We start from the raw sequence: 55,670 nt of genomic DNA, 5'->3' as shown, positions 1-55,670 counted from the left end.
ACCGACATATGGCCGGAGTTTGACGGTCGATCAGTCCTGCTACCGCCGCAAACCAGGCGAGTTGGACGGACGGATCGGCAGGCGGGCCGGCGGACGGGTCGGCGGGCGGGCCTTCGCCGGTCAGGCCGGACGGCCCGGCGGGACCAGGCCGGACTGGTAGGCGATCGCGACGAGTTGGGCCCGGTCCCGGGCGTCCAGCTTGGCCATCGCGCGGTGGACGTGGGTGCGGACGGTGAACGGGCTGACGAACATCCGCTCGGCGATCTCCTCGTTGGTGAGGCCGGTGGCGGCCATCGACATCACCTCGCGCTCGCGCGCGGTGAGCACGGACAGCCGCTCGGCGGTGCCGCCGGCCGCCGGATCGGGCTGGGCGAGGAGTTGGTCGATGACGGCCCGGGTGGCGGCGGGCGAGAGCAGGGCGTCCCCGGCGGCGACGGCGCGGACGGCCGCGAGCAGTTCCGCCGGGTCCGCGCCCTTGCCGAGGAAGCCGCCGGCGCCCGCCCGCAGCGCCTGGGCCACGTACTCGTCGATCTCGAAGGTGGTGAGGATCAGGACCCGGGTGCCGGCCAGTTCCTCGTCGCCGCAGATGGCGGCCGTCGCGCCGAGGCCGTCGGCGCCGGGCATGCGGATGTCCATCAGGACGATGTCGGGGCGGGTGGCGCGGGCGAGTTCGACGGCCTGGTGGCCGTCGGCGGCCTCGCCGACCACCTCCATGTCGTCCTCGGCGTCGATCAGCACCCGGAACGCACCGCGCAGCAGCGCCTGGTCGTCCGCGAGCAGTACCCGGATGGTCATGCGTGGTCCTTGTCTACTCGAACGGCACGGTCTTCCCGGCCGGCCCGGTCCGCCCGTACGGCACAGCCACCGCGACCGGCGCCGTCGTCCCGGGCGCCGGTGCGCAGCGGAAGTTCGGCGGTGACCAGGAAGCCGCCGTCGGGCCGGCTGTCGGCGGTGAGGCGGCCGCCGACCGCGCCGGCCCGTTCGCGCATGCCGATCAGTCCGAAGCCGCCCTCGCCGGGGGCCGGGTGGGGCAGCAGGGCCTGCCGGGGGCGGGCGCTGGTCGGCGGGCGTCCGTTGGCGACGCTGACGGCGACCCGGCTGCCGCTGTAGGCGAGGGTGATCTCGGCGCCGGCGCCCTGGGCGTGCTTGGCGACGTTGGTCAGGGACTCCTGGACGATCCGGTAGGCGGTGAGGTCCACGCCGGGCGAGAGCGCGCGAGCCTCGCCCTCGACGGTGAGCCGCACCGGCAGGCCGGTGCGTTCGAAGGCGTTGATCAGCTCGGGAAGCCGGTCGAGGCCGGGGGCCGGTTCGAGTGGCGCGGGCTCCTCGGCTCGGCGCAGCAGGCCGACGGTGGCGCGCAGCTCCTGGAGCGCGGAGCCGGTGGCGTCGGTGATGTGGCTGAGCACCTCGCGCGCCTGGGTGGGGTGGCGGTCCATGAGGTAGACGGCGATGCCGGCCTGGGCATTGGCGAGGGCGATGTGGTGGGCGACGACGTCGTGCAGGTCGCGGGCGATCCGGATCCGCTCGTCCGCGACCCGGCGGCGGGCCTCCTCCTCGCGGGTGCGTTCGGCGCGTTCGGCGCGTTCCTCGATGGCGGCGAGGTGGGCGCGGCGGTTGCGGATGGAGTCGCCGAGGGCGCCGGGCAGCAGGGCCCAGGCGAGGACACCGATCCGTTGGCCGATCGGGCCGCCGCCGTCGCCGATCAGCGACGTGCCGGTGAGCAGGACGGCGGAGGCGATCGAGGCGCGCAGGGCGGTGGCGCGGTCGGTCCGGACGGCGAGGAAGTAGAGGGCGAGCAGCAGCGGGGTGGCCAGCCCGGGGGTGAGGCGGGGGGTGGTGAGGATGAGGGCCATCGTGCAGATCAGCGTGATGACGACCACTGCCCGCGGGTGCCGGCGGTGGGCGAACACGGTGACGGCGGAGACCAGCGCGATGGTGGCGCTGAGCGGCCTGAAGGAGATGACGTGGCCGGTCTGGTCGACGGTGACGCCGATGCCGGTCATCGCGATCAGCACGGCGCCGCCGACGGCGTCGAGCAGCCGGGGGTGGTCGCGGCGCAGCCGCTGCCAGGTGTCGCTCATCGTGGTGCTCTCCGGGTCGGGGGTGCCCTGGCGGCACCCTCGCCGGGTTCTGCCAGTTCGTGCCGAACCGCGCCCTGCCGGGCGGGGTGGGCCGGGTCGGGGGCCGCCGTGTGCGTGGCGGACCCCGACAGCAACGGTAACGGTAGGGATCGAACCATTGTCCGGGCCGGGGCCCGCCCCGTGGATCGGGACGGGCCCCGGCTGGTCCGCGGGGGGTCGGCCCTAGACGCCGACGGACTCCCGGACCGGGGCCGGTTCGGGGGCGGCGGTCTGCAGCTTGCTGCCCTCGACGTCGATGTCCGGCATGAGCCGGTCCAGCCAGCGCGGCAGCCACCAGGCGTGGCGGCCGAGCAGGGCCAGGACGGCCGGGACGATGGTCATCCGGACCACGAAGGCGTCGAAGGCGACGGCCGCGGCGAGGCCCAGACCCATCATCTTGATCATCGGTTCGCCCATGCCGATGAAGCCCGCGAAGACGGCGATCATGATGAACGCGGCGGCGGTGACCACCCGGGCGTTGTGCCGGAAGCCGGTGACGATGGCCTCGTCGGGCTGCTCGCCGTGGACGAAGCCCTCGCGGATCCGGGTGACCAGGAACACCTCGTAGTCCATGGCGAGGCCGAAGACCACGCCGACCATGAAGATCGGCATCATGCTCATCACCGGGCCGGTCTGTTCGACGCCGATCAGGTTGGCCAGCCAGCCCCACTGGAAGACCGCGACGACCGCGCCGAGCGCGGCGGCCACCGAGAGCAGGAAGCCGAGCGCCGCCTTCAGCGGGACGAGCACCGAGCGGAACACCACCAGCAGCAGGACGACGGCGAGGCCGACGACCACCGCGAGGTAGGGCACCAGCGCGTCGGTGAGCTTCTGCGAGACGTCGATGTTCATCGCCGTCGTGCCGCTCACCAGGACCGTCGCCCCGGTGGCCGTCTTGAGGCCGGCGGCGTGGCCGCGGATGGCCTGGACCAGGTCCTTGGTCTCCGCGGCGCTCGGGCCGGTGGACGGGACGGCGTTCAGCAGGGCGGTGTCCCCCGCCTTGTTGAACATCGGCGGGGTGACGGAGACCACGCCGGGCAGCGCGGAGACCGTCTTGGCGACCTCGCTCGCGGCGGCCTTCGGGTCGGGCGTGCCCTTGACGTCGACCATGACGGTCAGCGGCCCGTTGAAGCCGGGGCCGAAGCCCTCGGACAGCAGGTCGTAGGCGCGGCGCTGGGTGGTGGAGGTCGGCTTCGACTCGTCCCCGGGCAGGCCGAGCCGCAGGTCGAGCGCGGGGGCGGCGAGCACCCCGAGGCCGATCACGCCGCCGAGCAGCACCGCGAGCGGGCGGCGCAGCACGAACTTGGCCCAGCGGGAGCCGCCGTTCTCCTTCTTCGGCTGGACGGCGCCCTTGCGGGCCTTGCGGGGCAGCACCCGGCGGCCGATGAAGCCGAGCAGCGCGGGGACCAGGGTGAGCGCGACCAGGACGGCGATGACCACCGTGCCGGCCGCGGCCATGCCCATCTTGGCGAGCATCGGGATGCCGACCACCGAGAGCCCGGCCAGGGCGATCACCACGGTAAGCCCGGCGAACACCACGGCGGAGCCTGCGGTGCCGACGGCCCGGCCGGCCGCCTCCTGCGGGGTGCGGCCCTCGGCGAGCTCGGCCCGGTAGCGGGAGACGATGAACACCGCGTAGTCGATGCCGACCGCGAGTCCCAGCATCATCGCCAGCGTGCTGGTGGTGGAGGACAGGCCGAGCGTGCTGCCGAGCCCGGTGATCAGGGCCATGCCGAGGCCGACCCCGATCACGGCGGTGAGCAGCGGCAGGCCCGCGGCCACGAGTGAGCCGAAGGTGATCACCAGGACGACCGCGGACAGCGCCATGCCGATCATCTCGCTGCTGCCGCCGGCCTCGGGCTTGGCCATCAGCGCGTTGCCGCCGACCTCGACCTTGAGCCCGGCGTCCCGCCCGTGCTGGGCGGCCTGTTCGAGGGCGTCGGTGGCGCCCTTGGACAGCTCGCCCGCCTTCACGGAGTAGCTGACGGTCGCGTACGCGGTGGTGCCGTCCTTGGAGACGGTGTTGGCCTTGAACGGGCTGACCGCGCCGGAGACCTCGTCGGCGTGGGCGAGCTCGGCGACCGTCCGCTCCACCGCCTGCTGGTTGGGCTCGGCGGTGATCTTCTGCCCGGACGGGGCGACGAACACCAGGCGGGCCGAGGCGCCGTCGGCGTGGCCGCCGGGGAAGCGCTCGTTCATCAGGTCGAAGGCCTTCTGCGCCTCCGTACCGGGCATCGCGAAGCCGTCGTCGGGTGCGGCGGGCGCCTTGGCCGCCAGGACTCCGCAGACCGCCAGCACGGCCACCCAGAGCAGGGTCACCAGCCGGCGTCGGACGAAGGCCCAGCGGCCCAGGCGGTACAGGAACGTGGCCACGGAAGAGTGGACTCCTTCGAATCTCGGTCAGAGTGCGCACCGCGGCCGCCCCGGCGCCTTTCGGCGCGGACCGCCCGCAGCATGACCCATCCTTGACGGCCGGCCCCTCCTCCGTCGTCGTCCCTGCGCAGGCCGTTTGCGTACTGCGGACGCAGTACGGCCCCTCCCCGGACGGCGGAAGCGCATCAGCTGTGGTGGGAGCGGTCGGGCGCACTCCCGGCGGTGGCGACGGGGCGGTGGCGGGGCAGCGGCAGGGCGGCGACGGGGCCGGGCATCGTCACCCGGGCGGGCGGCGACGACGGGCCGCGGCCCGGCGGGCGAAGTAGCGTGATGTGCCGGGACCGACACTTTTCGTACGGTTCGGACCCATCTGACCCGATCGGTGCTGACCCCAGCCCGCCGCCGGAGGTGCCCATGGGCGTTCCAGCCGCCCGCATCGTGTTCGACGAATCCGACCGCGCGGCCGTCGCCGAGGCGGTGATGGAGATGCTCACCACGGGCGCCCTCACCCTGGGCCCGTGGACCGAGCGCTTGGAGCAGGCCTTCGCCGCCGAGCACGGCGCCTCGCACGCCGTCGCGGTGAGCAGCGGCACCGCGGCGCTGGAGGTGATCCTGCGCACGGTCGACGTCCGGGGCCGCGACGTCGTCGTACCGGCCGTCACCTTCTACGCGACCGCCGGCGCCGTCCTGCACGCCGGCGGGCGCCCGGTGATCGCCGACGTCGACCCGGCCACCCTGGCGCTCTCCCCCGAGACGCTGGAGGCGGCCCTCACCCCGGATACCGCAGCCGTCGTACTCGTCCACATCGGCGGACTGATCACCCCGCGGGTCGAGGAGCTGCGCGCGCTCTGCGACCGGCACGGCGTCCCGCTGGTCGAGGACGCCGCACACGCCCACGGCAGCAGCCTCGACGGGCGCTGCGCCGGGACGTTCGGCCTGGCCGGGGCCTTCTCGTTCTACCCGACCAAGGTCACCACCAGCGGCGAGGGCGGCCTGATCCTCACCGAGTCGCCCGAGCTGCGCGACGAGGCCCGAACCTACCGCGACCAGGGCAAGGGCTCCTTCACCACCAACCACCACGTCCGGCTCGGCCACGCCTGGCGGATGAGCGAGCTCGGCGCGGCCGTCGGCGCCGTGCACCTGCGCCGGCTCAAGGAGTTCATCGAGACCCGCCGGGCCGTCGCCCGCCGCTACGACGAGGCGCTGGCCGGGCTCGACGGCCTGGAGCCGGTGCTCGAACCGTCCGGCTGCCGCGGCAACTACTACAAGTACGTGGCGCTGCTGCCGCCTGGGGTGGAGCGCGCCGCGTTCAAGCGGGCGGTCGCCGAGGAGTACGGCGTGCGGCTTTCCGGCGAGGTGTACGACCTGCCGCTGCACCTGCAGCCCGTCCTCGCCCCCTACCGGCGCGGGCCGCTGCCGGTCGCCGAGGACGTCTGCGCGCGGCAGGTGTGCCTGCCGGTGCACTCCGACATGACCGGGGACGAGACGGAGCAGGTCATCGAGGCCGTCTCGGCGGTGCACCGGAGACTCGCCGGATAGCCGGGGCGGGGTCGACCCGACCAGGCGGGCGCGCCGAGGCGCTCGACACGGAGTGCGAGAAGGCGCTCGACACGGAGCCCGACAAGGAGAGAGATCGTGCGGATAGCCGTCACCGGGGGATGCGGATTCATCGGGTCACACGTCGTGGACCACCTGATCGCGGCCGGCCACGACGTCCTCGCGGTGGACACGACCGACAAGTACCTCAACCCCGACGCCGAACACGCCCGGCTCGACATCCTCGACCTCGCGGCCCTCACCTCCGCGTTGGCCGGCAGTGAAGTGGTGTACCACCTCGCCGCGATGGCCGACGTCGAACAGGTCTCCGCCGACCCGGTGCGGGCCGTGCGGACCAACATCGACGGCACCGAGGCCGTCCTGGAGGCCGCCCGGCGCAGCGGACTGAGCCGCACCGTGCTGGCGAGCACCGTCTGGGTCTACGGCGCCGCTCTCACCGACGAGCAACTCGACGGCGGAGAGCAGGAGTTGGACGAGCACGTGCCGATCGAACTGGAACACAGCGGCCACCTCTACGTGGCCACCAAGCTCGCCGCCGAGATGCTGGTGCACAGCTACCGCGAGCTGTACGGGCAGCACTTCACCATCCTGCGCTACGGCATCCCGTACGGGCCCCGGATGCGCGACGAGCTGGTCGTCGCCCGGTTCGTCCAGGCCGCGCTCACCGGGCGGCCGATCACCATCGCCGGCGACGGGCGGCAGAGCCGCAACTTCGTCTACGTCGAGGACCTCGCCGACGCCCACGTCCGGGCCCTGTCCCCCGCCGCCGAGGACCGGACCTTCGCCCTGGAGGGCTCCACCGCCGTCTCGGTGCGCGACATCGCCGACACCGTCGACGACCTGCTGGGGCCGGTCTCGATCGAGCACATCGACGGCCGCAAGGCCGACTACACCGGGCGGCGGATCTCCTGCGCCCAGGCCAAGCGTCTGCTCGGCTGGTCTCCGCACACCAACTTCGCGGACGGCGTGCGGAGTTACGCCGACTGGTACCGGGCCGCCGCAGCCGCCTCCGCCGCCTCCTGAGCGGGCCGCCCGATGCCGCACGCCCTGCTCGTCTCCGGCTCCCTAGGCCAGGGCCACGACGTGATGGCCCAGGCCTGCTCCGACACCCTGCGGGCCCGCGGCTGGACCACCCACACGGTCGACGCGATGGCCCTGCTCGGGCAGCGCTCCGGCGCCGCCGGGGAGGCCGTGTTCCGGCGGCTGCTCGACCTGCCCGGCGTGTACGACGCCTTCCACTTCTCGGCGTTGCGGCCCGGCGCCCGGCTCGCGCTGCTCGCCGACGCGGCCGCCCGCAGCCGGCTCGTCCCGGCGCTGCGCCAACTGGTCGCGGCGCAGCGGCCGCAGCTGGTGGTCTCCGTGTTCGCCACCGCCACCTCGGCCGTCAACCGGCTGCCGCGACGGGACTTCCGGCACTTCGTGTTCTGCACCGATGTGACGCCGCACCGGCTCTGGGTGCAGGAGGGCACCGACCTCTTCCTGGTCACCTCCGAGGTCGCCGCCTGCGCCGTGCGCCGCTACCGGCCGGACGCCGCCGTCACCGTCCTGCCGGCTCCGCTGCGGGAACCGTTCTACCGGCCGCCCGGCCGGGCCGAGGCGCGTGCCGAACTGGGCGTCCCGGCGGGCGGGCGGTGCGTGCTGCTGATGTCCGGCGCCTGGGGGCTCGGGCCGCTCGCCCGCACCGCCGCCTCGCTCGCCGCCGCCGGTCCGCACGTGCTCGCCGTCGCCGGGCGCAACCGGGAACTGGAACGGCGGCTGCGGGCCGCCGCCCGCCGGGAGCCGCGCCTGCACCCCTTCGGCTACACCGACCGGGTCCCCGCCCTGATGGCCGCCGCCGACCTCGTCGTCACCAGCTCCGGCGACACCTGTAGCGAGGCCCGCGCCCTCGGACGGCGGCTGCTGCTGCTCGACGTCGTCCAGGGCCACGGCCGCGACAACCTCCAACACGAGCTGGAACTCGGCCACGCCGACGTCGCCTCCGCGCACCCCGCCGAGGTGGTCCGCAACGCCCTCGCCGCCCTCGCCCGCCCCGCGCCCACCCCCTCCCCCGGCGCCACCCCGGAGCGCTGGCGCACCGGGTTCACCGCGGCCCTGGCACAGGTGGGGCTGGCGTAGCCGAGCGCCGGGGCGAGCCATACGGGAGTCCCGGCCGGGGTGGAGCCGTGCACCCGGGCGGGGGCCGGGGCCGGAGTTCGCTACCTGGCGCATACCTGTTCCATACGAGTCCTTTACACTCTCCGAAGCCTCCGGACGGCCCCGGACAGCGGCCTCGCCCGCCGGCAGCGGCGGCCGTCCAGCCCAGGCCGGAGCACCCACCCCGGGGTGCCGCTCTCCCCGGGGACACACTCCTGCTCGAAGGAACCCCCTCGTGACCCCCGACCCGCACCGGCCGCCCGGGCCCCAGGCCGTACCGCCCCGCACCACGGCCAACCGGCTCGTCCGAGCCGCCACCCTGCTGTTCGTACCGCCGCTCGCCGCGATCTGGCTGTGGCGCTCCCGCCGCCTGCACGTCGCCGCCAAGGTGGCGCTGACCTTCTGCTGCCTGATCGGCTCGCTCTTCTGGTTGGGCGTCATCACGGGGCCGAAGCCGGAGAAGGCGCAGCCGGTCGCGGCCCCGGCGACGACCGCCGCTCCGGCTCCGACCGCTACGGCTACGGCTACGGCTACGGCCACGACGGCGGCCACCCCGGCCGACGCCGGGTCCCCGACGCCGGCCCTGAGCGCGACTCCGACTCCGAGCGCGACTCCCACTCCCACTCCGACTCCGAGCGCCGTGTCGGGTGTCATGCCCGACGTCGCCCAGCACACCGCCGGGGAGGCGCGTGCCCTACTGGTGGCGGCCGGTGTCGCAGCCGACCGGATCCAGGAGCACAGCCGCTACCTGGACCTAGCGCTGCCCGCCGACCACGACGCCTGGGTGGTGTGCGCGAACGTGCTCCAGCCCGGGAGCAAGCTGTACCCGGCGGCCTCTCCCGCGCTCCAGCTGGTGAAGCCGGGGGCTTCGTGCCCGGCGGACCGGTACGCGGCGCTCTACGCGGACGAACGCAACGACCCGTCCAGCCCGAACCACCAGGGCAACGCCGGCGGCAGTTCCACTGGCGGGTCGTCGGGCGGAACGTCGGGCGGAACGTCAGGCGGGGGCTCGGACGCGAACTCGGACGGGGCGTCGGGTGGCGGTTCCCAGGGCGGTGCCGGCGGCAGCGCCTACTACAAGAACTGCGACGCGGTGAAGGCCGCCGGCAAGGCCCCCCTGCACCGGGGCGACCCCGGGTACCGATCCGGCCTGGACCGCGACAACGACGGCGTCGCCTGCGAACGCTAGAAGACGCCGAGCAACGCCACACGGCGAAGCCCCGCCTCGGTCGAGGCGGGGCTTCGCCGTCCGCCCGGCGCTCGGCGGCGGGCGCGATGCCGTCAGCCGCGGGCGGGCGCCGGGACGGCATGGTCGCGGAGCGGGCCGAGGGTGAGGGAGTGGGCGCGGCAGTGGGCGGCGATCAGCGGAAGGGCGGCGAGGGTGGCCCGCCAGGAGTCGGGGGCGGAGGTGCAGTCGGAGTCGTGCAGGAGGAGGGTCGCGCCGCCGGTGAGGCCGGGGCGGGCGGTCGCGTAGACGGAGGCCCCGGTCGCCTCCGCCGTCCAGTCCCGGCCCCAGGCCGTCCACAGCACCGGGCGCAGGCCCAGCCGCCGGGCGGCCAGGGCCGGGCCCGCCGTCAGCACCCCGTACGGCGGGCGGTACCAGTGCGGGCGCACCCCGCACAGCGCGGTCACCGCCTCGGTCGCGTGGCGCAGTTCGCGCAGGTCACGGGCCGGGGCCGGGTACCACTGCGGCCGGTGGTGCCAGCCGTGGACGGCCACCTCGTGGCCGCGCAGCACCAGCTCCCGGCCGAGGGCGGGGGCGCGCTCCAGCATCGAGCCCAGCAGGAAGAAGGTGGCCCGGACACCGCCCAGCGCGTCCAGCGCGTCCAGGATCTCCGGGGTGCTGCGCGGGTCGGGGCCGTCGTCGAAGGTCAGGGCGACGTGGTGCGGGTCGGCGCCGTGGCCGGCGGTTCGGCGGGCCAGCGTGCGGCGCAGCGCCGGGAGGCGCACCGCCGCCGGAACCAGGTGCCCGAACTCCGCCGCAGCCGCCGTCACGGTCGCCGTCGCGAGCACCCGGGTGGCCGTGTTCACCGGGCTCACCCGAAGCGGGAGGCCATGCGCCGGAACACGCCCGGCGCCACGCCGTGGATCCGGGCCGGGAAGCCGAGCCAGTGCGGCACGAAGAGCCGGTCACGCCCGGTGGTGATGGTCGCGACCACGGTGTCGGCGACCCGCTCCGCCGGCACGGGCCGTGGCCGCTCCCGCTGGTAGGGGGTGCCGCGCCGGTCGAAGAACGGGGTGTCCACCGGGCCCGGCAGCACCAGGCGCACCCCCACCCCGGTGCCGCGCAGCTCGTACCAGAGGCTCTCCGCGAACATCGCCAGCCCGCCCTTGGTCGCCGCGTACCCCGACTCGTCGCGCACGCCAACCTGGCCGGCCATCGAGCCGAGCAGCACGATCCGGCCCCGGCGGCGCTCCAGCATGCCCGGCAGGAGCAGGCGGACCAGCCGCAGCGGGGCGGCGAAGTTGACCTCGATCATCCGGTCCAGGACGTCCGAGGGGGTGTCCGCGAACGGTCCGCGCCACCCCAGGCCCGCACTGGCGACCAGCGCGTCCACCCGGCCGGCCTCCGCGAGGGCCGCCTCCGCGAGCCGGCTCGGGCCGTCCGGCTTGCTCAGGTCCTCGGGCAGGACGCGGCCGCCGGTCCGGGCGGCGACCTCGTCCAGGCGGGCGCCGTCCGTACCGGACAGCAGGGTCCGCCAGCCGGCGTCGGCCAGGCGGACGGCCGTGGCCAGGCCGATGCCGGAGGACGCGCCGGTGACGAGCACGACCGGAGGGTCGGCGGGCCCCGGCCGTCGGGGGCCCGGCTGGGCTTCGTCCGCCATCGCGCACCTGCCGCTCCGTGGGCGTGTCACCGTCCGATTTGTCCGGCAAGTCATCTTCGCACGGCGGCGCCACCCGGGCTACCGGGGCGGGACGGCCGGCTCCGCGTCCGCCTCCGGGTCCGGGCCCGGTTCAGGGTCCCGGTCCGCCGAGCCCGGCCGCGCGGCGGCCACCTCCGCGGACTGCCCCTCCAACTCCCCGAACCTGGACAGCAGGAAGGTGCCGCCCACCGCCACCGCGAAGCCCGCCAGCGCGCACCACTCGAACCCCGGACGCGCCGCGTCGCCCAGCGCCGCCACGCCCACCAGCGCCGGGCCGAAGGTCTCGGCGACCGTCCCGGCGGCGGTCGCGGCCGTGACCGTGCCGCGCTGAAGCGCCAGCGCGTACGCCAGGTAGCCGCCGAGGCCGCCCACCGCGAGCGCGTACGCCGCCGGGTCGGTGAGGACGGTGACCAGGCTCGACGCGTCCATCACCCGCACCGCCAGGCTCGTCACCCCGAACCCCACCCCCGCCAGCAGCCCCAGCCCGGCCGCCGCCACGGTACCGGCCCGGCGCACCAGGACGAGGGTCAGCAGCAGCATCACGGCGGTCGTCGCGAGCAGCGCCCAGTGGAACAGCGGCGGGGCGTGCTCCCGGCCCTCCCGGCCCGACCCCGACGCCAGCAGCGTCAGGCCGACCACCACGGCGACGATTCCCGTCACGTCCCCCCGGCGCAGCCGCGCCCCGAGCAGCCGGACGGCGGCGAGCGCCGTCACGGCCAGGCTCGCGTTGGTGACGGCCTGCACGAGGAACAGGGGCAGGCTACGCAGCGCCACGATGCTCAGCGCGAAACCGACGATGTCCAGCACCGTGCCGAGCAGGAACTCCCACGACCGCGCCAGCGCGGCCAGCAGCCCCGCCCGCACCCGGTCCGCCTGCGGCGCCGACCGCGCCCCGCGCGCCTGGAACACCGCCCCGAACCCGAAGCAGACGGTCGCGACCAAGGCGGTGGTGAGTCCCAGCAGCATGCCTCTCCCAGCCTCACGGGCAGCATCGATCCACCACCAGTCTGTCCCCGGGACGGCGGGGCCGCACGGGTGGAGGGGGTTGGGTGGCGACCGGGCAGGGGCGACCGGGCGGGCGGGGTCAGGGCTTGAGCGCCACGGCCGCGTAGGCGGCGGCCTCGGGGGCGGTGGCCGGCGGGTCGGCGGGGGTGGGCCGCCAGTGGGGGGTGGGGACGGTACCGGGGGCGATGAGGCTCCAGCCGTCGAAGAAGCGGGTGAACTCGGGGAGCGTGCGGGCCTGGGCGGCGGTGCCGGCGGATTCGTAGATCCGGACCAGGCCGGCGATCTCGGTCGGGGCGAAGTCGGGGGTGACATGGGTCATCACCAGGGCGCTGCCGGGGGCGAGGGCCGCTTTGAGGTGCTCGACGAGCTCGTGGGCGCCACGGGTGTCGGGGACGAAGTGCAGGAGGGCGTTGAGGGAGAGCGCGACGGGCCGGGTGAGGTCGATGGTGTCGCGCAGGCCGGGCGAGGCGAGGAGGCGGGCGGGGTCGGTGACGTCGGCCTCGACGTAGGCGGTGCGGCCTTCGGGGGTGCCGGTGAGCAGCGCCTGGGCGTGTGAGAGCACGATCGGGTCGTTGTCGGCGTAGACGACGCGGGCGCACGGTTCGACGCTCTGGGCGACCTCGTGGAGGTTGGGCGGGGTGGGGATGCCGGTGCCGATGTCGAGGAACTGGTCGATGCCGGCCCGGGCGAGGGCGCGGGTAGAACGGTGGACGAAGGACCGGTTGGCGCGGGCGGCGACGCGCAGCCAGGGTGCGACCGCGAGGGCGTGCCCGGCGGCCTCGCGGTCGGCGGCGAAGTTGGTGAAGCCGCCGAGGTAGTAGTCGTACATCCGGGCCGAGTGCGGCATGTTGAGCCGCAGGTCGACTCCGTCGTAGAGGCTCATCGCGTTCCCCCTCGGCGTCGCGGACACCTGTCGATTGGTGCCCACCGTATCCGGAGGTCGAGCGCGGACCGCCGCGCTCCAACCAGTCGGGCGATCCCATGGGATGACGATCTGTATTCGGGATGCGGCCTGGAGTGACGAGCCGGATGGACTGAGGATGGGCGCAGACAGCCCGAACCTCGAGTGGCCCGCCGAGCTGCCGGCGGCCACGGAAAGCAGGCTCGATGACGATCGACAGGGACGCCCCCGTGCGCGGGTACCGGGGAGGGCCGACGCTGGAGCGCGCCGACGGCGCGGAGTCGGACCGGGAGGCCGGTGGCGACCTCGGCCTGCGGCTGGACCTCACCTACGCGTCGTTCTGCGAGACCCATGAACCCGCTTGGCACGCTCTCGCGTTGACCAGGATAGGCGGCCAGGCGGACGCCGCACTGGTGGTCGAGGCCGTGAAGGCGGACCTGGCCCGCTGCTGGCCTCAGGTGCTGCGGTTCGAGGAGCCGGCCGCGTACGCCTGGCGGTTGGCGAACCGGCACGTCTCGGACTGGATGTCCGCCGAGGAACCGGTGGCGGTGGAGGCCGTCACCTTCGCCGCGGTGATCGGCGCGTTCAAGCAGGTCGCGAACGGGCTGCTGCACAGCGAGGCGGACGAGGTGCGGCTGTACGCGGCGATCCTCGAACTCCCGGACCGACAACGGGATGTGATCATCCTGCGGTACCTGCTGGGCCTGCACGTCAAGGTGATCGCGGCCTACCTGGGGCGGCCGGTGGCGACGGTGCACTCCAACCTGCGGCACGCGCGGGAGCGACTGGCGCGCCGGCTCGGCGTGGGCGAACTGCCCGACCGCTCGGGCGAACCGGCCGACCGAGCGGGTGAACCGGCCGACCGAGCGGGTGAACTGCCGGACCACGCGGGTCAGCTGTGACGCCCGGGCAGGAAGCGGACCCGCCCGACGGGGCGGGCACGAGCGACAGGACGGGTACGAGCGGCGAGGCGGGTACGAGCGGCGGGGGGCGTGCGGTGGTCCACGTGCCCCGGCCGGAGCGCGCGCACGCCGAGCGCATCGCAGCACTGCGCCAGGCCCGGCTCACGGCCGCGCCGACACACCTGCCGTCGGAGTTCGAGCAGGCCGCCTTCGAACTGGGCCTGGTGGTGGCCCTGGTACTGGGCGCACCGGACGCCTCCCGGGGGCTCGACCTCCTGGTGAACGCCCGCCGGATCCAGCCCGAGGGCGCGGAGGTGTTCGCCGCGCTGCTCTACGCGACCGGGCGGGAGGAGGGCGCCGAGTTCTGGTGGCGCTTCGCCGCCGGATCGGGCTGCGGCACGGCGGCGTACTGCCTGCACCTGCACCATCTGAAGCTCGGCGAGAACGACGACGCCGACTACTGGCGGGCCTGGTCGGACCAGCTGGTTGCGGCCGGACGCCCCTCCGGGCCGATGCCGTTGCGGATGACCAGGCCGCTACTGCCGGACGACGTGCGGCGCGACATCCTGTCCCGGGTCCACCACGGGCTGGCGCCGCAACTGCCGCCGCGGCTGGTCGCGGTGATCGACCGGCTGCCGTTGCAGGGCGACGAGGACGAGGAGGAGGTGCCGAGCCCGTGGGGGCTCACCTCGGGGGCGACCTCGGAGTGTTCGTGGGATGTCCGGTGGGACGGCGAGGACCCGTTGGAGTGAGCCCGCCCGCGCCTGCCCGTGCTCCCCCGTTCAGGTGAGCACCGCCTGCCGGGCGGCGATGTCCGGGTCGCGGCCGCCGCCGGAGGTGACGGCCTCCGCCCCGGAGCCGGTGTGCCGGACGACGTAGTGGTGCGGCGCCATCGCCGTGTCGCGGCCGGGCAGAGCGGCGACCACCGCGTGGTGGGCGACGGCCGGGGTGAGTTCGCGGTCCGCGCTGGTCAGCCTGGCGGTCAGCCTTCCCTCGTCCAGCGCCAGCTCGATCTCCGCCCGCGCGCCGAGGGCGGCCTCCAGCAGGTCGCGAACGGCGGCCAGGTCGATCCAGGAGCCGTCGACCAGGTGCCACTCCCCGCTCCGGTCGGGGGTCGGCACGCCGCCGACGCCGGGCAGGGCGTCGAGCGGCACGGGCCCGCGGGCGGCGGCGGCCAGGACGGCGAGCAGCGCCCGCGCGAACCGGTCGGTCTCGTCCGGGTCCAGCACCTGCGGGCAGCTGATCAGGGCGAAGTCGAGGCTGCCGCTGATCCGCAGGATGGTGAACATCAGCCGGATCGGCAGCTGTGGGGCGGGCAGCCGGGTCAGTTCGGGGTCGGCGGTCGCGGCGGGTTGGGCGTCGGCGACGGCGGCGGGGATGGTCAGGCTCAGGTCGTTGACCACGACGTGGCGGGGGAACCGGCTGCCGCGCAGGTGGGCGCAGTCCTCGATGAGCCGCCAGACCTGTTCGGCGTCCAGGGTGCTGTGCCAGTAGGCGCTCAGCGAGGCCGCCTTGGCCCGGCCGATCAGCTGGTCGAGGTCGGCAGTCCCGGTGTCGAGCAGGATCAGGGCGTCCTGCGCCAGGGTGCCGACGTGGTCGACCAGGGCGGCGCGCTGACGGTTCGCGGAGAGCGCCGAGAGCGCCAGCCCGGTGCGGCCCGACCGGTGCGCGACGAGCGCGGCGAAGGCGGCGAGCAGGACGACGGACGGGCTCGCGCCGGTGCGGCGGCAGACGGCGGCGAGGTCCTCGGCGGCGGTGCGGGAGCGGACCAGGACGGCGGAGAGGTCGTGCGGGGGGCCGGTGATCCGCGCGTCGGCGAACACCACCTGCGGGCCCGCGGCGAGGCTGCGGGCCCAGTACCGCAGGGCGGCGGCCGACCTGCGGCGGCCCTGCGCGCTCCGTTCCGCGTCCGCGATCCGCAGCGGGGTCGGGGCGGTGACCGGCGGGAGGTCCTTGCCGGCGGCGAGGTCCAGCCAGTCCTGGATCAGCAGCACGGTGGCGGCGCCGTCGGCCCCCGCGTGGCAGACCACCGCGACCAGCCGCAGCAGTCGCTCCCCGTCCGCGACGAGGGTGAAGCGCAGCCGCGGGGCGGCCGCCAGGTCGAACGGAACGGCGACGTCGGCCCGACCCAACTCAGCTGCGAGCGCGTCCAGTTGGGGGTCGCTGCGGTCGCCCGCCTCGATCACGGTGACGGTGAACCGGCCTTCCGGGTGCACCACCTGGCGCTCCGGGAAGCCGTCCGCGCCGGGGCCGGCGGGGAAGGAGGTGCGCAGCGACTCGTGCCGTTCGACGAGTCGGCGCAGGGCGGCCAGCCCGGCCGACACCGAGGTGCCGTCCGGGACGGGCCAGAGCGAATCCTTGTTGATCTGCTCGGGGGCATCGCGCCCGATGCACCGGATCATGTTGTCCTGGCCGAGCGTGAGCGGCCCCGAATCGACAGCCGCACCACCGGCCGAGCCGTCGGCCGAGGCCGCGTACCGGACCTCGATCCGTCTACTGGTCTGTGTCTCGCCGTACGGGGTCACGTCGTACGCGCCTTTCGGCTCGCCGGGGAAGGGTTCAGCGGGGTGCGATCGGGACGCTACCAGCGACCTCGCACGCTGGTCCAGACCAATCGTTCACCTAACCGATGATTCGCCAATTCCTGTGTGAGACAAGAGAGTTGGCATGAACCGAACCATGACTACGGAAGGGTCAACGCGCTCAGCACGCCGAGCCTGCGGTCCAGGTCGGCGACCAGGACGGGGCGCCCCTGCGCCCGCCAGGCGGGCAGCTGCTCGGCGAGCTCCGCCCAGGCCCCGGTGAACGGCTGGGCCGCCGAGTCCTCGGCACCGGCCAGCCCGGGGCCGAGCACGAGCGCCGGGTCGGGCCCCAGCTCGGCGGCCCGGGCCCGCACCGCCGCATCCGACAGCTCGGCACCGGGCATCTGGTGGACGGTCATGTCAGGCCCGGGGGCCTCCTCGCAGACCAGCACCACCACACCGTGCCGCTCCGGCAGCGCCACCGGCGCGGCCGGCTCGTGGTGCAGCGCGGTCTGCTCGGCGAGCACCACGACCGCCCGGCGGCAGGATCCGGTGCGGTGGTAGTCGACCGCGAGGCGCAGCGCGGTGAAGGCCGCTGCGACGCCCTGGTCGCAGACCGCGAAGGCGAGCGGCGTGCCCGGACAGGATCGGCTGAGCGCCAGCGAGGACGGCGCACCCGGTCGGACGTCCGGGGTGTCGAAGGCCAGGATCAGCAGGTCGACGGGCTCGTCCTCGGCGAGCGCCTCGCGCACCAGGCCGGCGGCCAGCTCCTCGTAGGAGTGGCCGACGCCCTCGCTCAGCAGGTCCTCGCGCAGCGGCAGGCCGTAGGGGCGGACGAGGTCGGAGACGAACACCCGCAGGTCCGGGTGGAGCGAGGCCTCCGAGCGGCCGTCGAAGCGCCGCGCGAGCGCCCGGGTGATCCGCAGGCCGTGGTCGGCCACCCGGTCAGTCCTCGGGGATGACGTGTCCGGCGACGTAGTCGGCCAGCTTGGTGACCGAGCGCAGGTCGTCCTCGGTGATCTGCTCGACGTCCACCTGGATGTCGAGCGACTCCTCCAGCTCCAGGATGAGCTCGATGGTGCCGGCGGAGGTGAGGCCGAGGTCGTCGAAGAGGCAGGCGTTCTCGGGGATCTCGGGCAGTTCGCGCTTGAGGACTCGGGGCAGCAGCTCGCCGATGCCGGTGCGGATCCGCTCGCGCAGCTCGGGGTCAGTGGTCTGGACCACAGGTTCTGACATGGGTGTCCCGTCCCGTCGTACGTGGGAGAGTGGTCTGGCGTGGGAAAGATGGACGAAGTAGACGCTTCGTCAGCAGCGGACCGCCATCGCGGAGAAGGTGGCTCCGACACCGGCGGCGGCGATCAGGTAGTGGTCGCCGCGGCGCAGCAGCCCCCGCGTGGTGGCGGTGTGAAGATTGATGAGGCTGTCCGCAGCGAAACTGTGCCCCACCGACAGCACGTTGTCCAGCACCACCTTGTCGAGCGGATAGCCGATCCGGCGCGCTATCATCCGCCACGACGCCTGGTTGACGTTGTGCGGAAGCACCGCGGCCAGGTCGGAGAGGTCCAGACCGGCCTCGTCCAGGGCGGCCTCGATCGCCTCCACCATCACGTTCGGGTACTCGCGCTGGTAGCGGGCCAGGAGGTCCGCGTCCTCGGCCAGCCGGCCGTCGAACTCCGGGCGCTGGCGCACCGCGAAGGAGAGCACCCGGTGGCGCTCGCCGTCGGCACTCACCAGACAGGCGGCCGCGCCCTCGGCGAAGATACCGGTCTCGGGCACCACCTGGGCGTCCTTGGTGAAGGTCTTCTCGCCCGCCAGGATGAGCGCCAGTGCCCGCGGGTCGGGCTCGGCGGCGAGCAGCCGGCCGGCCAGGTCGATGGCCAGCAGGCCCACCGCGCACGCGTGGTGGGTCACCGTGAAGGCGTTGGCGTGCGCGAGGCCGCGCGGGGCGAGCAGGTCGTGCAGTGGGTTGAGCGGGTAGGGCACCGCCACCGGCATGCTGCGCGCGTGGATCACGAAGCGGACGTCCCGTTCGCGTCCGCGCAGCTCAGGCAGGTTGTCGAGGGCGGAGTCAAGCAGGTCGGGCAGCGTCCCGGACGGGTCCAGGCGGAGCTGGTCCAGTCCGTGGAAGCGGCGGAAGAGTCGAAGTTGACGTGGGGTCAGGCCGATCCGCTCACCAACCGCCTCGATGGGCACGGCGTGCGGGGGGAGGTGAACGGCCACTGCCTCCAGTGCTGTCACGCGGGCTAGTATTCCGACGCCCGCCGGGTCGCACAAGTGATCTCGGGCCCCTTCAGCATCGCGTTCGTCTCCGAGGCCGCCGAATCCGCCTCCTGGGCGGGCGCGTTCACCCCCGTGCCGTCGAGCAGGTGGGAGACCCCCTTCGATGTCCGATGCCATTTCTCACACGTCGTCCGACCGTGAACCGCACCGCCCCGCCGCGCCGTTGCACCCGGAGCTGGTCGCACTGCTGGTCGAGGCCGCCGGAGCGCCGCCCGGCTGGGCCGACCGGCTGACCCCGGACGCCCGGCTGGACGGCGACCTGCTGCTCGACGAGGGCGAACTGGCCGCGCTCGCCGGGCGCCTGCGCGAACGCTTCGGCCCGGCGGCCGACCTGGCCCGGCTGCGCGCCGGGCTGGACCTGGCCGCCCTGGAAGCGCTGACCGTCGCCGACCTGCAGAAACTGATCCCCGAGGAGGGTGCGCGATGACCCGGTTCCTGCTGGTGATGCCCCCGTTGACCGGCCACGTCAATCCCGCGGCGGGCATCGCCGCCGAGTTGACCGCGCGCGGACACGACGTCGCCTGGACCGGCACCGAGTCGGTGCTGCGCCCGCTGCTCGGTCCCGGGGCCCAGGTGCTCGGCACCGGCACCCGGGCGTTCCGGGCGCAGGGCGGGCACGGGCTCGCCGCGCTGCGTTCGCTCTGGGAGGGCTTCATCGTCCCGTACGCGCGGTTCACCGCGAAGCCGCTGGACGCGATCGTGCGGGAGTTCCGGCCGGACGTCCTGCTCGTCGACCAGCACACCCCGGCGGGCGCGCTGGCCGCCCACCGGCACGGCCTGCCGTGGGCGAGCTTCGCGCCCGGGGCGATGGAACTGGGCCGCCCGTACCGGGCGCTGCCGCAGGTGGAGGCCTGGATGACCGGCCTGCTGCGCGGGTTGTGGGAGCGCGCCCGGCTGCCCGTGCAGGAGTACGTGGACCCGCGTTTCTCCCCCGCCCTGGTGCTGGCGACCACCGGTCCCGCGCTGACCGGTGACGACGCGCCGCCCCCGCACCACGCGCTGGTCGGGCCGGTCCACTCCGTTCGGCCGGCCGATCCGGACTTCCCGTGGGAGCGGCTGCTGCCCGGGCGCCGGCGGGTGCTGGTCACCATGGGCACACTGGCCGGCGAGCTGGGCGCGGACTTCCACGCGCGGGCCGCCCGGGCGCTGGAGCTGTGCGGCGACGACGTGCAGCCGGTGTTCGCCGCCCCGCGCGAGCTGCTGCCCGAACTGCCGCCGCAGGCCGTCGCGGTGGACCGGGCGCCGGTTCTGGAGCTGATGGCGCGCGGCGCGCTGGACGCGGTGCTGTGCCACGGCGGGATGAACACCGTCGGCGAGGCCCTGACGCACGGCCTGCCGCTGGTCACCGCACCGATCCGGCACGACCAGCCGTTCGTCGCGGCGCAGGTGGCGGCGGCCGGGGCGGGGCTGCGGGTGCCGTTCGCCCGGGTGACGCCGGAGCGGCTGGCGCGGGCCCTGCGGGCCGTGCTGGACACGGCCGACTACCGGCGCAACGCGGTTCGGGTCGGCGAGGCGCTGCGCGCGGGCGGCGGGGCGGCCACTGCCGCGGACCGGCTGGAGGCCCTGGCGGCCCGAGCCGGGCAGGACTTGCGACAGCCGCGGCTGGGGACCCTGTAGCAGACCGGAAGATCAACGTCCATTGGTCTAGGCCATTGTCTCCGGGCCGGAGTTCGGCCTAGGGTGGCGCCCAGCACCGCCTTCGCAGGTGCCGAGCACCGCCTTCCCAGGTGCCGTGGCAGCCCATCCCCGCACGGGAGTTCCGGTTGATCGAGACCACGGGACTGCGCAAGTCCTATCGCAAGAAGACCTCCCGCAAGAGCGGCGAGAACCCCACCGTCGACGCTGTGCGCGGCATCGACCTGTCCGTCGACGCGGGCGAGATCTACGGTTTCCTCGGGCCCAACGGCGCCGGGAAGACCACCACCCTGCGCATGCTGGCCACCCTGATCCGCCCGGACGGCGGTCAGGCCAGCATCGCCGGGGCCGACCTCTTCACCGACCCGGCCGGTGTACGCCGCCGGATCGGCTACGTCGCCCAGGGCGGCGGCACCACCGACACCGTCAGCGCCCGCGAGGAGCTGGTGCTCCAGGCCCGGATGTACGGCGTCGCCAAGGCGCAGGCCGTCCAGGCCGCCGAGGGCGCGCTCAAGGCCTTCGACCTGGCCGAATTCGGCGACCGCCCGTGCGCCACCTACTCCGGCGGCCAGCGCCGCCGGGTGGACATCGCGCTCGGCGTCATCCACGAGCCCCGGGTGCTGTTCCTGGACGAGCCCACGGTCGGGCTGGACCCGGCCAGCCGGGCGTACGTGTGGGAGGAGATCCGCCGGCTGCGCACCGAGGGCATGACCGTCGTCGTCACCACGCACTACCTCGACGAGGCCGACGCCCTGTGCGACCGGGTCGCGATCGTCGACCACGGCCAGGTGGTGGCCGAGGGCACGCCCGAGGTGCTCAAGCGCGAGATCTCCGGCGACGTCGTGCTGCTCGGGCTGGAGCCCGGAGAGGGCGTCGCCGAGCGGGCCGCCGAGGTGCTGCGCCCGCAGCCGTACCTGCACCGGCTGGAGTTCAGCGGGGAGGACGGACTGCGGCTCTACCTGGAGGACGGCGCGGCGGCCATCCCGCAGCTGCTGCGCGCACTGGACGGGGCGGGCGTGACGCCCGGCACCGTCCAGCTCCAACGCCCCAGCCTGGACGACGTGTTCCTGGCCCGCACCGGCCGTTCGCTCCAGCAGTCCTGATCCGCCCATTCCTGGGGAGACCATGAAGCTCGCCCGCGACACCTGGCTGGTCTTCCAGCGCCAGGTGCTGCTGATGATCCGCACCCCGATCTGGATCGCCGTCGGGATCATCCAGCCCGTGTTCTACCTGCTGCTGTTCGCCCCGCTGTTGAAGAAGGTGCTCGCCCCCGACGGTGCCAGCAGCTACGCCGACGCCTACCAGGTGTACGTGCCGGGCCTGCTGGCGGTGCTGTGCATCTTCGGCGGGCTGTTCACCGGCTTCAGCCTGCTCGGCGAGCTGAGGGCCGGCATCATCGAGCGCTCCCGGGTGACGCCGGTGAGCCGGCTGGCGCTGCTGCTCGGGCGGGCGCTGCGGGAGATGGTGGCGCTGCTGGTGCAGGCCGTCCTGATCACCCTGATCGCGCTGCCGTTCGGGCTGCGGGTGAGCCCGCTGAACCTGCTGCTCGCCTACCTGCTGCTCGGGCTGCTGGCGCTGATGACCTCGGCGATCTCCTACGGCATCGCGCTGATGGTGCCGACGGACGCGGCGATGGCACCGGTGGTGAACACCATCGCGCAGCCGATCGCGCTGCTCTCGGGGGTGCTGCTGCCGCTCACCCTGGCGCCGCACTGGCTGCAGCAGACCGCCAAGTGGAACCCCTTCTACTGGGCGGTGGAGGGCATGCGCGCGCTGTTCTCCGGCCACCTCGGGGACAGTGCGGTGTGGCAGGGCCTGCTGGTCGTCGTGGTGATGACCGTGCTGTCGGTGTACTGGTCGGCCCGGTTGTTCTCCACCCGGGTGCGCTGAGACACGACGCACGAGGACGGGGACACGTGCACGAGGAGGGGCCCGGCTCACGAGCCGGGCCCCTCCTGCTGTTGCGAGCGTCGTTCAGGAAGCGATCGCCCGGGAGGCGATGAACGCTGCCAACTTTGCCACACCGTCGATAATCTGAGTCTGTGTCAGCGAGCTGATCGAGAGCCGCAGCCGGTGCTCCCCGCCGCCCGCCGGGTAGAACGGCGCCATCGGCGTCCACAGCACCCCGTACCCGCGGGCGCAGCGCTCCATCGCCGCGTCGTCGGCGGCGAACGGGACGGTCAGCACGGCGAAGAAGCCGCCCTCGGGCCGGTTCCAGGACACGCCCGAACGGCGCCGCTCGGAGGCCGGGAAGTGCCGGTCCAGCTCCCGCAGCAGGGTGTCCATGCCCGCCGCGTAGTGGGCCGTGGCGGCGGCGTTGGCGGCGCGCAGCCGGCAGTCGTGGCGCAGCAGCATGCCGCCGATGACGGCCTGGCTGAGCGCGGGCGTGTTGACCGTCGTCATGCTCTTCAGCTTGGCCAGTTCGTCCGCCAGCAGGGTGCGCCGCCCGCCGGGGCCGACCACCTCCTGGTCGGCCACGACGTAGCCGAGGCGGGCGCCGGGGAAGCAGGTCTTGGCGAAGGAGCCCAGGTAGACCACCTGGCGGCGGCGGTCGAGCGCCTTGAGCGTCGGCCGCTCCCCCGGGTCGCGGGCGAAGAAGCCGTACGGGTTGTCCTCGATGACGAGCAGGCCCTCCTCGGCGGCCGTCTCCAGCAGCCGGGTGCGGGCCGCGACGGGCATGCTGGTGCCCGAGGGGTTGGCGAAGTCCGGGACGACGTAGAGGGCGCGCGGGCGGCGGCCCTCGGCCCGCACCGCCCGGGCGGCGGCGCGCACGGCCTCCGGGTCGGGGCCGCCGGCCGGGCCCTCGGGGACGGGGAGGGTGGTCAGGTCGAGCAGCCGGGCGGCGCCGGTGACCCCGACGTAGCAGGGCGAGCTGACCAGCAGGACGTCGTCCGGGCCGGCGCACAGCGCGCGCAGGGTGAGCAGCATGCCCTCCTGGGCGCCGACCGTCAGCACCAGGGCCTCGGGGGCCACCGCCAGGCCCTCGTCGTTGGCGAGGGTGCGGGCGACCAGGTCGGCGATGATCCCCTTGGTGGGGCCGTACTGGAACAGCGCGGTGCGCACGGCGTCCCGGTCGAGGCCGCGGGCCGCCAGGTGGGCGAGGTAGGTGTCCAGGTAGGCGGGGACGTCCTCGGGTTCGAAGAAGCCCTCGTAGGGGCGGCCGGGGGCGAAGGAGACGGCGTCGGGGTAACGGGTGGTGACCTCGTTGAGGAAGGTCATCGCGTCCAGCAGCGGGTCGGCCAGGCTGGCGTGCAGGTCGGCCAGGGGCAGGGGCTCGGGCGCGCTCACCGCAGGGCCTCGCGCAGCCGCTCGGCGGCGTAGCGCTGGGCGTCGGCGGCCGCGTCCAGGGTGCCGGTCATGGCGAAGAAGCCGTGCGGCATGCCGGCGTAGCGGCGGCTCTCCACCGGGACGCCGGCCGCGCGCAGCGCCTCGGCGTACTGCTCGCCCTCGTCGCGCAGCGGGTCGTACTCGGCGGTGATGACGGTCGCGGGCGGCAGTCCGGCCAGGCCGGGGGCGCGCAGCGGGGAGGCGTGCGGGTGGGCGCCGTCGGCGGGGTCGGCCAGGTAGTGGCCCCAGTACCAGGCCACCGAGCGGCGGTTGAAGAGCATCGGGTCGTCGTGCTCGCGCAGCGAGGGGGTGTCGGCGGCGTGGTCGGTGTTCGGGTAGACGAGCAGTTGGTGGCGCAGGGCCGGGCCGTTCTCGTCGCGGGCGATCAGGGTGAGGGCGGCGGTGAGGTTGCCGCCGGCGCTGTCGCCGCCGACGGCGAGCCGACCCGGGTCGACGCCGAGCTCGCCGGCGTGTGCGGCGAGCCAGTACAGCGCGGCGCGGCAGTCGTGGACGGCCGCGGGGAAGGGGTGTTCGGGGGCGAGCCGGTAGCCGACGGAGGCGGTGACGCAGCCGGCCGCGTTGGTCAGCCGGCGGCAGATCGCGTCGCTGGTGTCCGGCGAGCCGAGGGCCCACCCGCCACCGAACAGGTAAAGCAGGGCCGGTAGTTGACGGCCGGGCGGCTCGGGGCGGTAGAGCCGCAGGGCGAGTTCGCCGCCCGGGCCGGGGATACGGTGCTCCTCGACGGCGGCGACCGGCTCGGGGCTCCCGGCCGCGGCGCGGATGTCGGCGAGGTCGGCGGCGCGGGCCTCGGCCAGGGTGAGGGTGTAGAGCGGCGGCGCACCGCCGCTCGCGCGCCGGGCGCGCAGCGCCTCGGCCTGGGGGTGCAGGGGCATGGGTGGTCCCGTTCGGTACAGATCCGGTGCGGAGGCGTCGGCGGGCGGACTCAGGGCCTGAGGACTTCAGGATCCAGGGGTCCATGGGCCTGAGGACACGAGGGCCTAGCGGTCGGCTTCGACGTAGACGGTCTCGTCGGTGCGGAACGCGGTGTCGAGGTCGGCGACGTCGGGGCGGGCGCCCTGGCGGTAGGCGCAGTGGCGGATCCGCTCGGGTTCGAAGCCGGCGAGGGTGAGGACGTGGCGCAGCTCGTCCAGGTCGTAGATCCACTGGTGCCCGTAGTGGCGGAAGATCTGGTTGACCAGGAAGGCCGGGCGGGCGGGCATCGGCGGGCCGAAGCCGAGGGTGGTGAGGCGGCGGCGGTGCTTGGCGAGGAAGCCGTCCTCGTTGGCGTAGCCGGCCAGGTAGCGGGCGAGGTCCGGGGTGGTGAGGCGCAGCACGCCGCCGGGGCGCAGGACGCGGCGCACCTCGCGCAGCCAGCCGACCGCGACCGGCATGGTGACGTGCTCGATCAGGTGCTCGGCGTAGACCCAGTCGACGCTGGCGTCGGCGAAGGGCAGCGGCCGGCCGATGTCGAGCTGGGTGAACCAGCGGTCGCCGTCGACCCGGTAGAGGGTGCCGGGTTCGGTGGCGGCGTCGGGGCTGCGCAGGGTGGTGAGGTCGGTGCCGAGTCCTTCCGGGTGGGCGGTCCGGAAGGCGGCGAACTCGATTCCGGTGAGGCCGAGTTCGCGGAATCCGGCGTGGTCGCGGGGCAGCCCGCCGGGGTGCGCTTCGAGCGTGTCGCAGGTGGCGACCTGCTCGCTGAAGGCGTCCAGGCGGGTGGCGAGGCCGTCGGGGTCGTCCCAGTCCCAGCCGGGGAAGGGGTCGTTGCGTTCGGTCTCGGGGGTCGGTTCGGTCATCTGTTGTTCTCCATCCAGTACGGACAACGTGGTGCAGGCGGTGCGCGGTTCAGCCGGCCGGGCAGGGCCAGGGGGCGAGGGCCGTGCGGTCCAGGTCGGCGAGCCGGGGGCGGCCCAACAGGGCCATGGTGTGCTCCAGTTCGTCGCGCAGCAGGTCGAGGACTCGGTGCACACCCGCCTCCCCCTCGGTGGCGAGGCCCCAGAACACCGGACGGCCGACCAGGACGGCGCGGGCGCCGAGGGCGAGCGCGACGGCGATGTCGGCGCCGGTGCGCACCCCGCCGTCGAGCAGCACCGGCAGGTCGGCGGGTACGGCGTCGACGACCTCGGGCAGTGCGGCCAGGGAGGGCAGAGCGCCGTCGAGTTGCCGCCCGCCATGGTTGGAGACCACGACGGCGTCGGCGCCGTGCTCGGCGGCGAGCCGGGCGTCCTCGGCGGTCAGGATGCCCTTGAGGACCAGCGGCAGCCGGGTGCGGGCGCGCAGCCAGTCGAGGTCGGCCCAGGTCAGGGTGGGGTCGAACTGTTCGCGGGCGTGCTCGGCGATGCCCGAGCCGCCGTCCGTCGCGCGGTGGCTGGCGGACATCAGGTCCTGGTCCAGGTTGACGGCGCGGACGGCGGGCGGGATCGCGAAGCCGTTGCGCAGGTCGCGCAGGCGGCGGCCGATCCTGGGGGCGTCCACGGTCAGGACGAGCGCGCGGTAGCCGGCCGCCTCGGCGCGTTCGACCAGGGCGGCGAGCGCGGCGCGCTCGCGCAGCCAGTACAGCTGGAGCCAGAGCGGACCGGTGGCGGCGGCCGCGATCTCCTCCAGCGTGCGGCTGGCGAACATGCCGGCGACCAGCAGGGCCCCGGCGCGGCCGGCGGCGCGCGCGGTGGCGGTCTCGCCCTCCGGGTCGACCAGCCGGTGGTAGGCCATCGGGGCGATGCCGACCGGCAGGCCGAGCGGCGCGCCGAGCAGCGTGCTCGCGGGCGAGCAGTCGGAGACGTCGACCATCGTGCGCGGGCGCAGTGCATAGCGCGCGAACATTTCCCGGTTCGCCGCCACGGTGCGTTCCGTGCCGCTGCCGCCTTCGATGAAGTCCCATATTTCCGGGGAAAGTTGCGCGCGCGCGGCGCGCTCCATCCCGGCCAGCGTGAGTTCTCCCACGGGCATCCTCGATTCCGGGCGGCCACGCGTGGACCAGCCCCGGTTCGGCAGCGTAGGAGCAACAACCACATTGGTATAGACCTTGATTTGACCAAACGTCTGTGCAATCGTCTGGCAACGGAATTGACCGTTTTGGTTGTGAACGGCGTCCATGTCAAATCCCCTCACTTGTGTGGAGCGGTGTTGACCGGCATTTCCCCCTCTTCACTTCCGCCTTCCTCACCGCCGCACGCCGACGCCCCGGACGCCTGGGTCGACCGGCTGTTGCTGGCCGGTCCTGGAGGCGAGGAGTGCCTGCATCTCGGCGTACCACTCGACCGGGACGCCCTGCGCGCCCTGGTCGACGAACAGGCCGCGCACCTCGCCGCGGCCGGACTCGGCCCCGGCGGCACGGCCGCGCTACGGCTGCCGCCCTCGGTGGCGTTCGTCACGGTGCTGCTGGCGTGCTGGCGGCTCGGCGCCCAAGTGGCGCTGCTCGACCACCGATTGACGGACCACGAGGTCGACGCGGCGGTGGCGCGGCTGGCCCCGCAGGTCCTGGTAGGCTCCGCCCACCGGCCCGCGGCGGCCCTGCGCGGCTTCTCCGAGGTCGAGCCGGTGGCCGTCCGGCTGCCGGAAGGGCGCCCGGCCCGCACCGGGCACGCGCTGATCCAGCTCAGCTCCGGGTCCACCGGCCCGGCCAAGGTCATCGCCCGCACGGCCTCCGACCTGCTCCGCGAACTCGACTGCTACCACAGGCTGGTGGAGTTCCCCGGCGAGGGCGAGCGGGTCGTCCTGCTGTCCTCCGTGGTGCACGTGCTCGGCCTGGTCGGCGGACTGCTCAACAGTCTGCACGCCCGGGCCTCGCTCACCGTGCCCGAGCGGATGACGGCGGCGGGCATCCTCGCCGCGGTCGCCGCCGGCGACCGGCCGACCACCGTCATCGGAGTGCCCTTCCACGCCGAACTGCTGGCCGGCGCCGTCACTCCCCCGGCGCTGCCGGGGCTGCGGCGGATGATCGTGGCCGGCGAGCTGGTCCGCCCGGGCCTGCCCGCGCTGTTCGCCGACCGCTACGGCGTCCCGCTCGGCACCATGTACGGGATGACCGAGACCGGGGTCATCGCCACCGACCTGTCCGGCACGCTCCACCCGGCCAAGCAGCCCGTCCACGGGATGCGGCTGCGGCTGGTCGCGGGCGAACTGCGAATCGGCGCGGAATCCTCGCCCTACCCGGGGCTGGACGACCCGACCCGCTGGTCGGACGGCTGGCTGCACACCCGCGACGCGGCCGAACTCGACCCGGCCACCGGCCTGGTCACCGTCCTCGGCCGCCTGGACTCGCAGGTCTCGATCGGCGGCCTCAAGGTCGACCTCACCGAGGTCGAGCAGACGCTCACCGCGCTGCCCGAGGTCCGCGAGGCCGTCGTGGTCTTCGAGGACGGCGCGATCGAGGCCTACCTCGCCACCGAACCCGACGCCGACCTCGCCCTCGTCCAGGACGGGCTGGCCCGCCGGCTCGCCGCCTACAAGCGGCCGCGACGGCTCGCCCTGCTGCCCCGACTCCCCCGTACCGCCACCGGAAAACTCCTGCGCGACCCGGCCGCCCTGCGCAGCACCGCCACGGCCGCCGCGCTCTGATCCACCGCACGCACCCCGACAAGGAGCCACACCATGCAGGACCGCGTCCGCGAGTTCGTCCTCGCCTCGCTCACCGAGATGCAGTACGACGTCTCCGAGGTCACCGGGGACACCGACCTCGGCCCGGCCGGGCTGGACCTCGAATCGCTCGCGCTGGCCGAGCTGTCGGTGCAGGTCGAGGACGAGTTCGGGATCAAGTTCGACCTCGACGAGATGGAGACCACCGCGCTGATGACGCTCGACGAGTTCACCGCCGACGTCGTCAAGCGGATCGCCGCCAGCACCACCGCCGCCACTGCCACCGCCACCGCCGGCAGCCCGGCGTGAGCGGCTCCGCCCTCCCCGACCGGGCCGAGGTCCGCGCGATGCTGGCGGCGTTCGGGCAGCGCGCCGCCGACACCGTGCCCGACGACCTCGGATCGCTCGAACTCACCTGGCTCATAGCCGAGTTCGAGCAGCGCTACGGCATCCAGGTGGACCTCGACGACGACCGCTTCGGCGCCGTCCGGACGGTCGACGACGCCACCGAACTGCTGCGTTCGGCCGTCCTGGCCGAACGTGTGGGCGCCCGGCCATGACCACCGGCGCGCCCTCCGCACACCGGCCGCGCGGCCGGCCGGTGGTCACCGGGCTCGGCGTGCTCAGCGCCGCCGGGCGCGGACTCGGCCCGCTGACCGAGGCCGCCGCCCACGGCAAGACCGCCTTCGGCCCCGTCACCCGCTTCGACGTGAGCGCCCGCCGCGCCACCCGGGCCGCCCTGCTGCCCGACGACGTGCCGCTCGCGCACACCTTCCCGCTGGCCCGCGCGGTGCTCGACGCCGTCGGCCAGGCCTGCCGCCAGGCCGGACTGACCGCCGCCGACGGCGCGGACACGCCCGTCCTGCTCGCCCTGCACAGCGACGAACGGACCAGGGGCACCGCCGACGCGGTGGCCGCCGGCGTCCGCGCCGCCTGGGGCACCGCGGGCGTCACCCGGGTGTACACCGGCGCCTGCGTGGCAGCCGCGACCGCCGTCGCGGACGCCGCGGCGCTGGTCGCCACCGGGCGGCACGAGCGGGTCCTGGTCGCGGCCGGGCACCTGGTCGAGCCGGGCGTGTTCGCCGTCTTCGACGCCGGCCGCGCGCTGGCCCGGGACGGCGAGCTGCGCCCGTTCAGCACCGGCCGCACGGGCACCCTGCTCGGCGACGCGGCCGCCGCCGTGCTGGTCGAGGCCGCCCCGGCCGCCGAACGGCGCGGCGCCACCGCCCTCGCCCGGCTGGCCGGCTGGGGCCGCGCCGGGGACGCCCACCACGTGTGCCGCCCCGAACCGGACGGCGCCGGAGTCGCCCGGGCCGTCGAGGCCGCGCTCACCCGCGCCGGCGTCGCCCCGGCCGAGGTCGGCTACGTCAACGCCAACGGCACCGGCTCCACCCTCGCCGACCAGGCCGAGGCGAGCGCGCTGCGCCGGGTCTTCGGCGCGCACACCGCCGAACTCCCGGTCAGCTCCAGCAAATCCGTCCACGGGCACGCCCTGGAAGCCTCCGCCCTGCTCGAACTCGCCGTCACCATCGGCGCGTTGGGCACCGGCCTGCTCCCGGTCAACGCCGGCTGGCTCGGCCCGGACCCGGACGTCGGCCTGGACCTCGTCCTCGACGGCCCCCGCGCCGCCCGCCCCCGCTACGCACTCAGCCTCAACTCCGCCTTCGGCGGCGCCAACACCGCCCTGCTGGTGGCCCCCGCATGACCGGCCACCGGCCCCCGCCCGCCGTTCGACGGCGCCGACCCCGTACCCCGGCACCCACACCATGACCACCGACGCCACAGACCCCGACGCCACGAACTTCGCCGCACCCGCGCCGGCCGCCGCCCGGCTGCGGGTCCTCGCCGAGGCCCGCCGACCCGACCCCGGCTCGGCCGACCCCGACCTGGCCGGCCCGCCACCACCGCTGCCCGGCTTCGCCGCCTCCGGCTTCAACCCGCTGGTCGCCGACACCGCCGACCGCTGCCTGCGCGCCCACCACGGCGCCCCGCCCGCCCCCGGGCGGACCGCACTGCTGCTGGCCAGCGCCGACGGCGACCGCGCCACCGCGCGGGCCATCGACCGGAGCGCCGAACCCGGACGGCGCCCCGCACCCCTGTTGTTCTTCCAGTCCAACCCCAACGCCGTCCTCGGGCACATCGCCGCCCGCTGGGGTCTGACCGGCCCCGTCGTGGCGATCAGCCCGGCCCGCGCCGTCCCCGGGCAGGTGCCCTCGGACGCGCTCGACCTCGCAGCGCTGCTCCTCGCGGACGGCGACGCCGACCAGGTGCTGGTCATCGCCGCCGAACCGGGCGACGACGGACCGGGCGAGGCCGCCGGACACGCGGTGGCCGTCCTGGTCACCGGCTGACGTCCCGGTCACCGACCGAGTCACCGACTCAGTCACCGACCGAGTCACCGACTGAACCGTCCGGCCACCGCCGGCCGTACCCACGAACGAGGCCCGACGACTGAAGCAGCCGCACCCGGCAGACCAGCACCCGGCCCCGTCACCCACCCAGGCCCCGTCGCACCCGCCGACAGCCCACCGACACCCGCCGACACCCTTCGCCGCCCGCGCGGCCGCCCGACCCACGCCAACCGATCAGCCGCCCGGGCCGTCTCCGGCCCCGAGGGAGGGATCCACCCCGTGACCATCCGCAGTGTCCGCAGCCTGATCGCGGACGACCCCGACGTGGGCGCCGGCAACGTCCTGACCGCCCGGCTCGCACTCGGCCTCGGCCTCGACGAACCGCTGCTGACCTTCGACACCCCGGTGGACGACCACCCCGCCTGGCAACCGCTCACCCTGCGCGAACTCGACCGCGCCGTCCGGGCCCGCGCCGCCGCCCTGCACGCCCTCGGCATCACCCGGCGCGACCCGGTGGTGGTCTTCGCGAGCGACGCCGCCGACCACGTGCTCGCCTTCCTCGCCCTGACCCGGCTCGGCGCCATCCCCGCGCTGCTCAACCCCAACGTGGACGGCGAGCGGGCCGCCCGCTACATCGCCCGACTCGGCGCCGTCGGCGTCCTCGCCGACCCGGCCCACCTGGCCGCGCTGGCCGGCCACGACCCCGGCGCGCCGCTGCTGCCCGAGATCTCCACCCTCGGCGCGGGCGACCCGGACGCCGCCCCCGAGCCGTACCGGCACTGGTCCGGCGACCCGGTGGCGATCACCCACTCCTCCGGCACCACCGGAATGCCCAAGGCCGTCGTCCACTCGCACGCGAGCCTGTACGCGGCGATCCGCCACCGGCTGCGGCTGCCCCGCCCGCAGGGCCAGGACCGGATGCTCAGCGCACTGCCCGCGCCGCACGCCGCCACCCTGATCGCGCTCAACCTGGCGCTCAGCTCGCACACCGAACTCGCCGTGCTGTCACGGCAGTCCGGCGCCGGGGTGCTGGACGCGATCGAGCAGTGGCGGCCCACCGGGGTGATCGGCTTCGCCGCCACCTGGGCCGAACTCGCCCACCACGACCTCGCCGCCCGGGACCTCGCCACCGTCGCCCTGTGGTGGAACACCGGCGACTGCGCGCACGAGGTGCACATCCGCCGCCTGATCGCCACCGGCAGCCGGGAGTCCGTCACCCGCGCGGGCCGCACCCGGACGCCGGGCTCGCTGTTCGTCGACGGCCTGGGCTCCACCGAGATGGGCCACTCGCACTTCTTCATCACCCACGGCCCCGGCACCGAGCGCTACGGGCGCTGCGTCGGGCGCCCGCACGCCTTCGTCGACTGCGAGGTGGTCGGCCCGGACGGCGAGCCGCTCGGCCCCGGCGAGGTCGGCGAACTCGCCACCTCCTCACCGACCCTGGCACTCGGCTACTGGAACGACTCGGCCACCACCTTCCGCACCCGGATCCGCGGCCGCTTCCTCACCGGCGACCTGATGTACCGGGACGGGGAGGGCTACTACTACCACGTCGACCGGGCCGTCGACTCGGTCGAACTCGGCGACGGCAAGCGGCTGTTCACCGCCATGTCGGAGGAGCGGGTGCTGGCCGCCCGCCCGGACGTGGCGGACTGCACGGTGGTCGCCGTGCGGGACGGCGAGCGCGTGGTCACCGACGTGCTGCTGATCCTCACCGCCGACGCCGACCCGACCGCCGACCGGACCAAGGACGTCATCGCCGCCCTGGACGAGGCCGCCGCCGCAACCGTACGCCAGGTGCTGGTCGTCTCCGGGGACGACATCCCGCTCGGCCCCACCGGCAAGGTCCGCAAGGTACTGCTGCGCCAGCGCTACCTCGACGCCGCGGCCGGTGCCCGATGACCCGCCGCGAGGGCGCCGTCGTCACCGGCCTCGGCCTGGTCTCGCCGCTCGGCCGCAAGCCCGCCGAGGTGTTCGACGCGCTCAACGCCGGGCGCTCCGGACTGACCGCCGTCCCCGAGGGCCACGCCGCGCACGGCTGGCTGCCCGCCGCCGGGATCGCCCCCGCCGTGGACGGCCGCGAGGTGCTGCCGCCCACCGAGACCCGCTGCGTGGACCGCTTCGTGCTGCTCGCCCTGGCCGCCGCCGACGACGCGCTCGCCGACGCCGGCCTGGTCGTCGGCCGGGACGCCGACCCGCACCGCACCGCCGTGGTGCTGGCCACCGGCGGCGGCGGACTGGAGACCTTCGAGCAGCAGTCGCACCGCCGGCTGGAACGCGGCCGCCCCGGCGTCAGCCCGTACCTGCTGCCGGGCATGCTCTCCAACATGGCCACCGCCCGGATCGCCATCAAACACGGCATCCGCGGCTACAGTTCGGCCGTGGTGACGGCCTGCGCGGCCGGCGCCCAGGCCGTCGCCGAGGGGCTGCGGCTGATCCGCTCCGGCGACGCGGACGTGGTGGTGTGCGGCGGCACCGAGTCCTCGCTGCACCCGACCATCGCCGCCGCCTTCACCAACGCCCGTGCGCTCGCCCAGGGTTGGGAGGATCCGGAGCAGGCCAGCCGGCCCTTCGACACCCGCCGCAACGGCTTCGTGCTCGGCGAGGGCAGCGCCGTCCTCGTCCTGGAACGCGCCGACCACGCCGACGCCCGCGGCGCCGCCGGGTACGCGGACGTCATCGGCTGGGGCGCCTCGACCGACGCCCACCACCCGACCATGCCCCGCCCCGACGGCTCCGGCGCCGCCGACGCGATGCGCTCCGCGCTCGCCAACGCCAGCCTGGCACCGGGCGACATCGACTACGTGAACGCCCACGGCACCGGCACCAAGCTCGGTGACGTGGCCGAGACCGCCGCCCTGCGCGCCGTCTTCGGCGCGCACCCGCCCGCGGTCAGCTCCACCAAGGGTGCCACCGGCCATCTCCTCGGCGCCGCGGGCGCGTTGGAGGCGGCGGTGACCGCCCTGGCGGTGGCGAGGGGGACGCTGCCGCCGACACTCAACCTGACCGACCCCGACCCGGCCTGCGACCTGGACCACGTCCGGGGCGGGGCCCGGTCCGCACCGGTGCGCGCCGCGCTGAGCAACGCCTTCGCCTTCGGCGGCCACAACCTCAGCCTGATCCTCGGCCCGGCGTCCACCCGGGCCGCCAAGTAGCGCGCCGATCCGCGCCCTTCCATCCCTCCGGGGGAGATCCCGTTGTCCATCCAGTCCATCACCCACGTCGAGTTCCACTGCGCGGACGCCGACAAGACCGCGGCCGGGCTCTGCGCCGACTTCGGCTTCGCCGCCGACGCCCCGGAGACCGCACCGGACGGCGCCCGCACCATCCGGCTGCGCCAGGGCTCGATCCGGATGCACCTGGCCTCCGCCGCCGACCCCGACCACCCGGTGGCCGGCTTCGTCGCCCGGCACGGGGACGGCGTCGCCGCCCTCGCCCTCGCCTGCACCGACCCGCAGGCCGCGCTGGAGCGCGCCGAGCGGCACGGCGCCCGCGTGCTGGACCGGGCCGGCCGGCTGATCGCCGGCTTCGGCGACACCGCCCTGAGGTTCGTACCGCCGCGCCCGGCCGAACCCGCCGACGAGCCGGGCCTGCTGGACGCCCTGGACCACGTCGCGATCTGCGTCCCGGCCGGCGAACTCGCCGACGCCGTACGGTTCTGCGAGGCCGCGCTCGGCTTCCACCGGATCTTCGGCGAGTACATCGAAGTCGGCCGGCAGGCCATGGACTCCAGCGTGGTGCAGAGCGCCTCCGGCGAGGTCACCTTCACCCTGATCGAGCCGGACACCACCCGGCGGCCCGGCCAGATCGACGAGTTCCTGGCCTCCCACGACGGCGCCGGAGTGCAGCACCTGGCCTTCCGCACCGGCGACATCGCCACCGCCGTCCGCACCGCCCGGGCCAACGGCGTGGAGTTCCTGAGCACCCCGGGCACCTACTTCGACGCCCTGGCCGAGCGGTTCGGCGAGACGGCGATCCCGGTGGAGACCCTGCGCGACCTGCACGTGCTCGTCGACCAGGACCACGGCGGCCAGCTGTTCCAGATCTTCGTCCGCTCCACCCACCCCCGGCGGACGTACTTCCTGGAGCTGATCGAGCGCCAGGGCGCCGGCACCTTCGGCACCGCGAACATCAAGGCCCTGTACGAGGCCGTCGAGCGGCAGAGCTCCGACGCCGCCGTCTGACCGCCGCCCACACCTCAAGAAGGGGCACACCCCATGACCACCGCCGTCGAGTTCCGCCTCAGCGAGGCCGAACACGCCCTGCTGCCCACGCCCGAGGAGGTGGCCCACTACCGCGAGCACGGCTGGTACCTGTCCCGGAAGCTGTTCAGCGACGAGGAACTGGACACCCTCCAGGCCGCCACCGAGCTCTACTACGGCGGCCACCGCGACCGCGAACTGCCCGCCCGCCCGCCGCGCCTGGCCGCCTGGGATCCCTCGCAGGGCCCGATCCAGCGGCACAACGACTACGTGCACTACGAGAGCGACGCCATCGGCGCGATCCTGCGCAAGCCGCTGATCGGCGCGGTGGCCGCCCTGCTGGCCGGCGCCGAGGAGATCCGGGTGTTCCAGGCGACCCTGATCTACAAGCCGCCGGTGCCCGGGGAGCCGAGCAACCAGGTGCCCTGGCACTTCGACAAGCACTACTGGCAGACCTCCACCTCGGAGGAGATGCTCACCGCGTTCATCCCGTTCCACGACTGCCGCGAGGAGAACGGCACCATCACCATGGTGGACGGCAGCCACCGCTGGCGGGAGCTGGACTCCGGCGAGGACTCCACCCGCCACTTCGCCGACCGCGACCGCACCCAACTCGACGACATCCTGGCCGCCAACGCCGCCCACAACGGGCAGCAGGTGCGCACCGTCCCGATGCACATCCCGCGCGGCCACATGTCCTTCCACCACTGCCGCACCTACCACGGCAGCGGCCCCAACCTGGCCTCCTTCCCCCGCCGGGCCGTCTCGCTGCACCTCCAGGACGGCGCCAACGAGTACCGCCGCCACACCCGGGCGGACGGCGGCCCGGTGGTGTACAACCACGACGTGCTGGTGCGCCGCACCGCCGACGGCCGGCCCGACTACGCGGACCCGCAGTTCTGCCCGACCATCTGGCGGGGGGCCCGGTGACGGCTCCCCCGGCGACCCTGCCCCCCGGCACCGCGGCCCCCGGCAGCGCGCCGCTGGACACGCCGGCCGAGCGCTACCGGATGCTGCGGCTGATCCGCGGCTTCGAGGAGCTGGCGCTCGGCCTGGTGAAGGCCGGCGCGATCCCCGGCGGCATCCACCCGTACATCGGGCAGGAGGCCGTCGCGGTCGGCGTCTGCTCGGCGCTCGGCCCCGCCGACCGGCTCACCAGCACCCACCGCGGCCACGGCCACGTGCTCGCCCGGGGCGCCGCACCGCACCGGCTGCTCGCCGAACTCGCGGGCCGCGTCGACGGGTTGAACGGCGGCCGGGGCGGCTCGATGCACGCCGCCGACCTCTCGCTCGGCATCCTCGGCGCCAACGGCATCGTCGGCGCCGGCGCCCCGATCGCGGTCGGCGCCGCCTGGACCGCCCGCCAGGCCGGGGACGGCCGGGTGGCCGTGGCCTTCTTCGGCGACGGCGCGCTCAACCAGGGCGTGCTGCTGGAGTCGTTCAACCTCGCCGCGATGTGGCGCCTGCCGGTGGTGTTCGTCTGCGAGAACAACGGCTACGCCACCACCCTGCCCGCCGCCACCGCGGTCGCGGGCAGCGCGACCGGGCGGGCCGCCGCCTTCGGCATCCCCGCCGAGGAGGTGGACGGCATGGACACCGAGGCCGTCCGCGCCGCCGCCCTGCGCGCGGTGGAGCGGGCCCGGTCCGGCGGCGGCCCCGGCTTCCTGGAATGCCGCACCTACCGCTACGAGGGCCACCACACCATGGAACGCCGGATGAAGCTGCACTACCGCACCCCCGAGGAGGTCGAGGCCTGGCGCGCCCGCGACCCGCTCCCCCGGGCCGCCGCCCAGCTGGAGCAGCCCGCCGTCGCCGAACTCGACGACGCGGTGGCCCGCCAGCTCGCCGCCGCCGAGGAGTTCGCCCTCGCCTCCGAACACCCCGACCCGGCCGACGCGTTGGACCACCTGTACGCCGACGGCCTGCGGCCCCGGGCCGGGGCGGTGGCATGACCAGGCTCTCGTACACCAAGGCCCTCAACCGGGCGATCGCCGACGAACTCGCCGACGACCCGGCGGTCTGCGTCTTCGGCGAGGACATCGGCGCCGGGATGGCCGGCCCGACGCTCGGCCTGCTGGACCGCTTCGGGCCCGAGCGGATCGTCGACACCCCGCTGTCCGAGCAGGCCTTCACCGCCATGGCGATCGGCGCGGCGCTCACCGGGCGGCGCCCGGTGCTGGAGTTCCAGATCCCCTCGCTGCTGTTCCTGGTCTTCGAGCAACTCGTCAACCAGGCACACAAGTTCTCGCTGATGACCGGCGGGCAGGCGAGCGTCCCGCTGACCTGCCTGGTGCCCGGATCGGGCTCCCGGGACGGCTGGGCCGGGCAGCACTCCGACCACCCGTACAGCCTGTTCGCGCACGCCGGGGTGAAGACCGTGGTGCCCGCCACCCCGACCGACGCCTACGGGCTGCTGCGCTCGGCGATCCGCGACCCGGACCCGGTCGTGGTGTTCGCGCCCGCCGCCGCCCTCCCGGTGCGCGAGACCGTCACCTGGGACCTCGCGCCGATCCCGCTCGGCCGGGCCCGGATCCACCGCCCCGGCACCGACGTCACCGTGGTCGCCGTCGGACACCTGGTGCACGACGCGCTCGCCGTGGCGGACGAGGTCGCCGAGGACATCTCGGTCGAAGTCCTCGACCCCCGCACGCTGTACCCCCTAGATTGGGCCGCGCTCGCAGCCTCGCTGGAACGCACCGGCCGGCTGGTCGTCTTCGACGATTCCAACCGCAGCTGCGGCTTCGCCGCGGAGGTGCTGGCCACCGCCTCCGAGGAGATGCGCCTGATCGCCCCGCCCCGCCGGGTCACCCGCCCCGACGGCGCCGTCCTGCCGTTCGCCCCCGCCCTCGACCGCGCCCTCCAGCCCGGCCGCGAGCAACTGCGCCATGCCCTGCACGCCGTCCTCAAGCACCCCTGAGCAGAAGGAGCCGCCTTGTCCACCAACCGCTACCACTGGGACCGTTCGCACCCCGGCCTGACCAGCCTCCAGCAGGCCATCGACCCGCTGCGCCGCGAGGTGGTCGGCCACGGCGTCTACGGCGGGCTGACCAGCATCGGGCGCGTCCGCACCTTCCTGGACAGCCACGTCTTCGCGGTCTGGGACTTCATGTCGCTGCTGAAGAGCCTGCAACGCGACCTCACCAGCGTCGAGGTCCCGTGGGTCCCGAGCGGGCCGACCGCCAGCCGCCGGCTGATCAACGAGATCGTGCTGGTCGAGGAGAGCGACGAACTCGGGGAGGGCTACACCAGCCACTTCGAGCTGTACGTCGAGGGCATGCGGCAGGCCGGCGCCGACCCGGGCCCGGTGGAGGAGTTCCTGGGGCTGCTGGGCACCGGCACCGCCGTCCCGCAGGCGCTGAAGGCCGCCGCGGTGCCGCAGGCCGCCGTCGACTTCACCGGCACCACCTGGTCGATCATCGAGAACGCGCCGGTGCACTGCCGGGCCGCCGCCTTCGCCTTCGGCCGCGAGGACCTGATCCCGGACATGTTCGCGCAGGTGGTCGGCATCGACGACCCGGACGGCGTGCTCACCGTCTTCAAGGACTACCTGGCCCGGCACATCGAGGTCGACGGCGAGCAGCACACCCCGATGGCGATGCAGATGCTGATCGACCTGTGCGGCGACGACCAGGCCAAGTGGGACGAGTGCGCCGAGACCGTCCGCACCGCGCTGCGCGCCCGGGTGCAGCTGTGGACGGCGATCGAGGCCGCCTTCGCGTAGCGCGGCCCAGGCGCGGCCCAGGCGCGGCTCACCCCGCGCGTCGCGGTACGACTCACGCCACGTGCGGTACGGCTCAGATCACCTTCGGGACGGCGGCGGCCGACGCGGGCAGTTCGTCCGCCGCCCTCCGGAAGCGGTGCAGCGCGGCCCGGCCCTCCGCCCCCCGCACCCGGGCGGCGAGCCGGGCCGGCAGCACCACGGTGGTCAGGTATCCGGTGCCGCCGAACCCCTCGACCGTCCAACTCACCCAGGGAAGCGGATAGTTGGCGGCCGGGCTGAAGAACACCGGCCGGTGCCCCTGGAAGCTCACCCGATAGGCCCCGAACCGGCTCCAGTTCGAGAAGCTGAACCGGCGCTCCTGCGGGTCGAAGCCCAGCGGCACGCAGTCCCGCAACCGGGAGCGGCCGAGCGAGGCCAGGAAGCCGAGATTGGAACGCAGGTTGAGGTGGGCGGCCGGGAACTCCTCGACCGCCGCCCGCAGCGCGCCCGCGAGCGCCGCCGGGCCGTCCTCGGGCCGGTACGACACGTGGACGTCGCCCAGCAGGTTGCCCACCAGGGCGGGTGAAAGTCCGAGCCAGCGCCGGGCGTTGACCGGTACGGTCAGCCAGCGCTCCGCCTCGTCGCCATCCAACTCCCTTATGGTGCTGACGACATGGGCGCATAGCACGTCACCGGAGGAGAGCCGTCGGCCGGCCGTCTCGCTGAACTCCGCGCGCATCCGCTCGACTTCGGCGTCCCCGAAGTAGATCTGGACGGTCCGGTTGGCCCGCGGACCGACCGCCACCTCGCGGGCCAGCAGCTGCGCCTGCGCCGTCGAGGGCACCCGGAAGCCGGGCCGTCCGCAGTCCTCGGCGGGGAGCACCCGGTCCAGCAACTCGTCCTGATCCTCGACCAGTTCGGCCTCCGGCAGCTCCTCGTCCTCGACCGCCGCCGACCAGATCCGCAGCAGCAGCATGAAGCTGTGCAGATCGCCGATCGCGTGGTGCCAGGAGCAGCCCAACACCGTCCCGCCGTCTCCGGTGCGGGTGACCCGGACGGTGAGCAGTGGTACGCCGCCACCGCGCGCGGCCGGGGCGTCCACCGGATCGACCAGTTCGGAGCCGGCGGCCGTCACCCGGCCCATCGCCTCGGCGAGCGTGCCGTCCACGGTGTAGACGTCCAGCGGGACGCCGGAGTCGTCGCAGACCGCTTCGAGGGCGCCTCCCCCGCCGGTGCGCAGCCGCCCGGCGAACACCGGCACCCGGTCGAGCGCGCGGGCCAGCCCGGCGGCCAGCCGGTCCTCGTCCAGCGCCTGGTCGAAGTAGAGCACGACCGAGACGGCGAGGTCCGCCAGCATGGTGTCCATCAGGCCGCAGTGCAGCACCGTTCCGGGGGCACGGCCGGCCCTGACAGTCCGGGATCTTCGCAACACCGGCCAACTACTCATGCGTTCCGTCCCCGATTGTTCGGCGGGTGGCGTGCGGGCACGCCGAACGATAGTGCCGCGCCGTCACAGTGGTCCAGTCCAATCCCGGGATCCGGAAAGGCCGCTGGACTGCTGCGGCGATAGAATGCCCAGCATGGGAGAGCGCCCGGGCGCACCCACCGCGCCGCCCCTCGTCCTGGTCACCGACACCGGGTCGCTGCTGATCGACCCGGCCCTGGCCTACCACCTCGGCCGCGACCCGACCAGCGAGGTCGTCCTGGACGACCCCCGGGTCTCCTGGCACCACGCCGTGCTGCGGGCCACCGACGGGCACTGGCTGCTGGAGGACGCCGGCAGCACCAACGGCACCTACGACCAGGGCCGCCGGGTCGACCGCGAGGACATCGGCCCCGGCACCCGGCTGCGCTTCGGCGACCCGGCCGACGGCCCGTCCGCGACCTTCGCCGGCCTGCCCCGCCCCGACCCCGGCGAACGGCCCTCCCTGCTCGCCCCGCAGGCCTCCGGCACCTTCCGCAGCCCTAGCTCGGTGCTCCAGCTGCCCGGCCGCACGGTCCGGATCGGCCGCTCGCACGACAACGACCTGGTCCTGGACGACCTCGTGGTCTCCCGCCACCACGCCGAACTGCGCGAACTGCCCGGCGGCGGCCACGAGATCGTCGACCTGGACAGCCACAACGGCACCTACCACAACGGCCGCCCGGTGCAGCGGGCAGCGGTCGGCCCGGCCGACATCGTCGGCATCGGCCACTCCGCGCTCTGCCTCGCCGACGACCACCTGGTCGAGTACACCGACACCGGCGAGATCTCCCTGGACGTGCGGCACCTGGTGGTCCGGGTCGGGTCCGACCACCGGGTGCTGCTGGACGACGTGAGCTTCCCGCTCGCCGAGAAGGCGCTGCTGGCGGTGGCCGGCCCGAGCGGCGCCGGCAAGTCCACCCTGCTCAACGCACTCACCGGGCTGCGCCCCGCCGACGAGGGCACCGTGCTGTACGACGGGCGCGACCTCTACCGCGACTACGCCGAACTGCGCCGCCGGATCGGCCTGGTGCCGCAGGACGACATCCTGCACACCCAGCTCACCGTCCGCCGCGCGCTCGGCTACGCCGCCGAGCTGCGCTTCCCCGGCGACACCGCGAAGCACGAGCGGGAGGCCCGGGTCGTCGAGGTGGTCCACGAGCTGGGTCTGGCCGGCCGGGCCGACCAGGTGATCGGCAGCCTCTCCGGAGGCCAGCGCAAGCGGGTCAGCGTCGCGCTGGAGCTGCTCACCAAGCCCTCGCTGCTGTTCCTCGACGAGCCGACCTCCGGTCTGGATCCGGGCATGGAGCGCTCGGTGATGCACATGCTGCGCGGGCTGGCCGACGACGGCCGGACGGTGGTCGTGGTGACGCACAGCGTGCTGAGCCTGAACGTGTGCGACCGCCTGCTGGTGCTCGCCCCCGGCGGCCGGACGGCCTACTACGGCCCGCCGGGCGAGGCACTGGCGTTCTTCGGCTTCGCGGAGTGGCCGGAGGCCTTCGAGGCCTTCGAGAACGAGGACCACGAGGCCTGGCAGCGCCGCTTCCGCACCTCCCCGCAGTACGAGCGGTACGTCGCCGCCGAGGCGGTGTCCCTGACTCCGGCCGCGGCACCGGGAGCGCCGGGGGCAGCGGGGCCGGCAGCGGAGCCGGCGCGGGCACCGGTGGCCGGGCGGGACCCGATCGGCTGGGAGAAGCCGCAGGGCTGGTTCTCCCAGCTGGGCACCCTGGTACGCCGGTACACCGCGGTGCTCGCCGCCGACCGGCTGTTCCTGACCATCATGGTGGTGCTGCCCTTCGTGATCGGCCTGATGTGCCGGGTGATGGCCGGCTCCCGGCTCACCCCGGACAACGCCGTGAACTGCCTGCTCACGCTGTGCATCGGCGGCCTGCTGACCGGCGCCGCCAACTCGGTGCGCGAGGTGGTCAAGGAGCGGGCGATCTACCGCCGGGAACGCGTGGTCGGACTGTCCAGATCCGCGTACCTGGTCTCCAAGGTGGTGGTGCTCGGCACGGTCACGGCCGCCCAGGCCGTCGTGCTGACCGTGGTCGGCCTGGCCGGGGTGGACCTCTCCTGGGCGGTGCCGACCGGGGTGGTGATGCCGCAGCTGCCCGAACTGATCATCGCGGTCGCGCTGCTGGCGTTCTCGGCGATGATGCTCGGCCTGGTGGTCTCGGCGATCGTGGACAAGGAGGAGGCCACCATGCCGCTGCTGGTGCTCCTCTCGGTGGTGCAGATCGTCTTCAGCGGCCTGATGCTCAAGCTGCACGGCGTGCCCGGGCTGGAGCAGTTCGCCTGGCTGATCCCGTCCCGCTGGGGCATGGCCGCGATGGCCCGCACCGTCGAGCTGCACGGCATCTTCCCGAGCTCGATCACCGCCGACCCGATGTTCCGCCACGAGCGCGCCGGCTGGCTGCTCGACATCGCGGTGCTGCCCGGCCTCGCGGTCGCGTACGGGCTGCTGGTGCTGGCCCTGCTGCGGCGGCACGAGCCCGCGATCATGCGGCGCTGAGTCCCGAACAGCGGCCCCGGGCCCCGGCCGACCAGCGCCGGTACAATGGGAAGCGACCTGTGGTGCGAGTCCCATCGCTATGACCGCGCGCAGCCGCGGGCTCGCGCGGCGGAGGAAATGTAGCCGCCCATGGACGAGTTCGCGTTCCGCCCCACCCACGTCGCCCCACCGGCCGGGATGGCCACCTGGGCGGCCCCGGACCCGGCCCGGCCCGCCACCCGGCTGGACGCGCTGCTGCCGGTGCGGGTGGTCGCCCGGCAGGGCGACTGGGCGCAGATCCTCTGCTCCAACGGCTGGACGGCCTGGGTCGACGGCCGCCTGCTGGTCGCCCTCCCGGAGCCGCCGCCCACCGCCGGGGGCCCGCCCACCCGGACGGCGGACCCGCGCCCGGCGCTCGTGGAGGCCGAGGCCGCGGTGGCCCGCTACCGCGCCCTGCTGGAGGACCTCGCGGCGGGCGCCCTGGACCTGGAGGCCTTCCGGGAGCGGACCCGTGGCCTGCGGATCGGCCTGGTCGTCGACGCCGAGGCTCTCTGGGTGTTCGACGCGGTGCGCGACCGCTGGTGCTACTGCGACGGGCTCCAGCTCCAGACGTACGCGGCCACCGACCGGCCGGTGCCCGGGCCGTCGCCCACACCGCCCTCCGCCCCGTCGCCCGCCCCCGCCGCCCCACCGGGGCCCGCGCCCGGTCCGTACGCCCCCACCCGGCCGGGCGCGCCGTGACCCCGGCCGAACGACCTCCCGAACGCCCCCTCGACCGGCCGGCCGCCCGGCCCGCGGCCCAGCCGGCCGAACGGGTGCCCGGAGACCGCCCCGACCGCCCCGGCCATGCCGACCAGCCGGACCACCCCGACCAGCTCGACCACCCCGACCGGCCGTCCGCACCCGGCCTGCCGGCCGGCATGGTCGGGCGCCGGATCGCGGGCTACCGGCTGGAGCGCGAGATCGGCCGCGGCGGCATGGCCGTGGTGTACCGGGCCAAGGACCTGCGGCTCGGCCGGACCGTCGCGGTCAAACTGCTCGCCCCCGAACTGGCCCGCAACGAGGTGTTCCGGCAGCGCTTCATGCACGAGTCCGAGGCCGCCGCCGCGATCGACCACCCGCACATCATCCCGGTGTTCGAGGCCGGCGAGCACGACGGCATCCTGTTCATCGCGATGCGCCACGTCGAGGGCGGCGACCTGCGCGGGCTGATGAACCGGGGAGGCCCCTTCTCGGCCGAGCGGACCGCCCGACTGGCCCTGCAGATCGCCTCCGCGCTCGACGCCGCGCACGACCACGACCTGGTCCACCGGGACGTCAAGCCCGGCAACGTGCTGGTCGCCGCCGGGACGGACAGCGAGCACCCCGAGCACCTGTACCTGGCGGACTTCGGCCTCACCAAGAAGTCCCTCTCGCTGAGCGGCCTGACCAGCGTCGGCCAGATCGTCGGAACGCTGGACTACGCCGCGCCCGAGCAGATCTCCGGCAGGCCGCTGGACGGGCGCTGCGACCAGTACGGCCTCGGCTGCGTGGTCTTCGAGATGCTCGCGGGCTCCCCGCCGTTCCGCCGGGAGAGCGACGTGGCGCTGCTCTGGGCGCACCTCAACGACCCGCCGCCCACCTTGCGCGACCACCGCCCCGACCTGCCCGCCGCCGTCGAGGCGGTGGTCGCCCGGGCGCTCGCCAAGGCCCCCCAGGACCGCTACGCCAGCTGCCTGCAGTTCGTCGCCGAGCTGCGCGCGGCCACCGCCGTCGTGCCCGGCCACGGCGCCGCGCCAAGGGCGTGGAGCGGGAACGGGAACGGGCCGCCGACCCGGGTCGTCCAGGCGGTCGTCCCCGGCCTCGCCGCGGCGGCCGTCGTGCCCGAGCCGCCCGCGTGGGCCGCCCCGGTCGTCCACCCGCCGCCGTGGTGAGCGCCGTACCGTCCACCGCCGTCCGCCCCCCAGGAAGCCGACCCCCAGGAAGCCGACCGCCATGAACGCCGTGAGCCAGGTCTTCGCCGTGATCGCCGCCGCGGTCCACCTCCTCGCGTGGCCGCTGGAGAGCTTCCTGTACGGCCACCCGCGGGTGCGCTTCCTGCTCACCGGCAGCACGGCGGACGCGCCGGAGGTCCGACTGTGGCGCTTCAACGTCGGCTTCTACAACCTGTTCCTGGCGCTCGGCCTGGTCGCCGGACTGGTCCTGCTGCACACCGGGCACGCCGCCTCCGGCCGCGCCGTGATCAGCTACGTCGCCGCTTTCATGGTCGCCGGCGGGATCACCCTCTTCGCCTCGGAGCCGAAGGTCTGGCGCGGCGCCCTCGCCCAGGCGCTGCCGGCGGCGGCGATCCTCATCGCCGAGGCGTTCTGAGCGCGCGCCGCCCGGCAGCCGTCAGCCCGCCCCGGGCACTTCCTTGCCGCCGGGCACTTCACCACCCGAAACCTCGCCGCCGGGGACATCGCCGCTGGAGACCTCGCCCCGGCGGCCGGTGCGGGCGGCCAGCAGGGCGCCCAGCGCACCGGTCAGCAGGCCCCAGCCCGCCGCCAGCGGGACGGCCGTCCACAGCACCGGGCGCAGGGTGAGGCTGCCGCCACCGAGGCCGGCCAGCGGGTTGGCGCCGCCGAGGAGCGAGCCGATCAGGTCGCCGAGGCCGCCCTGGCCGACGCCGACGCCGAGCACCGACAGCCCGTAGTCGGCGTCCGCCCTGGTCCAGAGCCCGACCAGCAGTACCGTCACCGCGCCGGCCAGGGCGAACCGGACGGCGTGCTGCCAGAGCCGGACGGTGCGCGGCGAGCGGTACGCGGCGAGGAAGCCGGCCGCGAGCAGCAGCACGGCGGCCAGCGGCAGCAGCCACCAGCTGCGCGCGTCCTGGTCGGCGAGGGTGCCCAGGCTGATGGTGGCCTGCTGCCCGTCCGGTGCCCGCAGCACCTCGGCGAGCGGCCTGGGCACCGGCAGGCCGAGCGCGCCGCTGAGCCGCCCGTGCCACTGCGCGCCGAGCCCGACGCCGAAGGCGAGCCAGACCAGGTCGGGCAGGGCGAGCAGCAGCACGGCCAGGGTCTGCCGGGCGTTGCCGTGCACGATCGCGGTCAGCACCCCGGCCGCCAGCCCGATCACCAGGTACGCCAGCAGGACCAGCCAGAGCGCGAACGCGGCCGGGCGGACGGCCAGTTGGTAGGGCAGCAGAGCGCGCGGCAGCGGCGCCCGCCGGGACACCGCGAAGGTGCCCGCGAGGACGACGAGCAGCCAGGCCAGCCCGATGCCGACCGTGCTCGGGGCATCCGCGTGGAAGCCGACCTCCGGGGTGAGCCCGAGCGCGCCGCCGATGGTCTGCGCCAGGTCGCCGCCGAGCGGGACGTCGAAGGTGTGCCGGGCGCCGAGGGTGAGCAGCGCGAGGGCGACCAGCCAGATCACCACCGTGCGGGCGATCCGGCCGAGCAGTTCGCCGCCGCCGGCCACCGCGCGGAAACGCAGCTGACGCAGGAATACCTCGGCCATCACCACCGCGCCGGCCAGCGAGACGGACAGCGGCATGGCGCTGATCCCGGCATCCACTGCGGCGAACTGCCCAGCCCCACCGTCGAGTTGGATGGATCCGCCGACGGCCAGCGCCACCGCCCCGGCCAGCACGGCCGGGAAGCCGCCGCCCGGGAGGTCGTCGGCGCCGGCCAGCCAGAGACCGAGCGCGGCCACCGCCGCCATGGCGGCGAACCCGGCCAGCACCACGGCGAGTGCGTCCAGCCAGCCGCGCAGGGCGCCGGGCGGGCCCGCGACCCGGGTGGTGGGCTGCTGCATGGCGCCTCCTCGGTGCGTCGGGCTTCGCGTTCCAGGGTGGCCGACAGCGGGCGGGCACGCTCGGCGACGGCCCCCGCACCTGCTGTTGCGGCGGGTGGGGAGCCGGGGGGAAATGGAGGCCAGTGGCAGGAGCTTCCCGGGTCGGCGCGTCCGTCGGCCGCCTGCGAAACGGAGCCTCGATGAGTTCCCAACCGCCGCCGTCCGGCCCGCCGAGCGAACCGCCCCACGGCCCCCCGTCCGGCCCGCTGGCCGGTCCCCCGTCGGGCGGCGGCCGGTTCGGGCCGCCGTCCGGGGCATCCGGCCCGTCCGGTCCGTCCGGCCCCCCGTCCGGGCCGCCTGGTCCGCCCGGCCCGCCCTCCGGGGACGGTCGGGGGCCGCACACGCCGTGGTGGCGCTCCGGGCGGGGGCTCGCGTTGGCCGCCGGCACGCTGGCGGTGGCCGCGGTGGCCACGGTGCTGATCGTGAACAGCCAGGGTGGTGGTCACCACGACACCCTGCCGGCCGCCAACGAGGTGGCCCTCCAGGCCCCGGCCGACCCGGGGCCGGACCCGTTCACCCCATCGGTGGAAACCCAGGGGGTGAGCGCCCCCGCCCCTGCCCAGGCGCCGCAGTCCGCCCAGGCAGCGCAGTCCGGGCCGGGCGGCCGGTCCACGGCCGCCTCCCCGGCGGTGATCCACAGCGTCGAGGGCAGCTCCGCCGGGCTGTACGGCGGGACGATGACCAAGCCCAGCTGCGACACCGAGCGCCTGATCGGGATGGTCTCCAGCGGGGACGCCGGCCGCGCCTGGGCCTCCGCCGCGGGCGTCCAGCAGTCCGACGTCCCGTCCTACCTGCGCTCGCTGACCTCGGCCTACCTGCGGGTGGACACCCGGGTCACCAACCACAACTACAAGAGCGGCGCCGTCGTCGAGTACCAGTCCGCGCTCCAGGCCGGCACCGCCGTCCTGGTGGACGCCCAGGGCGTGCCCCGGGTGCGCTGCTCCTGCGGCAACCCGCTGAAGCCGCCGGTGCTGGTGAGCGACGCCAAGTACACCGGGAAGGCATGGGCCGGCTTCCACCCGACCACGCTGGTCGTCGTGGTGCCCGCGCCGCAGCCGGTGACCGAGATCATCCTGGTGAACATCGAGACGGGCGGCTGGTTCTCCCGGCTGACCGGGCGGATCGACGTGGTCGACCGGAACGTCGGACCGCCCAAGGGGCCGCTGGCGCCCGGCATCCCGCCGCCGGGGAAGATGACGCCCACCACGCCGGCGGGCACGGCCTCGACGTCGCACTCGACCTCCGCCTCGACCTCCGCCTCGACCTCCGGGGCGACCTCCGCCTCGACCTCCGGGGCGACCTCCGGGTCCGGCTCGGCGACGACCTCGGGTTCGACCTCCTCGGGAGCGACGTCCTCGGGCGCCTCGACCGGGACGGGCTCCGCCTCGGCAACGTCGTCCACCTCCTCGGGCGCCCCGACCGGGACGACCAGGTCGACCGGCACCGCGTCCGCGTCCACCGGCTCCTCGGCCAGCTCGTCCACGGGGTCGTCCACCACCAAGACGCCGACCCAGACGCCGAGCACCAAGGCCCCGGAGAGCACGACCGGCTCCACCGCGACGAACACCACCAACGGCACCACCGCGACGACCACCGCGACGACCACCGAGCCCCCGAAGACCGCGACGGCCGGGAGCGCCACCCCCAGCTGATCCGCCCGACCCCCGGCACCGCCCGCCGCCCATCCGCCGCCGGTGGCGGCGCACCTCAGGGCAGCAGCACCTCGGCGTCCTCGGGCCCCAGCACCCGGCCGCCGGCCACACGGACCTCCATCGCCTCGATCGGCGCGCCCGTCCCGCGTTCCACCAGCCGGGCGCGCGGCTCGCCCTCAGCGAAGAACCACTGGTCGCCCCACTGCCGCAGCGCCGTGATCACCGGGAAGAGGGCGCGCCCCTTCTCGGTCAGCACGTACTCCTGGTACGGGCTGCCGTCGGCGGCCGGCGCGAGCGCGAACACCCCGTTGGCGACCAGGTTGGCGAGGCGGGCCGAGAGGATGTTCCTGGCGAGGCCCAGGTTCTTCTGGAACTGGCCGAAGCGGCGCAGCCCGTCGAAGGCGTCGCGGACGATCAGCAGCGTCCAGCCGTCGCCGACGACGTCGAGCGGGCGGGCGACCGGGCAGGTCGACTCCTCGTGCGTGGTGCGCTTCGGCACTTCTCCCACCTTCCACCGGTCGGCGCCCAGCCTATCGGCGAGTCGCGCGGTTGCTTATTGAAACCACATTATGCCATGGTGGCGTGGTAGCACTTTGAAACCAGTCGGCCGTGCCCGCCACCAGGAAGACCCGCCCATGACCTCGCCCACCCGCGCCACCGCCGCCACCGCCGCCGAAGCACCCTCACGTGGCCTGCCACCCGCCGCCGCCTGGCTCCTCTCCGTCGCCTGCGGCCTCGCCGTCGCCAACGTCTACTACTCACAGCCCCTGCTCGACCTCATCGCCGCGGACTACGGCATCGACCCGGCCACCATCGGCCTCGTCGGCACCCTCACCCAGACGGGCTACGCGCTCGGCCTGCTGCTGCTCGTCCCGCTCGGCGACCGCGTCAACCGCCGCACCCTCACGACCGCCCAGCTCGGGCTCTCCGTGCTCGCCCTCGCCGCCGTCGCGCTCGCCCCCTCCGCGTTGCTGATGCTCGCCGCGATGGCTGCCGTCGGCGTCCTCGCGGTGGTCGCCCAGGTCGTCGTCGCGTACGCGGCCTCGCTCGCCGCGCCCGCCGACCGGGGCCGGGTGGTCGGCACCGTCACCAGCGGCATCGTGGTCGGCATCCTGCTCGCCCGCACCGTCGCCGGCACCATCGGCGACCTGGCCGGCTGGCGCGCCGTCTACGTGGTGTCCGCCGTCGCCACCGGCGCGATGGCCCTCGCCGTCGCGGTCGTCCTCCCGGCCGAACGCCACCGACCGTCGGCGCAGACCGAGCAGACCGAGCAGACCTCGCAGACCGCACGGATCAGCTACCCCCGGCTGATCGGCTCGGTGTTCACACTCTTCGCCGAGGAGCCCGTGCTCCGCGCCCGGGCGGTCCTCGCGCTGCTCACCTTCACCTCCATCACCGTCCTGCTCACCCCGATGGTGCTCCCGCTCGCCGCCCCGCCGTTCAGCCTCAGTCACACCCAGATCGGGCTGTTCGGCCTGGCCGGCGCCGCCGGAGCCCTGGGCGCCGGCCACGCGGGCCGCCAGGCCGACCGCGGCCGGGCCGAACGTACCGCCGGCATCGGCCTGTTGGCCATGCTCGCCGCCTGGATCCCGGCGGCCCTGCTGCCGCACTCGGTGTGGTGGCTGGTGCTCGCCATGGTGGTGATCGACTACGGCCTGCAGTCCGTGCACGTGGTCAACCAGCACCTGCTGTACCAGGTCCGCCCCGAGGCGCAGAGCCGGCTCACCGCCGGGTACATGCTCCTCTACTCCGCCGGCTGCGCGGCGGGCGCGATCGGCTCCACCGTCGTCTACGAGCGCTGGGGCTGGACGGCCGTCTGCCTCCTCGGCGCGGCCACCAGCCTGGCCGCGCTGCTCTACTGGCTTGCCAGGAAGCAGAATTGACGAAACCCCCGAACCGCTCCTTCCCCTGATCCGACGGCGCGTCACGGGGCGGGTATCGTCCCGGCCATGAAGGCAGTGTTACGCCGGGTGTGGTCCCTTCCGTTGGCGGGCGCGGTGGTCTCGCTGCTGGTGCTCTGCTGGAGCCTGTTCGCCGCGTCCGCGCAGTGGCGGGCCGCGAGCCGGATAGACGCCGCGCCGCTGCGGGTGGACGGGACGGTCAGCGCCGTGGCCCTGCGCAAGGGCGGCTGGCTCTACACCGTCACCTACCGGGTGGGGGATCGCGACTACCGCACGTCGGCGCTCGGCCTCAAACGGGTCGAGAAGCCGCACGTCGGGATGACCGTCCCCCTGGAGGCGGCGGCGGACGACCCGGCCACCGTCCGCGTGGCCGGTGACCACTACCCCAACGACGACATGCCCGCGACCTACGTGCTGGCCGCGGTGGGCGCCACGGCGGTCCTGCTGTGGCTGGTCGGCCTGCTCGTCCAGCGCGCCCGGGGCCGGACTCCCCTCCCGTGACGGCCGGTTCGGCCGCCGGGCCGGTTCGCCCGCCGCCTCGTGGGTGCGGCCGCGCGGCGCCCGCCGCCGCCCGTCAGTCCACGCAGGGGATGCCGCCGGCCTTGACGGCGGGGCCCTGCATGGGGAGGCCGGCGGCGGGGTCGGTGGTCGCGTCGCCCGGCCCGGTGGCGGCGGCGGAGGGGCTGGGGGTGCGGGTGACGGCGAGGGTGACGACGATGTGGCCGGGGGCGACGACGGCGGCCGCGGTGGCGGTGACGCCGTAGCGGGTGGCGAGCTGCTGGGCGTCGGCCTTGGCGCCGCTGCCGTAGGTGACGGTGGTGGCCCTGGTCCTGGCGGCGGCGTCGCCGATCTTCCCCGGCTGGTAGCCGAGTTCGGTGAGGGCCTTGGACTCGGTGGCGGCCGCGCCGGCGCCCGCGACGGCGTTGACGTCCACGACGGCCCTGGTCACGGTCGGGGAAGCCGCGGACGGCGAGGGGGTGGCGGTCTCGGCGGCCGTCTCGGTGGGCGCGGGGACGGCCTGGACGGGGGCCGGCTCGCGGTTGAACAGCTGCCGGACGATCTTCTTGATCAGCTCCGGGTTGACGGTGTTGACCTCCTGGCCGCCGACGGTCTTGAACCCGGTGATCGGCAGGGTGTTGAACTCGACGTTCCCGCCGGTGAGGTTGGGCGCCTGCTGGGCGAAGTCGAGGATGTTCCACTCGTTGTCGATGACGACGTCCTTCTTCACCACCCCGAACAGCTTCTGCATCTGCCCGAAGTCGTTGAGGATGCCCTGCTGCTTGAGCCGGTACTCGACGGAGGAGATGAACGCCTGCTGCCGGTGGGTGCGGTCGAGGTCGCCGTTGGCGAGGTGGTGGCGCTGGCGGACGAAGGAGAGGGCCTGGGCGGCGTTGAGGGAGCTGATGCCGGCGGGGAGCTTGAGGCCGGTTCCGCCGCCCTCGTGGGCGGCGGTACGGGCGATGATCGGATCGTCGACGGGGTGGTTGAGGCAGACCTGGATCGGCTCGACGGCCTTGGCGATGTCGTAGAAGCCGATCAGATTGACCTCGGCGAAGTGGTCGATCGGGACGTCGAGGAAGCTCTGCACGGTCTGGATGGTGGCGGAGCGCCCGGCTTCGCGGCTCTGCCGTTCCAGGTCGGCCTTGGAGAGCCCCTTGCCGGCGAGTTTCTGCTCGGCGGCCACCTTGGCGATGCCGTAGGCCTCCTTGATCTTGTGCATCTTGCCGTCGGCGCCGGCGGTCTGCACGTAGTCGTCGCGCGGGACGGACAGCGCGGTGACCTTGCCGCCGTTGGCCGGGATGTGCAGGACGATCAGGGCGTTGGTGTTGTAGCCGCCGATCTCGCTCGACCCGGCGTGCAGTTCGTCCTCGACGAACTGCTTGGGCAGGTCGTTGCCGTCCATGTCCTTGCGGCTGTCGAGGCCGATCAGCAGCAGGTTGACGGACTTGTCGAGGTGGGGCGGGGCGTTCTTCTTGGCCTCGCTCAGCGCGGTGGACTTGGTCATGCCGTCGTCGAGGCTGCGGTACTCGTACCAGGTGAAGCCGCTGGCACCGAGGACGGCGACGGAGACGGTGCAGGCAAGGGTGCGCCCGGCGACGGTCAGCGGGGCGGTGCCGCGGCGCGGGGCGCGGCCGCGCGGGCGGAGGCGGGCGGCGCGATCAGCCACGACGGCTCCTTCCGGTCGGGGTGCCCGCACTGCGGGGCCGTCGGCGGTCGAGCGCGACGCGGACCGCGACGACCAGCAGCGCGACCCCCACCGCCGCCGCCATCACCGGGAACGCCCCCACCACCCACCGCAGCGCGCCGGTGCCGAGCTGCTTGCCCTGGTACGCGTCCCGGTTCGCCAGGTACTCGATGCCGGCGGCGCCGAGCAGCACCACGAGCGGGGCCGCGGTGACGACCCACCAGCGGCCGGCCCGGCTGCACAGCGCCGCCGCGGCGCCCGTCCCGCCGACCGCACCGACCGCGAAGAGCACGCCGACGCCGGGGCCGCCGAGTTCGTCCGCGACACCGCCGAGGACGGGCAGGCCGACGGCGGTGAGCAGCACCGTCAGCCGGCCTCCCCGGCGGGCCTGCGGCCGGCGGCGGGAGGCCGCGGTCCGTGGCGGGCGGGCGGCGGGTGGCGCGGCGGGCTCCGCCCGGTCGGCCGCGCGCGAGCGCTGCGCGGGCAGGGCGGGGTCCTCGGTGCGCGGTCCCGCGTCCTGGTACGGCGTTCTCGCCCGCTGCCCGGCCATGCGCACTTCCCTCGCTCGTTTCGGCTGCCGCGGCGCGTGCGCGCCGCCGTGCGTGCCGGGACGCGTTCCGTCCTGGTGGCGGTTCCCAACTTCTACAGTTCTGTAGAAGTTGGGCTGGAGCATACAAACCCATTTCAGCAAAGTCATCCGCCGTCCTTCGGCAGCGGCCGAGCGCCCGGTGGGCCGTCGTTAGGATGGTCATGATCCCCCGCCACGTCGGCACACCATCAGGAACGCGTCAGAGGAGCAGAGCGTCACCATGTTTGAGAGTCTGAAGAACCTCGCGGACAAGGCCACCGACCTCGCCCGCGAGCACAGCGACGTGCTCGGGCAGGGCCTGGACAAGGTCGGCGACGTGATCGACGACCGCACGGACGGCAAGTACAGCGGCCAGATCGACACCGGCGTCGAGAAGGCCAAGGGCTTCCTGCGCAACCTCGACGGCGAGCAGAAGCCGGCCGAGTAGCCTGCCACCGGGCACGGTCGCCGGCGCGATCGGCAGTACGACGGTCGAACAAGGACACGGGCGCACGGGGAGGGGTCGGCAGCGATGAGCGAGGGGCAGCAGGGGTTGCGCTGGGGACGCTGGCTGGTCGTCGGCGTACTCGTCGCGGCCGGGTGGGGCATCGTCCACGGCGGCGACCACCCCACCACGGCGTCGTCCGACGCCTCCCCGTCCGCGACCCCCTCCCCGGACGGTGCCGCGCCCTCCGCGTCCGCGTCCTCCCCGTCCGAGTCCGCCTCGACCGCGCCGTCGAAACCGTCGAAGCCGTCCAGCCGCTACGACCCCGCCGACTACGCGGCCCCGGTGCGCCGGTACGCCGCCGAGGCCGGGGTCAACCCGCAGCTGCTGATGGCGATCCTCTACAACGAGTCCTACAAGCCGCACGACCCGGAGCTCGAACGGGCCTGGCAGCGCGGCAAGCCCGAAGCCTCGTTCGGCATCGCCAACATGCACCGCGCCGCCTTCGACGACACCAAACCCGGCCGCCCCTTCGCCGACCGCAAGTGGGAGGAGCTGCCGGACGACCGCGACCTGGCCGTCCAGGCCGCCGCCTGGCACCTGCACGACCTGGCCGGGCAGCTCCCGGCGCGGCCGAGCGCGCCGCTGAACCACGACGAGCTCCTCGCCCTCGGCTACAACGCCGGCGCGGGCAACATGCTGGCCTTCGCCCGCGGGGTCAAGGTGGGCTCCCAGGCGCAGTCCTACCTCGACCGGCTGCACGACAACTGGGCCAAGTCCGGCACGGCCGTCCAGTAGCGCGGGCGCCCCCGGGGGCGCCCGCGCCGGGGATCAGCTGGCGCCGAGGCGGGCGGCCCACTGCGCGCGCCAGGCCAGCGCGTCGGCGACGCCCTCGGCGATGCCCCGCCGCGGCTGCCAGCCGAGCAGCTCCCGGGCGGTGTCGACGGCCGCGTAACAGCCGATCACGTCGCCCGGCCGGGGGCCCGCCTCGCGGACGTCGAGCTTCACGCCGACGGCCTGCTCGAAGGCGGCGATCAGCTCGCGCACGGTGGTGCCGTCGCCCGTGCCCACGTTGATGACCCGGTAGCGGTCCTCGGCGCCCTCGGCGATCACCTCGTCGAAGCGGAGCAGCGCCGCGACGTGCGCCTCGGCGAGGTCCCGCACGTGGACGTAGTCGCGGATGCCGGAGCCGTCCCTGGTCGCCCAGTCGACACCGGTGACGGTGAACGGGGTGCCGTTGGTGTGCGCCTCGATCAGCTTGCCCAGGGCGTGGGTGGGGTTGAGGTCCTGGAGTCCGGTGCGCAGCCGCGGGTCGGCACCGATCGGGTTGAAATAGCGCAGGGAGATGACCCGCTGCCGCTCGGCGCCCTCCCCCCTGGTCCAGTCCTGGAGCACCTGCTCCATCATCAGCTTGGTGCGCGCGTAGGGGCTGTTGGCCTCGACCGGGCTGCTCTCGTCGACCCGCGCGTCCGGGGTGGGCGCGTAGATGGAGGCGGAGCTGCTGAAGACGACGCGGGTGCAGCCGTGACGCTGGAGGGCGTCGAGCAGTTCGACGGTCTTGCCGACGTTCTCCCGGTAGTAGTACAGCGGCCTGGCCACCGAGTCCGGGACGACGATCCTGGCCGCGCAGTGCACGGCGGCGTCGATGTCCGGGTGCTCGGCGAAGATCCGGTCGAGCAGGGCCGTATCGGCGACGTCGCCCTGGTAGAACACCTTGCCCTCGACGAACTCGGCCCGGCCCTTGGACAGGTCGTCCAGGATGACCGGGGTGATGCCCTGGTCGAGGAGGGCGAACACCACCGAACTGCCGATGAATCCCGCGCCGCCGGTGATCAGGACCTTCTTCATGCGCGGACGCTCCCTTGCGGTCGGCCGGGCGCCCGGTGGCGCCCGGTGGCTTCTGGGACGGTGGTTCGCGCTCGATGGTTCCGCCGCCGGGCTCACCGGCGGCGGAGCCAGAATCCGGTGGCGACCAGCACGACGGCCGCGACGGCGGTGCCGATCGCGGCCCAGGTGGCGGCGTCGGGCGTGGTGTCGGAGGGGGTGTCCCGGGCGGCGGAGCGGGCCCGGGCGGCGCTGTCGGCGGCCGTCGGGGCGGTCGGGACCGTGGGTGGGGCCGTGGGAGCGGGCGCGGGTATCGGGGCCGGGGCGCCGGTCGTCGCGCCCGTCGCCCCCGACAGCGGAGAATCGCCGATCACCGCGGCCTCGACGTCGAGTTCACCCTCGCCGTGCCCCGGCGAGGGGAACGCGCAGTCGACGCTCACCCGCCAGTGCCCGGCCGGGAGGATCTCCCGGGTGGTGTACGTCCCCGGCTCGCCCGGGACGGCGACCAGGCGCCAGGGGCCGACCGTGCGCCCGTCGGTGGCCGTCGCGGCCAGCGTGCCGGTGAACTCCCCGGTGACCGGGTCGTGGTCGTCCTCCCAGGTGGCGATGGTGCTGACGCGGCCGTTCCGCTGGCCGGAGACGTCCAGGTGGACGGTGTCGCCGTGGGCGGCGACCGGCACGGCGGCGGGCAGCACGGCCGCACCGGCGAGGGCGAGGGCGACGACGAGGGGTCGGGTTCGCATGGCGGGAAATCCTCGTGAGGGGTGAGGGGCAGGGAGCGGTGACGCCGGGTGCGGCGGGTGTGCCGCAGCGCGGGCAGTTGTCGCTGCGCACGGCGGTGGCCGCCTGGGACTGCGCCGGGATGGCCGCGCCGGCGGCCGAACCTCC

The 55,670-nt window shown here is 74.6% G+C and carries 53 protein-coding genes; 31 read left to right on the top strand and 22 right to left on the bottom strand.

The annotated features are described in order from the left end of the window. Nucleotides 1-120: 120 nt before the first annotated feature. From AB0O82_RS11640 to AB0O82_RS11630, 3 genes are all read right to left on the bottom strand, one after another. The gene (locus AB0O82_RS11640; RefSeq protein ID WP_363582581.1) at nucleotides 121-795 is read right to left on the bottom strand and encodes a response regulator transcription factor; all 675 of its coding nucleotides are present in this window, start codon (nucleotides 793-795) and stop codon (nucleotides 121-123) included. Then, nucleotides 792-2,081 (bottom strand): histidine kinase, encoded by a 1,290-nt coding sequence (locus tag AB0O82_RS11635; RefSeq protein ID WP_363582579.1) that lies wholly within the window; start codon nucleotides 2,079-2,081, stop codon nucleotides 792-794. Before AB0O82_RS11635 ends, AB0O82_RS11640 begins: the two co-directional genes overlap by 4 nt. Nucleotides 2,082-2,303: 222 nt before the next feature. Next, nucleotides 2,304-4,493 (bottom strand): MMPL family transporter, encoded by a 2,190-nt coding sequence (locus AB0O82_RS11630; protein ID WP_363582577.1) that lies wholly within the window; start codon nucleotides 4,491-4,493, stop codon nucleotides 2,304-2,306. 414 nt (nucleotides 4,494-4,907) lie between these two features. On the opposite strand from AB0O82_RS11630, the gene AB0O82_RS11625 reads away from it, so the two are divergent. The 4 genes from AB0O82_RS11625 (at nucleotide 4,908) to AB0O82_RS11610 (ending at nucleotide 9,372) form a co-directional block, all read left to right on the top strand. Then, complete coding sequence (locus tag AB0O82_RS11625; RefSeq protein WP_363582575.1) at nucleotides 4,908-6,032, top strand: DegT/DnrJ/EryC1/StrS family aminotransferase; 1,125 nt, start codon at nucleotides 4,908-4,910, stop codon at nucleotides 6,030-6,032. A gap of 96 nt (nucleotides 6,033-6,128) precedes the next feature. Further along, nucleotides 6,129-7,073, top strand: a complete 945-nt coding sequence (locus tag AB0O82_RS11620) for an NAD-dependent epimerase/dehydratase family protein (protein WP_363582573.1) — start codon at nucleotides 6,129-6,131, stop codon at nucleotides 7,071-7,073. Between the two features lie 12 nt (nucleotides 7,074-7,085). Continuing rightward, complete coding sequence (locus AB0O82_RS11615) at nucleotides 7,086-8,165, top strand: hypothetical protein (protein WP_363582571.1); 1,080 nt, start codon at nucleotides 7,086-7,088, stop codon at nucleotides 8,163-8,165. A gap of 253 nt (nucleotides 8,166-8,418) precedes the next feature. Beyond that, the gene (locus tag AB0O82_RS11610) at nucleotides 8,419-9,372 is read left to right on the top strand and encodes an excalibur calcium-binding domain-containing protein (RefSeq protein WP_363582569.1); all 954 of its coding nucleotides are present in this window, start codon (nucleotides 8,419-8,421) and stop codon (nucleotides 9,370-9,372) included. A 92-nt stretch (nucleotides 9,373-9,464) separates the two neighbouring features. Here the strand turns inward: AB0O82_RS11610 and AB0O82_RS11605 are convergent, their stop codons facing one another. From AB0O82_RS11605 to AB0O82_RS11590, 4 genes are all read right to left on the bottom strand, one after another. Beyond that, complete coding sequence (locus tag AB0O82_RS11605; protein ID WP_363582769.1) at nucleotides 9,465-10,196, bottom strand: polysaccharide deacetylase family protein; 732 nt, start codon at nucleotides 10,194-10,196, stop codon at nucleotides 9,465-9,467. A gap of 23 nt (nucleotides 10,197-10,219) precedes the next feature. Continuing rightward, a complete protein-coding gene (locus AB0O82_RS11600) occupies nucleotides 10,220-10,951 on the bottom strand; it encodes an SDR family NAD(P)-dependent oxidoreductase (protein WP_244293554.1) in 732 nt (243 codons plus the stop codon). Nucleotides 10,952-11,086: 135 nt separating this feature from the next. Beyond that, complete coding sequence (locus AB0O82_RS11595) at nucleotides 11,087-12,013, bottom strand: hypothetical protein (protein WP_363582567.1); 927 nt, start codon at nucleotides 12,011-12,013, stop codon at nucleotides 11,087-11,089. Between the two features lie 118 nt (nucleotides 12,014-12,131). Beyond that, complete coding sequence (locus AB0O82_RS11590; RefSeq protein WP_363582565.1) at nucleotides 12,132-12,935, bottom strand: SAM-dependent methyltransferase; 804 nt, start codon at nucleotides 12,933-12,935, stop codon at nucleotides 12,132-12,134. A 224-nt stretch (nucleotides 12,936-13,159) separates the two neighbouring features. Here AB0O82_RS11590 and AB0O82_RS11585 point away from each other — a divergent pair, with 224 nt between their 5' ends. Then, the gene (locus AB0O82_RS11585) at nucleotides 13,160-13,855 is read left to right on the top strand and encodes a sigma-70 family RNA polymerase sigma factor (protein WP_363582563.1); all 696 of its coding nucleotides are present in this window, start codon (nucleotides 13,160-13,162) and stop codon (nucleotides 13,853-13,855) included. Nucleotides 13,856-13,950: 95 nt separating this feature from the next. Continuing rightward, nucleotides 13,951-14,607 carry a hypothetical protein gene (locus AB0O82_RS11580; RefSeq protein WP_363582561.1) on the top strand — a complete coding sequence of 219 codons (657 nt, stop codon included), beginning with the start codon at nucleotides 13,951-13,953 and terminating at the stop codon, nucleotides 14,605-14,607. A gap of 30 nt (nucleotides 14,608-14,637) precedes the next feature. Here AB0O82_RS11580 and AB0O82_RS11575 read toward each other — a convergent pair whose 3' ends face one another. The 4 genes from AB0O82_RS11575 to AB0O82_RS11560 form a co-directional block, all read right to left on the bottom strand. Continuing rightward, nucleotides 14,638-16,380: a condensation domain-containing protein gene (locus tag AB0O82_RS11575; RefSeq protein WP_363582559.1), complete on the bottom strand. Its 1,743-nt coding sequence runs from the start codon at nucleotides 16,378-16,380 to the stop codon at nucleotides 14,638-14,640. Nucleotides 16,381-16,538: 158 nt separating this feature from the next. Continuing rightward, nucleotides 16,539-17,318, bottom strand: a complete 780-nt coding sequence (locus AB0O82_RS11570) for a hypothetical protein (protein WP_363582557.1) — start codon at nucleotides 17,316-17,318, stop codon at nucleotides 16,539-16,541. A gap of 4 nt (nucleotides 17,319-17,322) precedes the next feature. Then, a complete protein-coding gene (locus AB0O82_RS11565) occupies nucleotides 17,323-17,613 on the bottom strand; it encodes a phosphopantetheine-binding protein (RefSeq protein WP_079136143.1) in 291 nt (96 codons plus the stop codon). A gap of 69 nt (nucleotides 17,614-17,682) precedes the next feature. Next, entirely contained in the window at nucleotides 17,683-18,615 is a 933-nt protein-coding gene (locus tag AB0O82_RS11560; protein ID WP_363582555.1) for a 3-oxoacyl-[acyl-carrier-protein] synthase III C-terminal domain-containing protein, read from the bottom strand. Between the two features lie 145 nt (nucleotides 18,616-18,760). On the opposite strand from AB0O82_RS11560, the gene AB0O82_RS11555 reads away from it, so the two are divergent. The 4 genes from AB0O82_RS11555 (at nucleotide 18,761) to AB0O82_RS11540 (ending at nucleotide 22,182) form a co-directional block, all read left to right on the top strand. Continuing rightward, entirely contained in the window at nucleotides 18,761-19,084 is a 324-nt protein-coding gene (locus AB0O82_RS11555) for a hypothetical protein (protein WP_363582553.1), read from the top strand. Next, nucleotides 19,081-20,274: a glycosyltransferase gene (locus AB0O82_RS11550; protein ID WP_363582552.1), complete on the top strand. Its 1,194-nt coding sequence runs from the start codon at nucleotides 19,081-19,083 to the stop codon at nucleotides 20,272-20,274. The genes AB0O82_RS11555 and AB0O82_RS11550 overlap by 4 nt, the downstream gene beginning before the upstream one ends. 146 nt (nucleotides 20,275-20,420) lie before the next feature. Beyond that, entirely contained in the window at nucleotides 20,421-21,395 is a 975-nt protein-coding gene (locus AB0O82_RS11545; protein ID WP_363582550.1) for an ATP-binding cassette domain-containing protein, read from the top strand. Between the two features lie 22 nt (nucleotides 21,396-21,417). Then, nucleotides 21,418-22,182: an ABC transporter permease gene (locus AB0O82_RS11540; protein WP_363582548.1), complete on the top strand. Its 765-nt coding sequence runs from the start codon at nucleotides 21,418-21,420 to the stop codon at nucleotides 22,180-22,182. Nucleotides 22,183-22,266: 84 nt separating this feature from the next. Here the strand turns inward: AB0O82_RS11540 and AB0O82_RS11535 are convergent, their stop codons facing one another. From AB0O82_RS11535 to AB0O82_RS11520, 4 genes are all read right to left on the bottom strand, one after another. Beyond that, nucleotides 22,267-23,580 (bottom strand): PLP-dependent aminotransferase family protein, encoded by a 1,314-nt coding sequence (locus AB0O82_RS11535; protein ID WP_363582546.1) that lies wholly within the window; start codon nucleotides 23,578-23,580, stop codon nucleotides 22,267-22,269. Beyond that, a complete protein-coding gene (locus AB0O82_RS11530) occupies nucleotides 23,577-24,512 on the bottom strand; it encodes an alpha/beta hydrolase (RefSeq protein ID WP_363582544.1) in 936 nt (311 codons plus the stop codon). Before AB0O82_RS11530 ends, AB0O82_RS11535 begins: the two co-directional genes overlap by 4 nt. A 105-nt stretch (nucleotides 24,513-24,617) precedes the next feature. Continuing rightward, on the bottom strand, nucleotides 24,618-25,412 hold the full coding sequence (locus tag AB0O82_RS11525) for a methyltransferase domain-containing protein (RefSeq protein ID WP_363582542.1): 795 nt from the start codon (nucleotides 25,410-25,412) through the stop codon (nucleotides 24,618-24,620). Nucleotides 25,413-25,461: 49 nt separating this feature from the next. Further along, nucleotides 25,462-26,556: an alpha-hydroxy acid oxidase gene (locus AB0O82_RS11520; RefSeq protein ID WP_363582540.1), complete on the bottom strand. Its 1,095-nt coding sequence runs from the start codon at nucleotides 26,554-26,556 to the stop codon at nucleotides 25,462-25,464. Nucleotides 26,557-26,736: 180 nt separating this feature from the next. On the opposite strand from AB0O82_RS11520, the gene AB0O82_RS11515 reads away from it, so the two are divergent. The 12 genes from AB0O82_RS11515 (at nucleotide 26,737) to AB0O82_RS11460 (ending at nucleotide 38,465) form a co-directional block, all read left to right on the top strand. After that, nucleotides 26,737-28,173: an AMP-binding protein gene (locus AB0O82_RS11515; RefSeq protein ID WP_363582538.1), complete on the top strand. Its 1,437-nt coding sequence runs from the start codon at nucleotides 26,737-26,739 to the stop codon at nucleotides 28,171-28,173. 33 nt (nucleotides 28,174-28,206) lie between these two features. Beyond that, nucleotides 28,207-28,500: an acyl carrier protein gene (locus AB0O82_RS11510; RefSeq protein WP_363582536.1), complete on the top strand. Its 294-nt coding sequence runs from the start codon at nucleotides 28,207-28,209 to the stop codon at nucleotides 28,498-28,500. After that, a complete protein-coding gene (locus AB0O82_RS11505) occupies nucleotides 28,497-28,751 on the top strand; it encodes an acyl carrier protein (protein WP_350885552.1) in 255 nt (84 codons plus the stop codon). Before AB0O82_RS11510 ends, AB0O82_RS11505 begins: the two co-directional genes overlap by 4 nt. Then, nucleotides 28,748-29,896 carry a beta-ketoacyl synthase N-terminal-like domain-containing protein gene (locus AB0O82_RS11500; RefSeq protein WP_363582534.1) on the top strand — a complete coding sequence of 383 codons (1,149 nt, stop codon included), beginning with the start codon at nucleotides 28,748-28,750 and terminating at the stop codon, nucleotides 29,894-29,896. Before AB0O82_RS11505 ends, AB0O82_RS11500 begins: the two co-directional genes overlap by 4 nt. A 61-nt stretch (nucleotides 29,897-29,957) precedes the next feature. Continuing rightward, nucleotides 29,958-30,542, top strand: a complete 585-nt coding sequence (locus AB0O82_RS11495; RefSeq protein WP_363582532.1) for a hypothetical protein — start codon at nucleotides 29,958-29,960, stop codon at nucleotides 30,540-30,542. A 279-nt stretch (nucleotides 30,543-30,821) separates the two neighbouring features. Further along, a complete protein-coding gene (locus tag AB0O82_RS11490) occupies nucleotides 30,822-32,444 on the top strand; it encodes a class I adenylate-forming enzyme family protein (protein WP_363582530.1) in 1,623 nt (540 codons plus the stop codon). After that, the gene (locus AB0O82_RS11485; RefSeq protein ID WP_363582528.1) at nucleotides 32,441-33,697 is read left to right on the top strand and encodes a beta-ketoacyl-[acyl-carrier-protein] synthase family protein; all 1,257 of its coding nucleotides are present in this window, start codon (nucleotides 32,441-32,443) and stop codon (nucleotides 33,695-33,697) included. Before AB0O82_RS11490 ends, AB0O82_RS11485 begins: the two co-directional genes overlap by 4 nt. Nucleotides 33,698-33,739: 42 nt before the next feature. Then, complete coding sequence (gene hppD / locus AB0O82_RS11480; protein ID WP_363582526.1) at nucleotides 33,740-34,726, top strand: 4-hydroxyphenylpyruvate dioxygenase; 987 nt, start codon at nucleotides 33,740-33,742, stop codon at nucleotides 34,724-34,726. Nucleotides 34,727-34,759: 33 nt separating this feature from the next. Continuing rightward, nucleotides 34,760-35,674: a phytanoyl-CoA dioxygenase family protein gene (locus tag AB0O82_RS11475; protein ID WP_363582524.1), complete on the top strand. Its 915-nt coding sequence runs from the start codon at nucleotides 34,760-34,762 to the stop codon at nucleotides 35,672-35,674. Next, a complete protein-coding gene (locus tag AB0O82_RS11470) occupies nucleotides 35,671-36,696 on the top strand; it encodes a thiamine pyrophosphate-dependent dehydrogenase E1 component subunit alpha (protein ID WP_363582522.1) in 1,026 nt (341 codons plus the stop codon). The genes AB0O82_RS11475 and AB0O82_RS11470 overlap by 4 nt, the downstream gene beginning before the upstream one ends. Next, the gene (locus AB0O82_RS11465) at nucleotides 36,693-37,661 is read left to right on the top strand and encodes a transketolase C-terminal domain-containing protein (RefSeq protein WP_363582520.1); all 969 of its coding nucleotides are present in this window, start codon (nucleotides 36,693-36,695) and stop codon (nucleotides 37,659-37,661) included. The genes AB0O82_RS11470 and AB0O82_RS11465 overlap by 4 nt, the downstream gene beginning before the upstream one ends. A 15-nt stretch (nucleotides 37,662-37,676) precedes the next feature. Continuing rightward, nucleotides 37,677-38,465 carry a DUF3050 domain-containing protein gene (locus AB0O82_RS11460; RefSeq protein WP_363582518.1) on the top strand — a complete coding sequence of 263 codons (789 nt, stop codon included), beginning with the start codon at nucleotides 37,677-37,679 and terminating at the stop codon, nucleotides 38,463-38,465. A gap of 73 nt (nucleotides 38,466-38,538) precedes the next feature. Here the strand turns inward: AB0O82_RS11460 and AB0O82_RS11455 are convergent, their stop codons facing one another. Then, nucleotides 38,539-39,810, bottom strand: coding sequence for an acyltransferase (locus AB0O82_RS11455; protein WP_363582516.1), 1,272 nt, complete (start codon nucleotides 39,808-39,810; stop codon nucleotides 38,539-38,541). 214 nt (nucleotides 39,811-40,024) lie between these two features. On the opposite strand from AB0O82_RS11455, the gene AB0O82_RS11450 reads away from it, so the two are divergent. The 4 genes from AB0O82_RS11450 to AB0O82_RS11435 all read left to right on the top strand — a co-directional run bounded on the left by AB0O82_RS11450 (nucleotide 40,025) and on the right by AB0O82_RS11435 (nucleotide 44,746). Further along, nucleotides 40,025-42,418: an ATP-binding cassette domain-containing protein gene (locus tag AB0O82_RS11450; RefSeq protein WP_363582514.1), complete on the top strand. Its 2,394-nt coding sequence runs from the start codon at nucleotides 40,025-40,027 to the stop codon at nucleotides 42,416-42,418. Between the two features lie 129 nt (nucleotides 42,419-42,547). Then, nucleotides 42,548-43,138: a hypothetical protein gene (locus AB0O82_RS11445; RefSeq protein WP_363582512.1), complete on the top strand. Its 591-nt coding sequence runs from the start codon at nucleotides 42,548-42,550 to the stop codon at nucleotides 43,136-43,138. Between the two features lie 179 nt (nucleotides 43,139-43,317). Then, nucleotides 43,318-44,310, top strand: a complete 993-nt coding sequence (locus AB0O82_RS11440; RefSeq protein ID WP_363582767.1) for a serine/threonine-protein kinase — start codon at nucleotides 43,318-43,320, stop codon at nucleotides 44,308-44,310. A 61-nt stretch (nucleotides 44,311-44,371) separates the two neighbouring features. Then, nucleotides 44,372-44,746, top strand: coding sequence for a DUF1304 family protein (locus AB0O82_RS11435; RefSeq protein WP_350885526.1), 375 nt, complete (start codon nucleotides 44,372-44,374; stop codon nucleotides 44,744-44,746). A gap of 21 nt (nucleotides 44,747-44,767) precedes the next feature. Here the strand turns inward: AB0O82_RS11435 and AB0O82_RS11430 are convergent, their stop codons facing one another. After that, nucleotides 44,768-46,168 carry a streptophobe family protein gene (locus AB0O82_RS11430; RefSeq protein ID WP_363582510.1) on the bottom strand — a complete coding sequence of 467 codons (1,401 nt, stop codon included), beginning with the start codon at nucleotides 46,166-46,168 and terminating at the stop codon, nucleotides 44,768-44,770. Between the two features lie 413 nt (nucleotides 46,169-46,581). On the opposite strand from AB0O82_RS11430, the gene AB0O82_RS11425 reads away from it, so the two are divergent. Next, nucleotides 46,582-47,859, top strand: a complete 1,278-nt coding sequence (locus AB0O82_RS11425; protein ID WP_363582508.1) for a DUF6777 domain-containing protein — start codon at nucleotides 46,582-46,584, stop codon at nucleotides 47,857-47,859. Nucleotides 47,860-47,914: 55 nt separating this feature from the next. Here the strand turns inward: AB0O82_RS11425 and AB0O82_RS11420 are convergent, their stop codons facing one another. Beyond that, nucleotides 47,915-48,358 carry a helix-turn-helix domain-containing protein gene (locus AB0O82_RS11420; protein WP_363582506.1) on the bottom strand — a complete coding sequence of 148 codons (444 nt, stop codon included), beginning with the start codon at nucleotides 48,356-48,358 and terminating at the stop codon, nucleotides 47,915-47,917. A gap of 136 nt (nucleotides 48,359-48,494) precedes the next feature. Here AB0O82_RS11420 and AB0O82_RS11415 point away from each other — a divergent pair, with 136 nt between their 5' ends. Together AB0O82_RS11415 and AB0O82_RS11410 are read left to right on the top strand one after the other, a co-directional pair. Next, on the top strand, nucleotides 48,495-49,742 hold the full coding sequence (locus AB0O82_RS11415; RefSeq protein WP_363582504.1) for an MFS transporter: 1,248 nt from the start codon (nucleotides 48,495-48,497) through the stop codon (nucleotides 49,740-49,742). 66 nt (nucleotides 49,743-49,808) lie between these two features. Further along, the gene (locus AB0O82_RS11410; protein ID WP_363582502.1) at nucleotides 49,809-50,261 is read left to right on the top strand and encodes a hypothetical protein; all 453 of its coding nucleotides are present in this window, start codon (nucleotides 49,809-49,811) and stop codon (nucleotides 50,259-50,261) included. Between the two features lie 73 nt (nucleotides 50,262-50,334). Here the strand turns inward: AB0O82_RS11410 and AB0O82_RS11405 are convergent, their stop codons facing one another. Both AB0O82_RS11405 and AB0O82_RS11400 read right to left on the bottom strand, forming a co-directional pair. Further along, nucleotides 50,335-51,927, bottom strand: coding sequence for an LCP family protein (locus AB0O82_RS11405; RefSeq protein ID WP_363582500.1), 1,593 nt, complete (start codon nucleotides 51,925-51,927; stop codon nucleotides 50,335-50,337). Then, the gene (locus AB0O82_RS11400; RefSeq protein WP_363582498.1) at nucleotides 51,920-52,495 is read right to left on the bottom strand and encodes a DUF6542 domain-containing protein; all 576 of its coding nucleotides are present in this window, start codon (nucleotides 52,493-52,495) and stop codon (nucleotides 51,920-51,922) included. Before AB0O82_RS11400 ends, AB0O82_RS11405 begins: the two co-directional genes overlap by 8 nt. 259 nt (nucleotides 52,496-52,754) lie before the next feature. Here AB0O82_RS11400 and AB0O82_RS11395 point away from each other — a divergent pair, with 259 nt between their 5' ends. Next, entirely contained in the window at nucleotides 52,755-52,961 is a 207-nt protein-coding gene (locus AB0O82_RS11395; RefSeq protein ID WP_280680643.1) for an antitoxin, read from the top strand. An 84-nt stretch (nucleotides 52,962-53,045) separates the two neighbouring features. After that, the gene (locus AB0O82_RS11390; RefSeq protein ID WP_363582496.1) at nucleotides 53,046-53,756 is read left to right on the top strand and encodes a lytic transglycosylase domain-containing protein; all 711 of its coding nucleotides are present in this window, start codon (nucleotides 53,046-53,048) and stop codon (nucleotides 53,754-53,756) included. Nucleotides 53,757-53,789: 33 nt separating this feature from the next. Here AB0O82_RS11390 and galE read toward each other — a convergent pair whose 3' ends face one another. Both galE and AB0O82_RS11380 read right to left on the bottom strand, forming a co-directional pair. Further along, nucleotides 53,790-54,806 carry a UDP-glucose 4-epimerase GalE gene (galE, locus tag AB0O82_RS11385; RefSeq protein WP_363582494.1) on the bottom strand — a complete coding sequence of 339 codons (1,017 nt, stop codon included), beginning with the start codon at nucleotides 54,804-54,806 and terminating at the stop codon, nucleotides 53,790-53,792. A 92-nt stretch (nucleotides 54,807-54,898) separates the two neighbouring features. Beyond that, complete coding sequence (locus tag AB0O82_RS11380) at nucleotides 54,899-55,525, bottom strand: hypothetical protein (RefSeq protein WP_363582492.1); 627 nt, start codon at nucleotides 55,523-55,525, stop codon at nucleotides 54,899-54,901. Nucleotides 55,526-55,670: the final 145 nt, after the last annotated feature.

Source organism: Kitasatospora sp. NPDC088264 (assembly GCF_040685715.1).
Lineage (GTDB): Bacteria > Actinomycetota > Actinomycetes > Streptomycetales > Streptomycetaceae > Kitasatospora.
This window is presented reverse-complemented; position numbering and strand designations above follow the sequence as displayed.

Excerpts from the sequence above, each read along its gene's own strand:
- AB0O82_RS11640 (WP_363582581.1), bottom strand. The coding sequence starts at position 795 with ATGACCATCCGGGTACTGCTCGCGGACGACCAGGCGCTGCTGCGCGGT.
- AB0O82_RS11635 (WP_363582579.1), bottom strand. The coding sequence starts at position 2,081 with ATGAGCGACACCTGGCAGCGGCTGCGCCGCGACCACCCCCGGCTGCTC.
- AB0O82_RS11625 (WP_363582575.1), top strand. The coding sequence starts at position 4,908 with ATGGGCGTTCCAGCCGCCCGCATCGTGTTCGACGAATCCGACCGCGCG.
- AB0O82_RS11615 (WP_363582571.1), top strand. The coding sequence starts at position 7,086 with ATGCCGCACGCCCTGCTCGTCTCCGGCTCCCTAGGCCAGGGCCACGAC.
- AB0O82_RS11595 (WP_363582567.1), bottom strand. The coding sequence starts at position 12,013 with ATGCTGCTGGGACTCACCACCGCCTTGGTCGCGACCGTCTGCTTCGGG.
- AB0O82_RS11590 (WP_363582565.1), bottom strand. The coding sequence starts at position 12,935 with ATGAGCCTCTACGACGGAGTCGACCTGCGGCTCAACATGCCGCACTCG.
- AB0O82_RS11585 (WP_363582563.1), top strand. The coding sequence starts at position 13,160 with ATGACGATCGACAGGGACGCCCCCGTGCGCGGGTACCGGGGAGGGCCG.
- AB0O82_RS11565 (WP_079136143.1), bottom strand. The coding sequence starts at position 17,613 with ATGTCAGAACCTGTGGTCCAGACCACTGACCCCGAGCTGCGCGAGCGG.
- AB0O82_RS11555 (WP_363582553.1), top strand. The coding sequence starts at position 18,761 with ATGTCCGATGCCATTTCTCACACGTCGTCCGACCGTGAACCGCACCGC.
- AB0O82_RS11550 (WP_363582552.1), top strand. The coding sequence starts at position 19,081 with ATGACCCGGTTCCTGCTGGTGATGCCCCCGTTGACCGGCCACGTCAAT.
- AB0O82_RS11540 (WP_363582548.1), top strand. The coding sequence starts at position 21,418 with ATGAAGCTCGCCCGCGACACCTGGCTGGTCTTCCAGCGCCAGGTGCTG.
- AB0O82_RS11530 (WP_363582544.1), bottom strand. The coding sequence starts at position 24,512 with ATGCCCCTGCACCCCCAGGCCGAGGCGCTGCGCGCCCGGCGCGCGAGC.
- AB0O82_RS11525 (WP_363582542.1), bottom strand. The coding sequence starts at position 25,412 with ATGACCGAACCGACCCCCGAGACCGAACGCAACGACCCCTTCCCCGGC.
- AB0O82_RS11510 (WP_363582536.1), top strand. The coding sequence starts at position 28,207 with ATGCAGGACCGCGTCCGCGAGTTCGTCCTCGCCTCGCTCACCGAGATG.
- AB0O82_RS11500 (WP_363582534.1), top strand. The coding sequence starts at position 28,748 with ATGACCACCGGCGCGCCCTCCGCACACCGGCCGCGCGGCCGGCCGGTG.
- AB0O82_RS11495 (WP_363582532.1), top strand. The coding sequence starts at position 29,958 with ATGACCACCGACGCCACAGACCCCGACGCCACGAACTTCGCCGCACCC.
- AB0O82_RS11485 (WP_363582528.1), top strand. The coding sequence starts at position 32,441 with ATGACCCGCCGCGAGGGCGCCGTCGTCACCGGCCTCGGCCTGGTCTCG.
- AB0O82_RS11475 (WP_363582524.1), top strand. The coding sequence starts at position 34,760 with ATGACCACCGCCGTCGAGTTCCGCCTCAGCGAGGCCGAACACGCCCTG.
- AB0O82_RS11465 (WP_363582520.1), top strand. The coding sequence starts at position 36,693 with ATGACCAGGCTCTCGTACACCAAGGCCCTCAACCGGGCGATCGCCGAC.
- AB0O82_RS11455 (WP_363582516.1), bottom strand. The coding sequence starts at position 39,810 with ATGGACACCATGCTGGCGGACCTCGCCGTCTCGGTCGTGCTCTACTTC.
- AB0O82_RS11450 (WP_363582514.1), top strand. The coding sequence starts at position 40,025 with ATGGGAGAGCGCCCGGGCGCACCCACCGCGCCGCCCCTCGTCCTGGTC.
- AB0O82_RS11445 (WP_363582512.1), top strand. The coding sequence starts at position 42,548 with ATGGACGAGTTCGCGTTCCGCCCCACCCACGTCGCCCCACCGGCCGGG.
- AB0O82_RS11440 (WP_363582767.1), top strand. The coding sequence starts at position 43,318 with ATGGTCGGGCGCCGGATCGCGGGCTACCGGCTGGAGCGCGAGATCGGC.
- AB0O82_RS11435 (WP_350885526.1), top strand. The coding sequence starts at position 44,372 with ATGAACGCCGTGAGCCAGGTCTTCGCCGTGATCGCCGCCGCGGTCCAC.
- AB0O82_RS11430 (WP_363582510.1), bottom strand. The coding sequence starts at position 46,168 with ATGCAGCAGCCCACCACCCGGGTCGCGGGCCCGCCCGGCGCCCTGCGC.
- AB0O82_RS11415 (WP_363582504.1), top strand. The coding sequence starts at position 48,495 with ATGACCTCGCCCACCCGCGCCACCGCCGCCACCGCCGCCGAAGCACCC.
- AB0O82_RS11410 (WP_363582502.1), top strand. The coding sequence starts at position 49,809 with ATGAAGGCAGTGTTACGCCGGGTGTGGTCCCTTCCGTTGGCGGGCGCG.
- AB0O82_RS11400 (WP_363582498.1), bottom strand. The coding sequence starts at position 52,495 with ATGGCCGGGCAGCGGGCGAGAACGCCGTACCAGGACGCGGGACCGCGC.
- AB0O82_RS11395 (WP_280680643.1), top strand. The coding sequence starts at position 52,755 with ATGTTTGAGAGTCTGAAGAACCTCGCGGACAAGGCCACCGACCTCGCC.
- AB0O82_RS11390 (WP_363582496.1), top strand. The coding sequence starts at position 53,046 with ATGAGCGAGGGGCAGCAGGGGTTGCGCTGGGGACGCTGGCTGGTCGTC.
- galE (WP_363582494.1), bottom strand. The coding sequence starts at position 54,806 with ATGAAGAAGGTCCTGATCACCGGCGGCGCGGGATTCATCGGCAGTTCG.
- AB0O82_RS11380 (WP_363582492.1), bottom strand. The coding sequence starts at position 55,525 with ATGCGAACCCGACCCCTCGTCGTCGCCCTCGCCCTCGCCGGTGCGGCC.